This window comes from Bradyrhizobium sp. USDA 3311 (assembly GCF_054062495.1).
The window spans coordinates 2,505,109-2,562,192 of record NZ_JBSSFI010000001.1 but is presented as its reverse complement, the minus strand read 5'-3'; the positions used below and the strand labels follow the sequence as shown (position 1 = coordinate 2,562,192).

At 64.3% G+C, this 57,084-nt stretch carries 51 protein-coding genes and 1 tRNA gene (2 of these 52 cut by a window edge); 26 read left to right on the top strand and 26 right to left on the bottom strand.

Annotated elements, in window-relative coordinates:
* Positions 1-1,096: the 3' portion of an NAD(P)/FAD-dependent oxidoreductase gene (locus ACVWW6_RS11940; RefSeq protein ID WP_110117265.1), read on the top strand. It extends 119 nt beyond the left edge of the window; only the last 1,096 of its 1,215 coding nucleotides appear in the window; its start codon lies beyond the left edge, outside the window; it ends in the stop codon at positions 1,094-1,096.
* Positions 1,097-1,275: 179 nt separating this feature from the next.
* Here ACVWW6_RS11940 and ACVWW6_RS11935 read toward each other — a convergent pair whose 3' ends face one another.
* Positions 1,276-2,625: an IS701 family transposase gene (locus ACVWW6_RS11935; RefSeq protein WP_456680778.1), complete on the bottom strand. Its 1,350-nt coding sequence runs from the start codon at positions 2,623-2,625 to the stop codon at positions 1,276-1,278.
* A gap of 701 nt (positions 2,626-3,326) precedes the next feature.
* Here ACVWW6_RS11935 and ACVWW6_RS11930 point away from each other — a divergent pair.
* The 7 genes from ACVWW6_RS11930 to ACVWW6_RS11900 all read left to right on the top strand — a co-directional run bounded on the left by ACVWW6_RS11930 (position 3,327) and on the right by ACVWW6_RS11900 (position 9,080).
* A complete protein-coding gene (locus tag ACVWW6_RS11930; RefSeq protein WP_060910319.1) occupies positions 3,327-3,563 on the top strand; it encodes a DUF6894 family protein in 237 nt (78 codons plus the stop codon).
* A 1,460-nt stretch (positions 3,564-5,023) separates the two neighbouring features.
* On the top strand, positions 5,024-5,191 hold the full coding sequence (locus ACVWW6_RS11925) for a hypothetical protein (RefSeq protein ID WP_162494163.1): 168 nt from the start codon (positions 5,024-5,026) through the stop codon (positions 5,189-5,191).
* Between the two features lie 199 nt (positions 5,192-5,390).
* Positions 5,391-6,338, top strand: coding sequence for a GIY-YIG nuclease family protein (locus ACVWW6_RS11920; RefSeq protein ID WP_051000295.1), 948 nt, complete (start codon positions 5,391-5,393; stop codon positions 6,336-6,338).
* A gap of 11 nt (positions 6,339-6,349) precedes the next feature.
* Positions 6,350-6,829 carry a hypothetical protein gene (locus tag ACVWW6_RS11915; RefSeq protein WP_063921553.1) on the top strand — a complete coding sequence of 160 codons (480 nt, stop codon included), beginning with the start codon at positions 6,350-6,352 and terminating at the stop codon, positions 6,827-6,829.
* Entirely contained in the window at positions 6,826-8,400 is a 1,575-nt protein-coding gene (locus ACVWW6_RS11910) for an AAA family ATPase (protein WP_236842146.1), read from the top strand. The genes ACVWW6_RS11915 and ACVWW6_RS11910 overlap by 4 nt, the downstream gene beginning before the upstream one ends.
* A gap of 140 nt (positions 8,401-8,540) precedes the next feature.
* Complete coding sequence (locus ACVWW6_RS11905) at positions 8,541-8,843, top strand: hypothetical protein (protein WP_051000294.1); 303 nt, start codon at positions 8,541-8,543, stop codon at positions 8,841-8,843.
* Between the two features lie 3 nt (positions 8,844-8,846).
* Complete coding sequence (locus ACVWW6_RS11900; protein WP_236842147.1) at positions 8,847-9,080, top strand: hypothetical protein; 234 nt, start codon at positions 8,847-8,849, stop codon at positions 9,078-9,080.
* On the opposite strand, the gene ACVWW6_RS11895 is transcribed toward ACVWW6_RS11900, so the two are convergent.
* The 3 genes from ACVWW6_RS11895 to cpdR all read right to left on the bottom strand — a co-directional run bounded on the left by ACVWW6_RS11895 (position 9,037) and on the right by cpdR (position 10,836).
* Complete coding sequence (locus tag ACVWW6_RS11895) at positions 9,037-9,810, bottom strand: hypothetical protein (protein WP_038966175.1); 774 nt, start codon at positions 9,808-9,810, stop codon at positions 9,037-9,039. The two genes, ACVWW6_RS11900 and ACVWW6_RS11895, sit on opposite strands and share 44 nt — an antisense overlap.
* 519 nt (positions 9,811-10,329) lie before the next feature.
* Positions 10,330-10,404: transfer RNA gene (locus tag ACVWW6_RS11890), tRNA-Val, on the bottom strand.
* Between the two features lie 72 nt (positions 10,405-10,476).
* On the bottom strand, positions 10,477-10,836 hold the full coding sequence (gene cpdR, locus ACVWW6_RS11885; RefSeq protein WP_007597092.1) for a cell cycle two-component system response regulator CpdR: 360 nt from the start codon (positions 10,834-10,836) through the stop codon (positions 10,477-10,479).
* 377 nt (positions 10,837-11,213) lie between these two features.
* Here cpdR and ACVWW6_RS11880 point away from each other — a divergent pair, with 377 nt between their 5' ends.
* The 3 genes from ACVWW6_RS11880 (at position 11,214) to ACVWW6_RS11870 (ending at position 14,421) form a co-directional block, all read left to right on the top strand.
* On the top strand, positions 11,214-12,104 hold the full coding sequence (locus ACVWW6_RS11880; protein WP_011090455.1) for an N-formylglutamate amidohydrolase: 891 nt from the start codon (positions 11,214-11,216) through the stop codon (positions 12,102-12,104).
* 550 nt (positions 12,105-12,654) lie between these two features.
* Positions 12,655-13,437 (top strand): histidinol-phosphatase, encoded by a 783-nt coding sequence (hisN, locus tag ACVWW6_RS11875; protein WP_011090456.1) that lies wholly within the window; start codon positions 12,655-12,657, stop codon positions 13,435-13,437.
* An 18-nt stretch (positions 13,438-13,455) separates the two neighbouring features.
* A complete protein-coding gene (locus ACVWW6_RS11870; protein ID WP_456680777.1) occupies positions 13,456-14,421 on the top strand; it encodes a Bug family tripartite tricarboxylate transporter substrate binding protein in 966 nt (321 codons plus the stop codon).
* 370 nt (positions 14,422-14,791) lie between these two features.
* Here the strand turns inward: ACVWW6_RS11870 and ACVWW6_RS11865 are convergent, their stop codons facing one another.
* Positions 14,792-15,682, bottom strand: coding sequence for a LysR substrate-binding domain-containing protein (locus ACVWW6_RS11865; protein ID WP_028173870.1), 891 nt, complete (start codon positions 15,680-15,682; stop codon positions 14,792-14,794).
* 94 nt (positions 15,683-15,776) lie between these two features.
* Between ACVWW6_RS11865 and ACVWW6_RS11860 the strand changes: the two genes are divergently transcribed.
* Positions 15,777-16,529 carry a sulfite exporter TauE/SafE family protein gene (locus ACVWW6_RS11860; protein ID WP_028173869.1) on the top strand — a complete coding sequence of 251 codons (753 nt, stop codon included), beginning with the start codon at positions 15,777-15,779 and terminating at the stop codon, positions 16,527-16,529.
* 8 nt (positions 16,530-16,537) lie between these two features.
* Here the strand turns inward: ACVWW6_RS11860 and ACVWW6_RS11855 are convergent, their stop codons facing one another.
* A complete protein-coding gene (locus tag ACVWW6_RS11855) occupies positions 16,538-16,948 on the bottom strand; it encodes a GFA family protein (protein WP_028173868.1) in 411 nt (136 codons plus the stop codon).
* A gap of 67 nt (positions 16,949-17,015) precedes the next feature.
* Positions 17,016-17,648, bottom strand: a complete 633-nt coding sequence (locus tag ACVWW6_RS11850; RefSeq protein ID WP_028173867.1) for a LysE family translocator — start codon at positions 17,646-17,648, stop codon at positions 17,016-17,018.
* Positions 17,649-17,870: 222 nt separating this feature from the next.
* Between ACVWW6_RS11850 and ACVWW6_RS11845 the strand changes: the two genes are divergently transcribed.
* Complete coding sequence (locus tag ACVWW6_RS11845; RefSeq protein WP_028173866.1) at positions 17,871-19,667, top strand: adenylate/guanylate cyclase domain-containing protein; 1,797 nt, start codon at positions 17,871-17,873, stop codon at positions 19,665-19,667.
* Positions 19,668-19,853: 186 nt separating this feature from the next.
* A complete protein-coding gene (locus tag ACVWW6_RS11840) occupies positions 19,854-22,652 on the top strand; it encodes a di-heme-cytochrome C peroxidase (protein ID WP_456680776.1) in 2,799 nt (932 codons plus the stop codon).
* 87 nt (positions 22,653-22,739) lie between these two features.
* On the opposite strand, the gene ACVWW6_RS11835 is transcribed toward ACVWW6_RS11840, so the two are convergent.
* The gene (locus ACVWW6_RS11835) at positions 22,740-23,687 is read right to left on the bottom strand and encodes an alpha/beta fold hydrolase (RefSeq protein ID WP_011090464.1); all 948 of its coding nucleotides are present in this window, start codon (positions 23,685-23,687) and stop codon (positions 22,740-22,742) included.
* Between the two features lie 207 nt (positions 23,688-23,894).
* On the opposite strand from ACVWW6_RS11835, the gene ACVWW6_RS11830 reads away from it, so the two are divergent.
* Entirely contained in the window at positions 23,895-24,365 is a 471-nt protein-coding gene (locus ACVWW6_RS11830) for an Hsp20 family protein (RefSeq protein ID WP_028173863.1), read from the top strand.
* A gap of 153 nt (positions 24,366-24,518) precedes the next feature.
* Complete coding sequence (locus ACVWW6_RS11825; RefSeq protein WP_028173862.1) at positions 24,519-25,289, top strand: alpha/beta fold hydrolase; 771 nt, start codon at positions 24,519-24,521, stop codon at positions 25,287-25,289.
* A gap of 133 nt (positions 25,290-25,422) precedes the next feature.
* On the opposite strand, the gene ACVWW6_RS11820 is transcribed toward ACVWW6_RS11825, so the two are convergent.
* Positions 25,423-26,205: a hypothetical protein gene (locus ACVWW6_RS11820; RefSeq protein ID WP_456680775.1), complete on the bottom strand. Its 783-nt coding sequence runs from the start codon at positions 26,203-26,205 to the stop codon at positions 25,423-25,425.
* Positions 26,206-26,695: 490 nt separating this feature from the next.
* On the opposite strand from ACVWW6_RS11820, the gene gltB reads away from it, so the two are divergent.
* Entirely contained in the window at positions 26,696-31,429 is a 4,734-nt protein-coding gene (gene gltB / locus ACVWW6_RS11815; protein ID WP_456680774.1) for a glutamate synthase large subunit, read from the top strand.
* A gap of 141 nt (positions 31,430-31,570) precedes the next feature.
* Positions 31,571-33,022 carry a glutamate synthase subunit beta gene (locus ACVWW6_RS11810; protein WP_060908837.1) on the top strand — a complete coding sequence of 484 codons (1,452 nt, stop codon included), beginning with the start codon at positions 31,571-31,573 and terminating at the stop codon, positions 33,020-33,022.
* Between the two features lie 177 nt (positions 33,023-33,199).
* On the opposite strand, the gene ACVWW6_RS11805 is transcribed toward ACVWW6_RS11810, so the two are convergent.
* Complete coding sequence (locus ACVWW6_RS11805) at positions 33,200-34,942, bottom strand: outer membrane beta-barrel protein (protein WP_456680773.1); 1,743 nt, start codon at positions 34,940-34,942, stop codon at positions 33,200-33,202.
* Positions 34,943-35,133: 191 nt separating this feature from the next.
* Between ACVWW6_RS11805 and ACVWW6_RS11800 the strand changes: the two genes are divergently transcribed.
* Positions 35,134-36,141 (top strand): KpsF/GutQ family sugar-phosphate isomerase, encoded by a 1,008-nt coding sequence (locus tag ACVWW6_RS11800; protein WP_304548748.1) that lies wholly within the window; start codon positions 35,134-35,136, stop codon positions 36,139-36,141.
* Between the two features lie 97 nt (positions 36,142-36,238).
* Here the strand turns inward: ACVWW6_RS11800 and ACVWW6_RS11795 are convergent, their stop codons facing one another.
* Entirely contained in the window at positions 36,239-36,790 is a 552-nt protein-coding gene (locus tag ACVWW6_RS11795; protein WP_456680772.1) for a carboxymuconolactone decarboxylase family protein, read from the bottom strand.
* 72 nt (positions 36,791-36,862) lie between these two features.
* Here ACVWW6_RS11795 and ACVWW6_RS11790 point away from each other — a divergent pair, with 72 nt between their 5' ends.
* Positions 36,863-37,189, top strand: a complete 327-nt coding sequence (locus ACVWW6_RS11790) for a winged helix-turn-helix transcriptional regulator (protein ID WP_161536814.1) — start codon at positions 36,863-36,865, stop codon at positions 37,187-37,189.
* A gap of 183 nt (positions 37,190-37,372) precedes the next feature.
* On the opposite strand, the gene ACVWW6_RS11785 is transcribed toward ACVWW6_RS11790, so the two are convergent.
* The 4 genes from ACVWW6_RS11785 to hemH all read right to left on the bottom strand — a co-directional run bounded on the left by ACVWW6_RS11785 (position 37,373) and on the right by hemH (position 41,153).
* Entirely contained in the window at positions 37,373-37,816 is a 444-nt protein-coding gene (locus ACVWW6_RS11785) for an NfeD family protein (RefSeq protein WP_011090474.1), read from the bottom strand.
* Positions 37,817-37,876: 60 nt separating this feature from the next.
* The gene (locus tag ACVWW6_RS11780) at positions 37,877-38,881 is read right to left on the bottom strand and encodes an SPFH domain-containing protein (protein ID WP_028173854.1); all 1,005 of its coding nucleotides are present in this window, start codon (positions 38,879-38,881) and stop codon (positions 37,877-37,879) included.
* A gap of 230 nt (positions 38,882-39,111) precedes the next feature.
* Positions 39,112-40,089 (bottom strand): ABC transporter substrate-binding protein, encoded by a 978-nt coding sequence (locus tag ACVWW6_RS11775; RefSeq protein ID WP_456683150.1) that lies wholly within the window; start codon positions 40,087-40,089, stop codon positions 39,112-39,114.
* 26 nt (positions 40,090-40,115) lie between these two features.
* A complete protein-coding gene (gene hemH / locus ACVWW6_RS11770) occupies positions 40,116-41,153 on the bottom strand; it encodes a ferrochelatase (protein ID WP_011090477.1) in 1,038 nt (345 codons plus the stop codon).
* Positions 41,154-41,235: 82 nt separating this feature from the next.
* Here hemH and ACVWW6_RS11765 point away from each other — a divergent pair, with 82 nt between their 5' ends.
* Complete coding sequence (locus ACVWW6_RS11765; protein WP_011090478.1) at positions 41,236-41,634, top strand: MAPEG family protein; 399 nt, start codon at positions 41,236-41,238, stop codon at positions 41,632-41,634.
* Positions 41,635-41,759: 125 nt separating this feature from the next.
* Here ACVWW6_RS11765 and ACVWW6_RS11760 read toward each other — a convergent pair whose 3' ends face one another.
* Genes ACVWW6_RS11760 through ACVWW6_RS11750 form a run of 3 tightly spaced genes read right to left on the bottom strand, consistent with a single transcriptional unit; the run spans position 41,760 to position 45,606 of the window.
* Entirely contained in the window at positions 41,760-42,896 is a 1,137-nt protein-coding gene (locus ACVWW6_RS11760; protein ID WP_456680771.1) for a nickel/cobalt transporter, read from the bottom strand.
* The gene (locus ACVWW6_RS11755) at positions 42,887-43,525 is read right to left on the bottom strand and encodes a DUF1007 family protein (protein ID WP_011090480.1); all 639 of its coding nucleotides are present in this window, start codon (positions 43,523-43,525) and stop codon (positions 42,887-42,889) included. The genes ACVWW6_RS11760 and ACVWW6_RS11755 overlap by 10 nt, the downstream gene beginning before the upstream one ends.
* Positions 43,525-45,606, bottom strand: a complete 2,082-nt coding sequence (locus tag ACVWW6_RS11750; RefSeq protein WP_304548755.1) for a M3 family metallopeptidase — start codon at positions 45,604-45,606, stop codon at positions 43,525-43,527. The genes ACVWW6_RS11755 and ACVWW6_RS11750 overlap by 1 nt, the downstream gene beginning before the upstream one ends.
* A gap of 138 nt (positions 45,607-45,744) precedes the next feature.
* Between ACVWW6_RS11750 and ACVWW6_RS11745 the strand changes: the two genes are divergently transcribed.
* The 5 genes from ACVWW6_RS11745 (at position 45,745) to ACVWW6_RS11725 (ending at position 50,548) form a co-directional block, all read left to right on the top strand.
* The gene (locus tag ACVWW6_RS11745) at positions 45,745-45,996 is read left to right on the top strand and encodes a hypothetical protein (RefSeq protein WP_011090482.1); all 252 of its coding nucleotides are present in this window, start codon (positions 45,745-45,747) and stop codon (positions 45,994-45,996) included.
* Positions 45,997-46,657: 661 nt separating this feature from the next.
* A complete protein-coding gene (locus ACVWW6_RS11740) occupies positions 46,658-47,800 on the top strand; it encodes a type III PLP-dependent enzyme (protein ID WP_011090484.1) in 1,143 nt (380 codons plus the stop codon).
* 132 nt (positions 47,801-47,932) lie between these two features.
* Positions 47,933-48,520, top strand: coding sequence for a GNAT family N-acetyltransferase (locus ACVWW6_RS11735; RefSeq protein ID WP_456680770.1), 588 nt, complete (start codon positions 47,933-47,935; stop codon positions 48,518-48,520).
* 147 nt (positions 48,521-48,667) lie between these two features.
* Positions 48,668-49,057 (top strand): RidA family protein, encoded by a 390-nt coding sequence (locus ACVWW6_RS11730; RefSeq protein ID WP_456680769.1) that lies wholly within the window; start codon positions 48,668-48,670, stop codon positions 49,055-49,057.
* A 48-nt stretch (positions 49,058-49,105) separates the two neighbouring features.
* Positions 49,106-50,548: a homospermidine synthase gene (locus ACVWW6_RS11725; RefSeq protein ID WP_456680768.1), complete on the top strand. Its 1,443-nt coding sequence runs from the start codon at positions 49,106-49,108 to the stop codon at positions 50,546-50,548.
* Between the two features lie 133 nt (positions 50,549-50,681).
* Here the strand turns inward: ACVWW6_RS11725 and ACVWW6_RS11720 are convergent, their stop codons facing one another.
* From ACVWW6_RS11720 to ACVWW6_RS11685, 8 genes are all read right to left on the bottom strand, one after another.
* Positions 50,682-51,422: an acetoacetate decarboxylase gene (locus ACVWW6_RS11720; RefSeq protein ID WP_028173848.1), complete on the bottom strand. Its 741-nt coding sequence runs from the start codon at positions 51,420-51,422 to the stop codon at positions 50,682-50,684.
* A gap of 115 nt (positions 51,423-51,537) precedes the next feature.
* On the bottom strand, positions 51,538-51,870 hold the full coding sequence (locus ACVWW6_RS11715) for a hypothetical protein (protein WP_028173847.1): 333 nt from the start codon (positions 51,868-51,870) through the stop codon (positions 51,538-51,540).
* A 60-nt stretch (positions 51,871-51,930) separates the two neighbouring features.
* Complete coding sequence (locus ACVWW6_RS11710; protein ID WP_011090490.1) at positions 51,931-52,542, bottom strand: hypothetical protein; 612 nt, start codon at positions 52,540-52,542, stop codon at positions 51,931-51,933.
* A 4-nt stretch (positions 52,543-52,546) separates the two neighbouring features.
* Positions 52,547-53,263: an MgtC/SapB family protein gene (locus tag ACVWW6_RS11705; protein WP_011090491.1), complete on the bottom strand. Its 717-nt coding sequence runs from the start codon at positions 53,261-53,263 to the stop codon at positions 52,547-52,549.
* A gap of 30 nt (positions 53,264-53,293) precedes the next feature.
* The gene (locus ACVWW6_RS11700) at positions 53,294-54,313 is read right to left on the bottom strand and encodes a WD40 repeat domain-containing protein (protein ID WP_456680767.1); all 1,020 of its coding nucleotides are present in this window, start codon (positions 54,311-54,313) and stop codon (positions 53,294-53,296) included.
* Positions 54,313-55,359: a CobW family GTP-binding protein gene (locus tag ACVWW6_RS11695; RefSeq protein WP_011090493.1), complete on the bottom strand. Its 1,047-nt coding sequence runs from the start codon at positions 55,357-55,359 to the stop codon at positions 54,313-54,315. The genes ACVWW6_RS11700 and ACVWW6_RS11695 overlap by 1 nt, the downstream gene beginning before the upstream one ends.
* Before the next feature lie 54 nt (positions 55,360-55,413).
* Complete coding sequence (locus ACVWW6_RS11690; RefSeq protein ID WP_456680766.1) at positions 55,414-56,277, bottom strand: metal ABC transporter substrate-binding protein; 864 nt, start codon at positions 56,275-56,277, stop codon at positions 55,414-55,416.
* Positions 56,278-56,282: 5 nt separating this feature from the next.
* Positions 56,283-57,084: the 3' portion of a metal ABC transporter permease gene (locus ACVWW6_RS11685; protein ID WP_011090495.1), read on the bottom strand. The gene runs 68 nt beyond the window's last position; 802 of the gene's 870 nt are visible here — the last part of the coding sequence; the start codon falls outside the window, past its right edge; it ends in the stop codon at positions 56,283-56,285.

The window sequence follows — 57,084 nt, the reverse complement described above, 5'->3', positions numbered from 1 at the left end:
GCAAACCTCGCCCCGCGCTGCGGGCATGGTGAGCTGCGTCCGCAAGAGCGACTTGATGATTGGCCTCATCAAGGACGCTTGCCGTAAGATTGAAGCGTTCACCGAAGAAACGGGGCAGCCTCTCGATTGGGTGCACTCTGGCAGCCTGAAGATCGCGCGTCGGCCGCAGGACGCGGAGGTGATCAGGGCTGACCTTGAGCGCGGGCGCCGCATGGGCCTTGATGTCGAGCCGATTTCTTCGGAGCAGGCAAGTCGCCTCAATCCGTTTTTAAAGCCGACCGGCGTCGTCGCGGCGATGAGGATCGGTGACGACAGGTATTTCGACCCCGCGCAGGTCGCCACCGGCTTCGCCATAGCAGCGGCAGCTCGAGGCGCAACCGTACTGCCAAAGACGGACGTGCTCACCGTAAACATCACTGCCCGCAAGGTGACCGGCGTAACCACCTCGAAAGGCATCATTGAAGGCCCGATCGTGGTTGATGCGGCTGGTGCATGGACGCGACAGGTCGCGGAGGCATGTGGGATTTCCGTGCCTCTGGTCCCGACCCGGCAGCAACTCATCGTCACCGAGCCTTTGGATGGCGCGCGTGCTGACCAACCAATGATTCGGATCATGGATGCCGCCGTATACACGCGTCCCTGCCAGGGCGGCTTGCTTTGGGGTGTCTACGAAGAAACCCCACGACTTTTCGACATGGAGTCGCTCGGAGCCAGTTTCGACATCAAGGACATGCCACTCGACATCGACGTGCTGCGTTCAGCGGCTCTTGAAGTCAAAGATCAACTTCCAATCCTGCAAACGGCAAAAGTGCGAGAATTTCGTGGTGGCATTCCGACAATGACCGCCGACGGCCACCACATCCTTGGCCCGGCCTCCGGAGCTGCAGGCTTCTATTTTGCAAGCGGGTGCAACGTCGCTGGCCTCTCAATCTCGCCGACCATCGGAGAGGCGCTTGCAACCTGGATCATCGATGGCAAGCCGGCTGTCGATCTCTCGCCTATGTCTGTCATGCGCTTCAAAGACCAGCCGTGGTCTGAACCTCAACTACAGAGGGAAGCCGCTTGGCAGTATCGGCACTTCTATGGCGCCGTCTAAGCTACCGCGGGTGATTTAGGAAAGTCGACGCGCTTCGAGTCACGAAGGAATGACGGCTATGGGTCACAAGTCGCCGATCACGCTCAAGATGGCAGACTTCCGCTTGACATTGGTAAGCCGACGTTTGTGAGTACACGCCCTAGCACTACTTTGGCAGAATGTGTTTTCGCCGCTGTTTTTCAAGGATTTGCTTTCGGCAATATGGGCACTGCTGGGGCGGCGGCCGAAGGATGAGATCGACGATGGCGTGACGTACGGCGGGCATGGTTGGTTGAGGCGGAGGCCCGTTGATTCTTTTTTTTCCGCCCCGCGTTTGCGAGGCGACGATGTTGCAGGAAGGCGTAGGCAATCATTGTCATAAGGGCGTGGCGATGAAGACCTTGCCATGATCGCCCTTCGAAGTGATCAAGTCCAAGTTCCTCCTTCAACTGTTGATGCGCCTGCTCACAAATCCACCGTGCCTTGATGGTGGCGGCCAGCGTGCGCAGATCCGTCATCGCCGGAAGATTGGCGAGATAGTATTTCTTCTCTCCCGAGGCGCGTTGCTCGCCAATGAGCCAGGCTTCGTCGCCTGGGAGATGCTGCTGACCTTTATCCCATATCCGCTGCGGAGGGCCGTCGGCGGTCCGGACACGGAGAGCAGCAAATCGGGCTTTGAGCCGACCTTTCGTCCCGCTACGCCAACTCACGGTTTTCCATTTGGCGCTGGCCAGCATTTGTTCTGCCGCAATCGATAAGATATCGGGCACGTGGTGCTTTCGTGGTTTCCCGCGGACTTTGGTAATCGGCCAAATGAGCTTCACATCGACCGGATACACTTTCAGGTGCCGAGGGATGCCGACAGCCCAGGCCAGCCCGCGCTCTGTTAGCCCTTGTCGAAACGGTGCGCTGAGGCCGTATCCTGCATCCGCCAGCACACATCCAAAGCGCACGTTGGCTGCCATCGCGCGGTCAATCTCGGCCAAAGCAATCTCCGGCTTGGACCGTGGCGTTCGGTGTTCGACTGGCACGCGAGCGCGCTTCAAACGAGACATGTCGCTTGTCCAACTGTCAGGCAAAAAGAGACGTAACGCGACCATCACTGGCACTTCGCCGCGCGCAAGCGTTAAAGACACCAGCGTTTGGCAATTTGCCGTTTTACCGAGAGCCGACGCGTATTGAGCCGCAACACCGACCGAGCGCTCACCCTTCTTCGGCAGTGAGGTGTCATCAATAACCAGCACCGCATCGCTGCCGCCGACAAGTCGGTCCGCCTGGTTGAGCAGCTCTGTCTCCAGCGGCGTCGCGTCCCAGACACCGTCCGCAATGAAATGGTGCAACTGGTCGTAGTTGCTCGTGGCAAGGCGTTCCGCCATCGGCTGAACGCTCTTGCGATCGCCAGGACCGATCAATCCCGCAACATATAGAGGACACATCCGCTGTCGGGTCTTATGACCCAGCCGGTCCAAGAACGGCATCAGCCAGCGTTCGAGTTCGTCTTCCCATCCCGGCATGGTCAGCCCTCCAAGAGCCGACCACCCATGAATCATTGAAAAATTGATTCGGGAATCCAATAAATCGAGGTGAAATCAACAATCTGCCAAAGTAGTGCTAGTGTAGGAACCACGCGAGCGCGGCGCATTTGAATCGTCGCCGGCTCGCCCCCGAGCCGGCGGAGCGGCCCCGGCCCTCCCCGCCGGAAGCCCCTGAAGCCGGGGTCGTCTCTCCGATACCGTCTGTGTTGGAGTTTGCGTATGCGTGTCTCGCCCTCGATCTTGCCCGCGGACCGGCTCGACCGCGACATCTATCTGGTTCTCGCCGACGCTAACCATAACTGCGACCAGGTCTTGTTTTGGCAAATCCTAAAACTTATGGTTGTGACTTTCAGTATGGAATTTTTTGATGATGGTCCGATTACCTATGGTCGCGGTCATCGCGCCCGACGGGGAAAGATCATACTGGGTTGCAGCGGTCGAACCTGAGAGGGCGACCGAAGCGGTCGCGCAGGTCGTTGGTGACGGGCAAATCGTTAGGCTCTTGCAGCACCGCCTGCGCGTGAAATCAGATGCGCTCCGCCCAGGCGAAGTCCGCCGACTTGGGATCTGACCAGACACCTACCCCCGAAGAGGCACTCCATCTCCCCAAAAGAGCGTCCTCTCCGCCTTAGCACCCCCGGTATATATTAGCGTTACGCACATTGGCGGGCAGAGAGCGCGCGCTTTCGCTGCCGTCTCTTGGGGGAGTCGTGCGGATGACCCGTTTCTTCTTCCATGTCCACGACGGCATTACCATCTTCGATGATGTCGGACTGGAACTTCCGGATATCGCCGCCGCGCAAGCAGCGGCGATCGAATTGAGCAGTAAAATCCTCAACGATGGAGCAGAGGGACCCTTGTGGCAGGACCTTACCTGGCGCGTCGAGGTGACCGACAGCCCCGGAATCGGCGGGCAGATCTTCCTTGTCGTCAACTTTTCGGTCACAACGTAATGCACTAAACTAACCTACGCTCCGTGATGGTGCCCGACGGCGGCAATTGCGATGCGCGCTTCCCGGAGGGCGGCCGTCCAAATTCTTCTACTGGGACAACCTAGCCCGCAGCCGGATGCGTCCGGAGGTATTTGATAACGCCACCGCTGAGGCACAGACAAAGGCGCTCGCGCGGGCTGAGCAGGACAGACCGAGATGTTCCTCGCCGCTCAACTTTAGGCTAGCAGGCTTAAACAGTCCAGCGCGGGAACTAGCTAGTAACCCACCTCATCAAAAACGTTCCGATATAGCTACGAAAGCGCGTGCGCTTACAATGAGCACTCGACTTCACATTACGCAACGGGTGGCGTTACGAAACGGGTCGGATTTTTAGGTCCCAGCTCGCTTTTGATCGACAGCATTGCCATCTCACCCGTAGGGCTATCGCCTCTTCAGCGTCGCCTCAATGCCAAATGCCGATCGTCCGAAGCAGAAAAATAAGGGACGAATAACCTCGACAAAGATATTTCGATCCAATTCCGATCAGACCGAGATCAGCAGAGAGGACTTAGATTTTCACACTTCTCATTTCCCTAATCTTTTTCAAAACGAAATGATATCGAGCCTTCGTTCAATATGTTGGCGGCTCTCAGGCCTGCGTCGTCTTGCGGATTGTCTACCGTGTGACGTGCGACGACTGGGTCATCATGTTGGCCAACGCCGATGGTGCACGCTGCCCGAGCGGTTCGTGCCGCAGCGATCGAGATCGGTGCCGGCCAGACCGGAGCTCGGCAAGATTGGGTAGCATTGATGGCGTCGAGCCCCAGCCAGCACGGCGGTCTTGATCCTCGAACTCAGCCCCAGCGCGCGCTCGCTGGGGAATGGAGGTGCCAATTCCTCCGGTGATTCTTCCGTAATCGCGAAACAGGCGCGGTTACGATCGCTCAAGGATCCAATCTCGTTCTATGGATAGTAATCGCAGTGCTCCTTCTGCTCTGGATCTAGCCGTCCCCAGGTAAAGCGAGCGTCGCCCTAAGGGCGGTCGCCAAAGGTGGCCGCCTTCTCTGGGCCATCGACGAGATCGCTCCCGGCGTGACTCCTTCGGCGCTTCCTCGGGACGGCCGTCACGGTCTATGAGCTAACGACCCTCCTGCACCAGTCGCGAAAATGACCGCAAAGCCAATATCTGAGTCAGAGTGGTCCGTTCGTCCGGAAACGAAGCGGGCAAGGTCGCCATAGGGCGCCTGGTCTTTTCGAACTACGAAAGCAGCATCTGACTTGAACCGGATACAGGAAGGCCAGATGGGCACCTGGCTACGAGGCTGCATTAACCATACCAACGCGGCAAGCTTGGCATATCCAGCCGAAAGTTAGCATATCTGATCGGCTTCGCAGCAAGCGCGAAGCGGATAAGCGGCTGCCGTCCGGTGCTGGAACACCAAACGACAGCCTGACCACAACCGACTAATGGAGAGTCGTTCATGGCTACCAGCCACTATAGCGCCGATTCGGCATCCTTGCCCCAAACCTACCTGCGGCCTGGGCCGCTACCTTCTGCCGTTGACAAGAGTGAACGCTTCCCGGACGGCGGCCTTGTGCCGGTGTTCGCGACGGTCTTCGAGAATTTCAACTCGTCGTTCACGGATTAGCGATCGTCAATTCGACGTCGCGCATCGCAAGGGGTGGCGAAAGGCCACCTCCTCGTTGGGACCGGCTGCTCTGCCTTCCATCCAAACGACCAACCTTTGCGATGCCTGGGTCTCCGTTGCTTCGGCTCACCTGGCGGCAACAACGATACTCAGTTCACGACGTCGGCCGGCGATCTCTCGCAACAGAGGGATTTCAGTCATGTCATTGTCATTCGACCTGCCATCGTCGCGGACCACCTGCACGTCCAAGATCTTCCGTCCCGGGGATGGCATCACCAGCCCTCGGCTGGTGCATCACGGCGCGAGCCGTGTTGGGGTCTGGGTCATCCCCCTCGCTGATCGCAACAGCACCGATCTGGCGCTGGCCGTCGGCCCCGCCGCCTACGTGCTGATGAACCGCGAGACGGCCTACTTCGGCGAGACCAAAAACATCAATATGCGTTTCTCGAAGCATTTTGCCGATCCGGCAAAGGCGTTTGCCCGCGTAGCCTACGTTGTCGTCGGATATCCCGAGCCCTGGTCCAACAAGGACCCAGCATTCTATCTTCAATATCACCTCTGGAGCATTGCTCAAGCAGCGCGCCACGTCGTCATCACCAACGAGTGGACCCCGACAATTCCCAGGGTCCGCGCCGATGAACGCGCCGAAATGGAGCGCATCCTCGAGGACGCGCGTCAGCAACTGTTTGACGCGGGTTGTCTGGCACTGGATTCCTACTTCGATCGCGTTCCCGTAGTTAGTTCAACTGAACGAGACGACGATCCGATCGGGCCGAACGACATGGAGCCGATGCTGATCGACATCGTCGCCACACCTCCCGCCGGAGGTGAGCTTGAGCTGAATTATGTAGGCCTCTGGGCACGGGGCTATCCCACATCCGATCGCGGGTTCGTGGTCATGCCCGGCGCCGAATTCCGTTGGCCCATCAACGGTAGCGCCCAGGGGATCGTCGACACCCGCCGCAGCGAATTGGAAGCGAAGCACGCCCTGGCCACGATCCCCGGGGCTGCCGACCGAAAGCGCCTTCTGGTCGCCGTCTGGTTTCCATCCGCCGCTATCGCGGCGAAGGTCATCACGGGCGCCCATATTGGTTCGAGAGTGTGGGTCCCCCGCCGCTACCCGCAACCGATCATCATTGCGAACTGAGGGGGCCGCGAATGTCTGCTTCGAACAATCCCACGAGCGATATCTGGCCGCTCTCCACGGACGACGGCCCTCCGCTGGCGTGGTGGCGGATGCTCTCGGTGCATCAGTTCCGATACACCGAACAGTCAATCATCGGTACCATGTTGCAACGAATCGCCGTCCTTCATGGCGGCGACAAACTCCGGGCCGCCCTGAGTGGCGATCCGGCAGCTGCGATCGCTGCCGCCCTCTCCTTGATGCCGATCCGCGACATTTCGCTGACCGTCGACATCACGATGACCGCCCTGCTTCACTCGGCCCTCAGCGATGACCCCGCGGCCATGCTCGTGCTGTCGCACGTTCTTGGTCGCCTCGAGTTCGATCTTCCTTTTAAGGTCGAACTCGCCACCCTGTGGCTTACCCATCACATCCGTTACGCTAAGGCTACCGGTCAGTCTGCCCGGACGGAGGCAATGGTCTCGCTGGCTCTTTGCGAGGAGGATCTCGCTTGAGCGCGAATGATGACGATGACAATTCCGATCATCTGGATCTACCGACAGCGGAGGACGCCGCCTCGACCGGCGCCGCTGCCGATTCGGCCGATTGGGACGAACGCCTCAAGGGCCTGCCCAGGCTTTTGCGCTATGCAATGCTGATTGTCGATGGCGCCGATCACGTTGAGGAGCGGCTCATCGCTGAAGTCGAAGAGCTCTGCCCGCAGTTGTCCCATAATCTCGCATGGGCTAAAGGCAGGTCGTTAGAGGGCGCAATGGCGCTGGCGGCTGAACTCGATCGCCGCGCGGTCGCTCATAGTGAGCCAGCTCTCAGGAGCCTTGCTGATAGTGTCCGGCTCGTGAGCTTGCCGACGCCACGTGATGACGAACACTTCCAGCAGCATCGCAGGGTCGCCAAGGCACTGGTCAAGGCCTTTCAGCTGAATTCGCTGATCGTCGAACAGAAGGTTCGCTGCGACCTTGAACGGTTCACCTATGGCTGGGCCGCGCTACAGGCCTGCACGCATTTTGTGCCAAAGAAGTTCTCTGCGGCAATGAACGCCTCCCTGGTCGGGCACCGCACGGCCGAGCATCGCATCTCCGCAGCCAAAGCGGCGTTGCGACTTCAGTTCAGGGAGGAGAATGACCGCCGAAAGCAACGGGAAGCCGACCGGACCGAAGCCGTCGAGCGACAAGCCGCCCCGATCCTCGAGGTCATTCCCGATCATCATCTCGTCGTTGCGCGTCTGTCCGAAAACGAGATGAAGAGCCCCAAGCTCAAGGAGATCATCGGGCCGCTGAAGGACGTCGTCAACGTCGCCTTACCGCTCGTTCAGGCACCGGCGTTGTACGAAGCGCGCAACACCCTGCTGTTCGAGTTCCCGTACGCCAGCGAGGTCGTCGACTTCGCCTTGGCAGATCTCGTTGGACGCGAGACAGTGCATTTGCGCCCCCTCCTGATCGTTGGCGAGCCCGGCGGTGGTAAGAGCCGGTTCGCCCGCCGACTGGGCGAGGTCTTGGGTGTCGCCGTATGGCGGAGCGATGCAAGCCGCTCCGATAGTGCTTCCTTCGGGGGCACGGACCGGCGCTGGTACTCAGCCGAGCCGTGTCACGCCTTCCTCGCAATTGCGCAGGCACGCATTGCCAATCCGCTCGTGCTGGTCGACGAGATCGAGAAGGCTGCGACGCGAAGCGACAATGGCCGACTTTGGGACGTGCTGCTCGCATTTCTCGAAGCGGAGACGAGCTCGCGCTATCCCGATCCCGCGCTTCAGACAAATCTTGATCTGTCGCAGGTAAGTTACGTCGCTACCGCAAACCGTCTCGATCCCCTGCCCGGTCCGATCCGGGACCGGTTCCGGGTCGTGAGCTTTCCCAAACCGACCTCCAAGGATCTCGACGCCCTGCTGCCGGCCGTGTTGACCGATCTCGCGAGGGAGCGCGGCCTCGATCAGAGTTGGGTGACGCCGCTCGATGGCATTGAGCACGAGGCGGTCGCGAGAAACTGGGCCGGTGGCTCGGTGCGCCGCCTGCGTCGTGTTGTCGAAGCCGTCCTGCGCGAGCGCGACATCCACGCATCGAGGAACTGATCATGGAGGAGAACGGCTCAGGAAGACCACGGCCGCTATTGCCTCGGCCGCCGCATTTGCGCGGGATAACCCGTCCCCAGGGCTTAAGTGGCGCACGCCCACCCGATACTATCACGGTCAATTCTCAGAGGACCGATGCCGTGACCGATCCCCAGATCGTCTGCCCCAACTGCCACACCGAAATCAAGCTGACGGAATCGCTCGCCGCTCCCCTCATCGCAGAGACGCGCCGCAAGTTCGATCAACAGCTTACTGCAAAGGAGGAAGACTTTGGCCGGCGCGAAGCGCTACTCAAGCAGGCCAGAGAAGAAATCGCGAAAGCTCGCGAGGCCGTTGACGAGCAGGTGGCGGCCAAGCTGAAGGCGGAGCGGGCGAACATCGCCGAAGCTGAAGCCAAGAGAGCGCGTCTGGCGGTCGCCGACGAGCTCAGCACCCGCGACTAGCAATTGGCCGATTTGCAGCAGATGCTCACGACCAATGGCGAAAAGCTGGCTGCAGCCCAAAAGATCCAGGCGGGCATGCTTCGCAAGGAGCGCGAGCTCGACGATGCCAGGCGGGAAGTCGAGCTCACGGTCGAGACGAAGGTGGCGTTTGCTGCCGTACGCGACAAGGCCAAGCTTGATGTCGAGGACTCGTTCAAGGCGGAGGTCGCCGAGAGCAGTTGTCATCTACTAGGATGACACTCTTCCGGAGCACAGGACGCAACTGCTGCACTAACTTCTCAACCTCGTAATGCCAGGCCGCGGCGAATACGAACACAAAATCATAAAGGCTTGCGCCAACAAGGACGTTCCGCAGGAATCCCCGTCGCTGCATAGCAAACGACGTTCCGGATCCTTGCGACATCATCGCGTCCAAGATCAATGCGCGCCGCGCTTCGGGAAGGCGAACAATGAAGCTCCGCTTCATCGGTGTGGTCAAAAGCCATCCAAACTCGTCTTCATCAGCGCGCGCGAGCACGACCTCGCCTCGCCTGCAGATGTTGCGGATCTCGAGTTCCCGGGCGACACGGTCTAATGACGAAGTCGAGTGTGCTCCACCCGGCCGCTTGGCACTCTTCCTGCATTTTTTCAGGAGCTCCCGAAGCTCCATAATCGTCAGCTTGCCCTCGCTGACATCTTCGAGCAATTTTCGACGGCGCTCCGGTTGCCTTGCGGCAATTCGAGCGACCCGCTCGACAGCAGCCACTGGCATCCTGACATCAGGTGCCAGCTCGGTGATGCCTTCTGCCTCCAGGAATTGTGCCGCAGCGATAAAGCGGCGGAGCGTGTTGTCGCTGAGCCTCACTTTCTTCGACAGCTTGGCGATGTAGTCGCCGCGTTCGCCGTGCTCTAAAGCTTCAAAGGGACGCAGATGCGGCCTGATATAGGCAAGCCAATCGTTTGCGATACGTCCGGGGCGCGCAGCCATAAAAAATCGTCGATTCGCGAAGGTCGTTTATTATAAGCCAGAGCTGTGGCTTTCCAAGCGAATGATGATGTTGACGGCAGGACGACTTCAGCTGACACTAAAGCTGGCAGACGAGATAGGCTGTCGTGCAATAGGATGCGATGAACGTGATTGTTGTGGGCGAAAAGCTGACTGAGAAAGGGGCCTGTCCTGCTCTGCGTTACATTCGGAGTAACGGGGGGGAAGCCGACCTTTGCTTCGGCAGCGCGCATCAATCGAACGTCATCCAAGCTGACAGAGATCGGTCTCCTGGAATGAAGCTGGACGGCATGAATGTCGGGCAGGAAGCGGGCCCCAGGTTGAGTAGCGCGCATCGCGCGGTCGCTAACCGAGTGGAAAGCAGCGGGGCATCCGGCATTGGACCGGACGGCATCAATGTCTGCGGTGAGGTTTCCAGCGCCACGGAGCGCCTTCGTGGAAATCTCGTGGAAATCATCTTTTCGCCGGCCAGCCGCAAGGCGGCTAAACCCTTGAAGAAGATGGTGGGCACGACAGGGATCGAACCTGTGACCCCTACCATGTCAAGGTAGTGCTCTCCCGCTGAGCTACGTGCCCTAGAGGTCATTTCATCGGTGGGGTCCCTATAACGGCTCAGGGGACCCGGCGCAAGGACGGAAGGAGGCCGATTTAGGCCGCCAGCATCTTGTTCACTTCGCTGACCAATTCGCGCAGATGCACGGGCTTGGACAGCACCTTGGCGTTCTTGGGGGCGTCCGAATCCGAGTTCAGGGCGACCGCGGCGAAGCCGGTGATGAACATGATCTTGATGTCGGGGTCGAGTTCCGAGGCCCGGCGGGCGAGCTCGATCCCGTCCATCTCCGGCATCACGATGTCGGTCAGCAGCATCTCGAACGGCTCTTCGCGGAGCCGCTGGTAGGCGGCCATGCCGTTGTCATGGGACGAGACCTGAAAACCGGCGTTTTCCAGCGCCTTGACCAGGAAACGGCGCATGTCGTTGTCGTCTTCGGCGAGCAGGATCTTTGGCATGGCAGGAAACGTCGAATCCCCAGAGGATATCAGCAGAGGTCACTAAGCCCGACAGAGGGTAAATTTGGGGTGAAAATCTTTACCCTGGACGGATCGCGCTGCCGGCTCCTTGTGAACCGGAATGCGGATCGAATCAATCGAAGCCGACCGGACGATCCCCGCCTCGCTGCCTGCACGGTTAAGACATGTTCCAGCGCAGATCACATCTTTTCGCTTGGCAGAATGGTTGCGATTCCGGACAATGACGACACATAAGAGCCGCTCGACCGGCCGAATCAATCCGTTCAAGCCTTTGCCGGGCCTTACAGGATCCTGCGGGGCCGGATCTTGTGGCGTGAAGGGACGAAGCCTGGGAATAAGGGACGAAGCCTGAGAAGATGACCCGGTTTGACGGCGAGATGTCGCCAGCATTCGAGATCGTCGAGCCCGCCGAATGGCGCGCGCCGGTCATCTTCAACTCGCCCCATTCCGGCTCGACCTATCCGGACGAATTTCTCAGCGCCTCCAGGATCGACCTGCCGACACTGCGGCGGTCGGAAGATTCCTTCATGGACGAGCTGATCGGCCATCTCAGCGCCCGCGGCTTTCCGACCGTGCGGGTCAACTTTCCCCGCTCCTATGTCGACGTCAACCGCGAGCCCTACGAGCTCGACCCCCGCATGTTCACCGGCCGGCTGCCGAGCTTTGCCAATACCCGCTCGATGCGGGTCGCCGGCGGCCTCGGCACCATCCCGCGCGTGGTCGGCGATGGCCAGGAGATCTATCGCGACCGTATCCTGGTCGACGATGCGTTGGCGCGGATCGAGACGCTCTACAAGCCCTATCACCGCGCGCTGCGCCGGCTGATCAACAAGGTGCACCAGATGTTCGGCACGGTGGTGCTGGTCGACTGCCACTCGATGCCCTCGGTCGGCGTCAGCAGGGACGAGCCGCGCCGGCCCGACATCGTGATCGGCGACCGTTACGGTACGAGCTGCACGCCGCTCTTGCCCGACCGGGTCGAGGAGACCATGGGCGGGCTCGGCTATTCGATCGGCCGCAACAAGCCCTATGCCGGCGGCTTCATCACCGAGCATTACGGCAACCCGGCGAGCGGGCTTCACGCGGTGCAGCTCGAGCTCAACCGCGCGATCTACATGGACGAGCGTCGGCGCGAGCGCAGTCCGCGCTTTGCGCAAGTGGCAACCGACTTCGGCGTGCTCGCCGACGTGTTGGCGGCCACGATCCCGTTCGGCGATCTCGGACCGTTCCAGGCCGCGGCGGAATAGGCGGTAAGCCTGCGACGCGCGACCACGTCGCGGATCAGGGACCAGACACAGCTGCGAGCGTATCGGACGCCGGATCTTCACTTCGCGTTTTCGCACAGCCGAAGTGAAACAGGCGACCCAAAGAAAAAAGGGCCGCTCGCGAATGACGCAAGCGGCCCAAGTCTAGGGAGGAAACGCCCAAGGAGGGCAGCGGTAACGCAGAGCGCTACCGCACCGCAACAATATGCGGCCGCGCCGCACAAAGTGCAAGGGCTTTTGAGCCATTTCCCATGCAAAACACACATGGCTCTGTTGCTTCCAGAGAAACCCAGATTCAGTTCCTTTGATAAGGAAATTCAATGGGTTGATAGTCATTTGCATACGAACAAGGCATGTTCGGAACTAAGTTTTCAACTCAATGATCGATATTTGGCCAGGAGATGGCTCGGATGAGGCAACCGGCATCGGCATCCAAAATACCAGGGTGCAAATCAAGACAGCGCTGCACGCGAGAGGCGAATTGAGATAGGCAGATGCGAGCTTCACCCGACTTTCGTTTTGAGGATGCGCCGTGACGGTGATCGACTTCTCAGCCTTCATCGGAGGGCTCGCCACCGCCTCCGGCGAAACCATCCTGCCGTTCTTCCGCACCTCGCTGTCGATCGACGACAAGAGCAAGACCAAGGATTTCGATCCGGTGACCGAAGCCGACCGCGCCGCGGAGGCGGTGATGCGGCGGCTGATCAAGGCCAATTTCCCCCAGCACGGCATCGTCGGCGAGGAATTCGGCAATGAGCGCGAGGACGCCGACTATGTCTGGGTGCTCGATCCCATCGACGGCACGAAGTCCTTCATCGGCGGGTTCCCGATCTGGGGCACGCTGATCGCGCTGCTGCACAAGGGCGCGCCGGTGTTCGGCATGATGCACCAGCCCTTCATCGGCGAGCGTTTTTCCGGCGACAACGGCTCGGCCAACTATAAAGGCCCCTCCGGCGAGCGTCGGCTCCAGGTCCGCCGCTGCGCTTCGCTGTCGGAGGCGACGACCTACACCACGAGCCCGCTGCTCATGAACGAGCGCGACCGCGCCATTTTCGGCCGTATCGAGAAGGGCGCGCGGCTGTCGCGCTATGGCGGCGACTGCTACTCCTATTGCATGCTGGCGGCCGGCCACGTCGATCTCGTGGTCGAGACCGAGCTGAAGCCCTACGACATCGCGGCCCTGATCCCGATCGTGACCGGCGCCGGCGGCGTCGTCACCACCTGGGAAGGCAAGCCGGCCCAGGGCGGCGGCCGCATCATCGCGGCGGGCGATGCCAGGGTTCACGAAGAAGCAATGAAACTGCTCAACGGATAGCCGCCCCAAGAGGCTTGTATGAAAAACTGGCGTAAGCTCTTCCTCGCAAGCCTGCTTCTGTTTCCCGCCCTCGCCTCCGCCCAGAATTTTCCGGCCAAGCCGATCAAGCTGATCGTGCCGTTCCCGGCCGGCGGCCCCAACGACATCATCGCGCGCGTGATCGGCCAGCGCATGTCCGAGCTCTCGGGCCAGCCGGTGCTGATCGACAATCGCGGCGGCCAAGGCGGCGTGCTCGGCACCGACGCGGTCTCGAAGGCCGCGCCCGACGGCTACACCATCGCGATCTCCTCAGCCGGCGCGCTCGCGATCAGCCCGAGCATGGAGCGGGTCGCCTACGACGCATTGTCCGACCTCACGCCGGTGACGCTGGTTGCAACCGTGCCGGAAATGCTTGTTGTCGCCACCAACGTGCCCGCCAAGGACATCGGCGAATTGATCGCGCTGGCCAAGGCGCAGCCCGGAAAGCTCAACTTCGCCTCCTCCGGCCCCGGCAGCCTGCCGCACCTCGCCGGCGAATTGTTCAAGCTGACCGCGAAGATCGACATCGTGCACGTGCCCTATCGCGGCGCCGCACCCGCGGTGAACGACCTGCTGGGCCAGCAGGTGCAGATGACGTTCCTCGATCTTCCGGTGCTGCTGCCGCAGGTCAAGGCCGGCGCCTTACGGCCGATCGCGGTCGGTTCAGTCGAGCGTGCACCGGCCGCGCCCGAGGTGCCGACGACGGCGGAAGCGGGCTTTCCTGATCTGCGCATCGAGAACTGGTACGGCATGGTCGCGCCCAAGGGCACGCCGAAGGAGATCGTCGCAGCGCTGCATGGCCTGGCGACGAAGGCGATGGCGGATCCGGCCGTGAAAGAAAAGCTCGCCGCGCAAGGCGCGACGCTCATCGGCGACGAGCCGGAGCATTTTCGCCAATTCATCGCGGACGAGACCAGGAAGTGGACGAAGGTGATCAAGGACGCCGGGGTGGAGACGGCGAAGTGAACAACGGTTTGAGTCGTGACGCCGCCACGAGGTAGGTGCGTTCCCTCCCCCCTTGCGGGGGAGGGCAATCGCATATGGATTTCACGAGGATTTTCCGCGGGCTTGCTCCGCCTCTCCCGCTTGCGGGAGAGGCCGACGCGCTCGCAGAGCGCGGCGGGTGAGGGCTCTCGCCACGCAGGGATGTCATCCGCAATCCCCAACAATCCCGACGCGGAGACACCCCCACCCCAACCCTCCCCCGCAAGCGGGAGAGGGAGCCCAGTGCCGATGCCGCCGCATCGTGCACACCATATGCGATAGCCCTGCCCGCAGGGGGGAGGGAGCGCAGTTGAGGTCGCGGCCGCGCCGCAGGCTCACATCACCGCCACCCTCACACCGCCTCGGCCCGCAAATGCTCCACCAGCATCTTGGCCGGGCGCGGCAGCGTCTTGAAGCTTCGCGCGCAGATCACGAGTTTGCGGTTGGCGAAGGCATCGCGCAGGCGGACCATGGCGAGCGGCATCAGCTTGGCGCAGCGGCGGGCAGCGGCTTCGGGCACCAGGGCGACGCCGACATCGGCGGCGACCATCTGGCAGATCGCATCGAAGTCGCGCAGGCGCGCGCGGTAATGCGGCCGCATGCCAAGCCGGGCCGCGTGTTTCGAAATATGAACCTGGAGCGCGGTGGCGCTGGTGAGCCCGACGAACTCGCACGCGCCCGCCTCCTGAAAATCGATCTGGCGGCGGCCGGCGAACGGGCCGCGCCGTGACGTCACCAACGTCAGGTGATCCTCGCTGAAGACGAAGCGCTCGATATGGTCGGGCAGCGCGTGCTCCGCGGCGAAGCCGAGGTCGGCGGCACCGGCGGTGATCGCCGCCGCGATGTCGGTGCTCTCGCGCTCCTCGATGTCGATGGCGACGTCGCGATGCTCGCGCAGGAAGCCGGCCAGCGCCTTCGGCAGATGCTCCGACAGGCCGGAGGTGTTGGCGAGAAAATGCACGCTGGCGCGCACGCCGCTGGCAAAGCCGGCGAGATCGCCGCGCATGGCGTCGATCTGGTGAATGACGAGACGGGCATGATCGAGCAGGCTCTCGCCGGCCGCGGTCAACTCAACGCCGCGGCGGCCGCGCTTGAGCAGCGCGACGCCGAGCGCATCCTCCAGCCCCTTGATGCGCGCGCTGGCCGAGGCCAGCGCCAGATGCGACCGCTCCGCGCCGCGGGTGATGCTGCGCTGGTCGGCGACTGCGATGAACAGCTGGAGATCGACGAGATCGAAACGCATTTGGTCTCCTCCAACCAAGCCTTCGTCCATAGCGAAGGCTGTCTCCGTAACCTCCAGATTGTGCCCGGGCGCGGCTTCGGTCAATGTGCAGGTCATGATCGACCCTTTCCTCATTGTCATCGCCGCCGTCTTCCTGGTCGCCGGATTCGTCAAGGGCGTGGTCGGGCTCGGCCTGCCGACCGTCTCCATGGGCCTGCTCGCGGTGAGCATGGCCCCGAGCCGCGCGATCGCCATCGTCATCGTGCCCGCCATCATCACCAACATTTGGCAGACTTTCGTCGGACCGTACTTGCGCGACATCCTCAGGCGGCTGTGGCCGCTGATGATCGGCACCGTGATCGGCTGCTGGCTCAATGCCGGCGCGCTGACCGGCCCGCATGCGCGCTACGGCACGATCGTGCTCGGCGCCCTGCTCGTGATCTACGCGGTGATAGGCCTGAACAAATTCCAGTTCCGCGTCGCGCCGCAGAACGAGAAATGGGTTGGTGGCGTGGTCGGCGTGGTCACCGGCGTGATCTCCGCCTCGACCGGCGTGCAGGTGATCCCCTCGATGCCGTTCATGCAGGCGATCGGCATGGAGAAGGACGAGCTGGTGCAGGCACTCGGCGTGTTCTTCACGACCGCGACGCTGGCGCTCGCCTTCAACCTCACCGCCGGCGGATTGCTGACGCCGGCCAATGCGGTGCCGGGCGCCGTGGGCCTCGCCATGGCCTTTGCCGGCATGCTCATCGGCCAGTCGGTGCGGGCGCGGATGCCGGCGGAGGCGTTTCGCCGCTGGTTCCTGATCGCGATGATCCTGCTCGGCCTTTATCTGGCTGGCAGCGCGCTTCTGAAGGAATTCGCCTGAGAAGAGGCTCACGCCTTCGGCGCGTAGCCCGGCACCCATTTATCGTATTGAGGCAGATCGTCCTGGATCGTCCACCACGGCGCGCGCGACGAGGTGAAGACGTGGAGGCGGGGCCTGACGTCAGGATCGTCATCGAGCAGGCCGGCGGGAATGCTGACGGTCGGCAAATAACTCGCCTTGCCCGGCGTCAGGCAGCCGCAGGTCTTGCAGCGATGGCGAAAACTGCCCGGCGCGGACTCGTAAGCCACCGTCATGTCCTCGCCCGCGACAAAGCGAAACTTGTCGGCTTCAACATGGGCATAGGTGGCGAATGCCGCGCCGGTCAGCTTGCGGCAATTGACGCAATGACAATGCGTCAGCGTGCGAACCTCGTCGATCTCGAAACGCACGGCGCCGCACAGACAGCTTCCACGAATCATCGAAACCTCCCGCGCGTGGCCTCTATCGGGCCGATTGCATGCCACACCAGTCATTCGTTCGAACGAGTTACCGCGTCTCCAGCATGGCGACGCGGATGCCGAGATAAATGAACAGGCCGCCGAGCGCACGGTTGACCCAGGCGATCGCGCCCTCGGAGGCCCGCAAGCGGTGCGCGGCCTTTGCCGCGAACGCCGCCAGCACCAGGCACCACAGCGTTCCCGTGCAGATGAAAATCAGGCCGAGGGTCAGGAAGGCGAGCGGCTTGTGCGGAGAATCGGCTGCGACGAATTGCGGCAGGAAGGCCAGGAAGAACAGCGCGACCTTGGGATTGAGCGCGTTGGTGAAGACGCCCTGGAGGAACACCCGCCGCAACGAGCTCCGCGCCGGCTCGTCGATCGCCGATGCCAGCGTCGGGCGCGACCACAGCATCTGAAGTCCCGTGACGACCAGATAGGCCGCGCCAACCAGCTTCAGGATCGAAAAAGCGGTAGATGAGGCCATCAGCAGGGCCGAAAGGCCGATTGCCGCGCCTGCGACGTGGAAAAAACAGCCGCAACTGATGCCCAAGGCGGCGGCAGCCCCGCCCCGCCAGCCCATCTGCATGCTGCGGCCGATGACGTAGACGGAGTCCGGTCCCGGCGTGATGTTGAGCAGCACGCCCGACAGGATGAAGAGCCAGATTTCGTGAATGCCCAGCATGTGAGGTGCCCCGCCGCCCCGTCCGTCTCAAGGGATCGGGCTTAGTCGGTTCGGCGGCCGTCGTCCACCGCCGGGACTGCGTAGGATTTACCTTGAATTTGCAATGCGGATCATACTTTCCCGCGGCCTTATCTGCTCTATAAAGGCAGGGTTCTTGAAATGCGGGATTCGAGGCGACTGCCACGCCGTGGCCAGTCCTCCATCCTTTGGAGCTCCGAGAATATGGAAAGACGTCTGGCTGCCATTGTTTGCGCCGATGTCGCCGGCTATTCGCGCATGATGGGCAGCGACGAGGCTGGCACCCATGCCGCCTTCAAGGCGCATCGCAGCGCGATTCACCCCATCATCCTCAATCACGGCGGCCGCGTCGTGAAGAACACCGGCGACGGCTTCCTGCTGGAGTTCCCCTCGATCGTCGGCGCCACCGAAGCCGCGATCGCGATGCAGACGCTGATGGCGGAGCGCAACCACCATCTGCCGGCCGACCGCGCCATGCAGTTCAGGCTCGGCATCCACATGGGCGACGTCATCGCCGACGAGGACGAGGTGTTCGGTGACGATGTCAACATTGCCGTCCGCCTGGAATCGGTGGCGAGCCCCGGCGGCTTCGCCATCTCGGCCAAGGCCTACAGCGAGGCGAACAAGCATCTCACCGTGCCGCTGGTCGATGGCGGCAACCATCGCTTCAAGAACATCAAGGATGCGGTCGGGGTCTGGACCTGGAAGCCCGAGGGCGCACGGGCGATCGCCCCCGAGCTGAGGGAGGCCTCCGCACTCTCGCAGCAGTACCGCACCGCGATCGTCGGCGTGCTGCCCTTCGCCAATCTCAGCGACGCCCAGGACGAATACTTCTCCGACGGCCTGACCGAGGATCTGATCCACGCGCTGTCGCTGCAATCCTTCTATCGGGTGCTGAGCCGCAACTCGACCTTCGCCTTCAAGGGCAAGAACACGAGCACTCGGCTGATCGCGCGCGAGATCGACGCCACCTATCTGATCCAGGGCTCGGTGCGGCGCGCCGGAGCCAAGATCCGCGTCACCGCGGAGCTGATCGCGCCGGAGACCGGCGAGCAGCTCTGGACCGGGCGCTACGACCGCGACATCGGCGACTTCTTCGCGATGCAGGACGAGATCACCACCAACCTGTCCGCCGCCATCGCCACCGAGATCGTCCGCGCGGAGGCCTCGGCGCCCGCGCGGCTCTCGACCGACGTAACCGCGTGGGACCGTTTCCTCAAGGGGCTGTCGCATTACTACCGGCAGACCAAGGAGGACCTGGCCGCCGCCGTCGACCTGTTCCGGGAGGCCATCGCGGTCGATCCCAAGCTGTCGATCGCGCACGCCTACCTCGCCACGATCCAGATCCAGAGCATCCAGTTCGGCTGGGTCAAGGGCACGCGGGAGATGTGGGCCGAGGCGATGAACCTCGCCGAAACCAGCGTCCGGCTCGACCCGCGCTCCTCCTTCGCGTTCTCGATCCTGTCCTGGGCCCATGCGATGGAAGGGCATTACGAGGCCGCGATGGACGCCGCCAAGCGCGCGGTCGCACTCAACCCCTACGACAACGGCGCGCGCGGCGTGCTCGGCATCTGCCATTTCGTGATCGGCGAGCACCGCGAGGCGATCGAGCTGTTTTCGATGGCCGCGCAGCGCGACAACAGCGACCCGCGCTACCAATGGGCCGCACTGAACGCGTTCAGCCATTATCTGTTGGGGCAGTATGACGCGACCCTGTCGTGGGCCCGCGAGCAGCTCTACATCAACCCGAACCACATGCAGGCGCTGGCGATCCGAGCCGCAGCGCTGGCGCAATTGGGGCGGACCGGCGAGGCCGTCGAGGCGACCCGCGTGCTCATGGGCAACTACCCGACCCTGAATGTCGACCGCCATTTGCGCAATTTCCACTGGAAGCGGCCCGAGGACCTCGCTCATTACCGCGAGGGGCTTCTGAAGGCGGGCGTGCCGCTCGGCAAGCTGACGCTGGTCCAGAGCGACGTCAAACGCGCCGCCGAGTCCTGACAGGCGGACTGCGGCCGCGCGACGATCTCACGTCCGCTCTTGTTGACAGCACAGTGAATTCAGCCACACTTTGTCACACGCTGAAGTAGTATAGTCGGCGGCGGCCGCGCTGGCTGTTTGTTAGGACTTTCCGCGCTTGATCGGCGCGTCTGATTTTCACGATTCGCCGTTTTCAGGAATTGGGCCATGCATCACCCCGCCTCGAAGCCCCCCTTCGACCCCTCGATCGGGGTCTCGCCGAACAATCCCTGTCCATTCCTGCGCGGCCTCGTCGGCGAAGGCTTCGTCGACGGCGGGACCGTCCCGCTCAACACGCTGTCGCAGACCATCGCGAATGCGAGCGGCGAGACGGGGCTGATGAAGAGCTGGGCCCGGATCCAGGTCCGCGGCGTTGCGCTCATCGCCAACGGATTTAGCCACATCCTGAAAAGCATCCGGTCGGGCCCGCAGCTCGACGAACTGCGCGGTGGCCCTCTGGACAAGCGCGGCGCCGGCTCGCGCGTCCTCGGCGTCGACGGCAAGGTCAACGAGGACGAGATCGCGCGGCTCCAGAGCTTCGGCCGGACCTACACCGATCCGGACACCGGCAGCAGCGAGCCCGGCCTCAACGCTGCGGAAATCAAGACCTTCATGCGCGAGAACCTCAAGCGCGCAGGCAGCGCCGTGCGCTGGTACTACCCCGTGCTGATGCAGTTCGAATGGCCCGTCCTGCTGAAGATCATGGGCAAGGGCACGGGTAAGGAGGATCGCTATCTCAGCGTCGCCGACGTGCGCACGCTGCTGAACGCGCGCCAATTCCCCGACCGCATCAACCAGCGGATTTTATCGCAGTCGCTGCTGTCATCCTGCGCGCTCAGGTTTCGCTGGGCTCTCGGGATCATAGCGTTCCTGTTCGCGACGGCTCTTGTCGCGCTCGTGGCGGTCGCCGAATTCCCCGACCAGGTCCGCGCCATGCTGCCCCAGAAGGGAGTCCTCGCACAGCTGCTGCCGCCGCCCTTGCCAAAACTCCCGGAGACGACGGCGGCCTTCTGGCTCGAGCAGAACTGGTCGCTGGAGGACCGGCACTGGTTCCACCACACCAGCCAGGGCACCGCGACCTTTCCGGTTCCCTACACCTGGTTCATGGCGCTGGAGCAGCCGCGTCTTCGCCTGTTCTCACGCCCCGGCATGGTGAAGGACAGCGCCTATCTCGAGCGCTTCGGCTTCATCCAGAGCCCGCAATCCATCAAGACCGACGCAACCACGCTGCGGAGCTTCGGCTACGCCAATGTCTACGACACGACGCAGCCGAAGAGCCTGTCGACCGATTGGTCGCAGGTCGAGAATGTCGACGGCCTGCCGGTCGGCTTCGCGCGGATGACGGGCGTCGTCGATCCCGCGACCGGCCGCCGCGAGGAAGACAAGATCGGGCTGACCTGCGCCGCCTGCCACACCGGGCACGTGCGCTACAAGGGCGTGGACGTGCGCTTCGACGGCGGCCCGGCCATGACCGACCTGAAGAAGCTCGAGAGCGTGACCGGGCTCTCGATCGCCTACACGCTCTACGTGCCGTTCCGCTTCAAGCGGTTCGCCGACCGCGTACTCGGCCCCGATGCGAGCGACGCCGACCGCAATGCGCTCAAGCAGAGCCTCAAGGCGACCCTCACATTCCTGCTCGACTGGCAAAAGGGTTACGACAAGACGATCGCCGGCAAGAAGACCTGGGACGGCAAGCAGCAAAAGGACACGGAAGAAGGCTTCGGCCGTCTCGATGCGCTCAATCGCATCGGCAACCAGGTGTTCTCCCAGGATTTCGCGCTGAGCGGGGTCAAGGGATTCGAGAAGAACCTGCATGCCCAGGACGCGCCGGTCAGCTTCCCTCCGATCTGGACCGTGCCGTGGCTCAAATTCGCGCAGTACGATGCCTCGATCGAGCAGCCGCTGATCCGCAATGCCGGCGAGGCGCTCGGCGTGACGGCGCTGCTCAACCTGTCCGACGCCTATCCCAAGGACAGGCTCTACCGGTCCTCGGCCGATGTCACCAACCTGCACTGGATCGAGAGTCTGCTGGCGGGCCCCAATCCCTACGCGCAGAAGAAGCTCGGCGGACTGACCTCGCCGAGATGGCCTTCGCAGATTCTCGGCGACGACTGGAAGATCAATCCGGACCGCGTCAAGAGCGGCCGCAAGCTCTACGCAAAGATCTGCGTGGAGTGCCACCTCGGTCCCGTCAACGATCCCGAGTTCGACAAGGAGTTTCCGCAGGAGAGCGTGTGGTCGTCGTCGCGCTGGGAGCGCATCGGCGACGAGATGGTGCTCAACCCGATCCAGAAGAGCGTCACGGGCATGGGGACGGATTCCGCCCAGGCCAGAGTCCTGGAGAAGCGGACGGTCTCGGTGCCGGGCTTCCTCGATCTGAATCCGACACGCATCCTCGGCGACCAATGGAAATGCACCAACCTGCCGGAGGCGACCTCGACTGAAATGCCCTATTCGGTTGGGCTGATGGCGATCGTCGACATCGTCAGCCGAAAGGCGATGAATGACGCTCAAATCCCGCCCGACGCGCAGAAGCGCTGGTGGGGCGCCCGCGCCAATTGTCCCAATCCCGGGCCGCAGCCGCCGGATCCCAAGGAGCCCGGTCCCTGGTATCGCGCGCGCCCGCTGAACGGGGTGTGGGCCACCGCGCCTTATCTCCACAACGGCTCAGTGCCCTCGCTGGACTGGATGCTGCGGCCTGCTGCCGAGCGACCCAAGAAATTCTGCATGGGCCAGCGCGACTACGATCCGAAGCTGGTCGGCTTCGCCGTCGTCGAGGGCGAGCGCTGCAAGACCGGAGAAACGCAGTTCTCGACCACCTGGCCCGACGGCACCGAGATCAACGGCAACAGCAATCTCGGCCATTCGTTCGAGGGCAAGGGGCCGCCGCACAAGGACGGCGTCGTCGGCCGCCTGCTGGAAGAAGAAGAGCGAAAGGACCTGATCGAGTATCTGAAGACGCTGTAGCGCGGTCCTTTCACCTCTCCCTGCATCCGCCTTCGTTGAAGCTTCAGCGGACAAGAGCGGGGCGAGGGAGCGCACCGTCACTGCCGCTCACTTGAACAGCGGCGTGCCCGGCACGAAGGCGTCGAAGGCGGCCCAGAACTGGGAGCGGTAGCGGTCCTGCTCCTGGAGGATCTCGTGCTTCGAGCCGGCGATCACGAGATGGGAGCCGGCGCGCAAATGGTAGGCGAACTCCTCGATCGCGGCGGTCGAAACCACGGTGTCGCTGGAGGCCGCCAGCATCAGGATCGGCTGGCGGATCTCGGAGGGGTAGTTCATGCCCTTGAAGGTGTGCATGGCGCGGAAGGCGCTATCGGCCCAGGCGACCGTCGGTGACGCCAGCCCGAGCGTCGGATCCTCCTCCAGGATCGCGGCGTTGCGCGCATAACGCACGGGATCGCTGGTCAGGGGATTGTTGATGAAGGGATCGAGCCCGGTGATGCGGTCGCTGCCGCCGGGAACATAGCGGCCGCCCATCCCCATCAGGCGCATCGTCTTCAGAAGCGCCCGCGACGGAAACGAGGTGGTGCGGCCTGGCAGGTCGATCATCGGCGCCGACAGCACCATGCGGTCGAACCAGCGCTTGCCCGCATGCGCAACGCGCAGCAACACCGTACCGCCCATGGAGTGGGCGAGCGCGAAGAAGGGCGGCGGGCAATCCGGCAGCACCACCTGCTGCACGAAGGTCTCGACGTCGATTTCGAAATCGGCGAAGTCGCGCACATAGCCCTTGCGCGGATCGCGCAGGCGGCGCGAGGAGTGGCCCTGCCCGCGCCAGTCGATCATCGCCACCGCAAAGCCGCGGTCGCGCAGGTCGCGCACGGTCTCGAAATATTTCTCGATCTGCTCGCTGCGTCCGGTGAAGACGCAGACCGTGCCCTTGCGGTTCGCCGGCGGCGCCCAGCGCGCAAAGCGCAGCTCGGCGCCATCGGGTGTCTTGATGGTGCCGCTGACGACGTCTTCGGGAACGGGATTGGACGGAATCGAGATCAGCGTCATTGGGCGAGAAATGCTGAAAATCAAGGGCGGGAGCGCCGAAAAGGCGCAAGTTGCCGCCCTCTTGAACGCCGTTCCCTTGAACCCATATCACCATGGTGCAGGCCGCTACCAGTGTTTCGGAACCGGAACATCAGGCTGCACACAGACTAAAGCCCGGCCCGATTGGCGGGCGGGTTACCAAACAGTCGCTCAATGGAGGACTTGACCATGCGTACCTACGATCTCACCCCCTTCTATCGTTCCACCGTCGGCTTCGACCGCCTCTTCAACCTGCTCGACCAGGCCGGTTCGGACGGCAGCCCCGGTTATCCCCCCTACAACATCGAGCGCACCGGCGAGAACGCCTACCGCATCACCGTTGCGGTCTCGGGCTTTGCCAAGGATGAGCTCTCCATCGTCGCGAAGGAAAACACGCTGACGATCAAGGGCGAGAAAGTCGCAAACGAGAACTCGAAGTCCGAAGTGATTTACCGCGGCATCGCCGCGCGTGCCTTCGAGCGCGCCTTCCAGCTTGCCGATTTCGTGCAGGTGAAGGACGCCTCGCTCGAGAACGGGCTGCTTCACGTCGATCTCGTCCGCGAGATTCCCGAAGCCAAGAAGCCGCGCCAGATCGCGATCAACGCCGGCGCGCCCAAGGCGCAGGTGATCGAGAACTCGGCCGCGCAAGTCGCCGCGTAAAACACGCACGCCACTTCCAGGTTGCGAAAACGCCCCGGTGCCCCGGGGCGTTTTTTTCGTTTGCACCGCATCACAGACTGGTGAGCCTCGTAACAGCGCGGCCTCTTCCTCCGTCCTTTGGGCATCGAACCCAAAACAAGACGGAGAACGATCATGACACTTTGGCGCAGCCTTTTCGTCGCCGCGAGCCTGCTGGCGGCTCCCCTCAGCCTCGCTCACGCACAAACCCCGCAAACCGCGAAGGCCAAGAACGTCGTGCTGGTGCACGGCGCCTGGGCCGACGGATCGAGCTGGTCCGAGGTGATCCCGATCCTCCAGGCCGCCGGCCTTCACGTGACCGCCGTGCAGAATCCGCTGTCGTCGCTTGCGGACTCGGTCGAGGCGACCAAGCGCGCGCTGGCCGAGCAGGACGGGCCGACCGTGCTGGTCGCGCATTCCTGGGGCGGCACCGTGATCAGCCAGGTCGGCACCGACCCGAAGGTCACCAGCCTCGTCTATGTCGCCGCACGCGCGCCCGATGCCAACGAGGATTTCGTCGCGCTGTCGAAGCAATTCCCGACCGGCCCGGTGCGCGCCGGCATCATCGAGCGCGACGGCTACACCAAGCTCTCGGAAGACGCCTTCCTGAAATATTTCGCCAATGGCGTGAAGCCGGAACGGGCCAAGGAGCTCTATGCCGTGCAATGGCCGACCGCGGCCTCGATCTTCGCCGGCCGCACCACGGAAGCTGCATGGCACGCCAAGCCGAGCTGGTACGCGGTGTCGAAGAACGACGACACCATCAATCCGGATTTCGAGCGCTTCCTCGCCAAGCGCATGAACGCAACGACGATCGAGCTCGATGCCGGCCACCTCTCGCTGGTGTCGCATCCGAAGGACGTGGCGAATCTGATCCTGGAAGCTGCGGGGTATCCGCGGAGCTGATCGGCGATTCTCACGATGCAAAAAGGCGCCTGAAATCTCAGACGCCTTTTATCTTTGCTCCAACATCGTCCTGGCGAAAGCCAGGACGACACCGAAAATGTCGTGAGCGCCGTCGCGCCAAACGAACTGCGCGCTAATCCAGTCCCTGCGCGGCCGGCATGTCCTGCGTCGGCAGAATCGTCGCGGCGGGCTTCGTCTGACCCACTGTCGGCGCAGCGGCCTGCGGCGCGGCCTCGGCGGGCTTGGCCTGCACGGCAGCGGTCTGCTGCGCGGGCTGTGCCTGCGGTGCTTGAGCTTGCGGCGCCTGGGCCTGCTGTACCGCAGGCTCGGCCGGCTTCGCTGCCGCGACCGGCGTCTCGCCGCGCTGCGGAGCCGCCTTGGGCAGCGGCACCGTGCGCCTTGCGACATGCGGGATCGAGGCCGGCGGGCGCGGCGGGCCGCTGCGGACCACGGTCGGCGGCGGCAGCGCGCTTTGCGGGCCGTAGGGCGCGACCGTGGGCTGCTCATAGGCCGGTGCCATGCCGTAGGCATCGGCGGCGGGCATGAAGCGGATGATCCGGCCGTCGCGGGCGTCGATCACGAGCCGGCCGTCGTCGCCGCGGCGGTCGATCACCGAGATGGTGTAGACGCTGCCGCGCAGCCGCGGGATGCCGAGCGGCGAGAAGCCGTTGTCGCGCAGCACCGCATAGACCTCGGTGGCCGGCAGCAGCGCCGGCGCCGGGCCGCGCTCCTCGTAGCCATAGCCATACCGCGGCGGCGGAGGCGGCGCGGCGTCCGGCGGCGCATAGGGCCCGTCGAAATCCGACACCGCGATCGCAGCCCCTCCCGCAATACCGTTCGCCGGAACTTGCGCCTCTGCCGCGGTCACAGCCAGCGCCAGCGCGGCGGCGGCCACACATCCTGTGAAAAACTTCATGGTCGACACGCTCCTGTCAGCCCCCGGATGGATCGCGCTCTTTCGCTTCTTGCGGCGTGGCGCGCCTTCCGAAGGGTCGATCCGAAGCTTCATTCGGGATTTCGGCGTCCACAGGGCCGGATCAGGGCGCGTTTGCTTCAAAACCGGGGCTGCGCAACTTTCGGAAAGCGATTGATTGACAGATCGGGAATCGGGACTTTCGCGCGCTTGTGTGATAGACAAAAATTTGGCAAGGTGATGGTTAGGACAGGAAAGCTGTCTCAATTTTGCTTGCGGTTCCGGCATAGGGATTGCAACGAAAGTCGGTGCTTCCGAGCACCAAGAAGGCAACAGGCAAAGCCGTTCACGGGGACGTAGAACGCCTTGGCCTGAATTTAAGAAAATGCGGCTCGCAGCGGACGAGCGGTGACCCAGAGGCGGGTGCCGCGGAACGCCCAAGGTGCGCCGAAGATGGCGGTGAGACAGCTTGCCGCATGGAGAGGACGAGGACATGAACGGGTCGCAATTCGAGCGCGCAAACATCGTGGCAGAAGAACTGTCGGCGACGGTCGCGTCGAAAACGACCGATCCGATTCAGGAACACAATTCGCGCCCGCCCGCCGAAGGCCTCTACGATCCGAGCCTGGAAAAGGATTCCTGCGGCGTCGGCTTCATCGCCAACATCAAGGGCAAGAAGTCGCACAAGATCGTCTCGGACGCGCTGAGCATCCTCTGCAACCTCGAGCATCGCGGCGCTGTCGGCGCCGATCCGCGCGCCGGTGACGGTGCCGGCATCCTGGTGCAGATCCCGCACGCCTTCTTCAGCCGCAAGGCCAAGGAGCTCGGCTTCACGCTGCCGCAGCCCGGCGAATACGCCATCGGCGCGCTGTTCATGCCGCGCGACACCGCCTGGCGCAACGTCATCAAGAGCATCATCGCCGACCAGATCAAGGAAGAGGGCCTGACCCTGCTCGGCTGGCGCGACGTGCCGACCGACAATTCCTCGCTCGGCGTCACCGTGAAGCCGACCGAGCCCGCCTGCATGCAGGTGTTCATCGGCCGCAACGGCACCGCCAAGACCGAGGACGATTTCGAGCGCCGGCTCTACATCCTGCGCAAGTCGATCTCGCAGGCGATCTACCAGCGCCGCGACCGCGGCCTTGCGGGCTATTACCCCTGCTCGATGTCCTGCCGCACCGTGATCTACAAGGGCATGTTCCTCGCCGACCAGCTCGGCAAGTACTATCCCGACCTGCACGAGGCGGACTTCGAGAGTGCGCTGGCGCTGGTGCATCAGCGCTTCTCGACCAACACCTTCCCGGCCTGGTCGCTGGCGCATCCCTACCGCATGATCGCGCATAACGGCGAGATCAACACGCTGCGCGGCAACACCAACTGGATGGCGGCGCGCCAGGCTTCGGTGAGCTCGGAGCTTTACGGCAAGGACATCAACCGGCTCTGGCCGATCTCCTATGAAGGCCAGTCCGACACCGCCTGCTTCGACAACGCGCTCGAATTCCTGGTGCAGGGCGGCTACTCGCTGCCGCACGCCGTCATGATGATGATCCCGGAGGCGTGGGCCGGCAATCCGCTGATGGATGAGAAGCGCCGCGCCTTCTACGAATATCACGCCGCGCTGATGGAGCCGTGGGACGGCCCCGCCGCGATCGCCTTCACCGACGGCCGCCAGATCGGCGCCACGCTGGACCGCAACGGGTTGCGGCCGGCGCGCTATCTCGTGACCAAGGACGACCGCATCGTGATGGCGTCCGAGATGGGCGTGCTGACGATCCCCGAGGACCAGATCATCACCAAGTGGCGGCTCCAGCCCGGCAAGATGCTGCTGGTCGACCTCGAGCAGGGCCGCCTGATCCCCGACGACGAGATCAAGGCCGAGCTCGCCAAGAGCCATCCCTACAAGGAGTGGCTGGAGCGGACCCAGATCGTGCTGGAAGAGCTGCCGAAGGTTCCGACCACCGGCGTGCGCTCCAACCTGTCGCTGCTCGATCGCCAGCAGGCGTTCGGCTACAGCCAGGAAGACATCACCATCCTGATGACGCCGATGGCGGCGACGGGCGAGGAAGCCGCGGGCTCGATGGGCAACGACACGCCGATCTCGGCGCTGTCGGACAAGGCCAAGCCGCTGTTCACCTACTTCAAGCAGAACTTCGCGCAGGTCACCAACCCGCCGATCGACCCGATCCGCGAAGAGCTGGTGATGAGCCTCGTCTCGATCATCGGACCGCGGCCGAACCTGTTCGACCTGCAGGGCATGGCCACCACCAAGCGCCTCGAAGTGCGCCAGCCGATCCTGACCGACGCGGATCTCGAGAAGATCCGCTCGATCACCGACGTGGCCGACACCCACTTCAAGTCGCGCACGCTGGACACCACCTTCCACGCCGGGCTCGGCGCAGCCGGCATGGACCAGGTGCTGGACGAGCTCTGCGCGCGCGCCGAAAGCGCGGTGCGCGAGGGCGTCAACATCATCATCCTGTCCGACCGCATGGTCGGCACCGACCGGGTCCCGATCCCGGCACTGCTGGCCTGCGCTGCCGTGCATCATCATCTGATCCGCGTCGGACTGCGCACCTCGGTCGGCCTTGTCGTCGAATCCGGTGAGCCGCGCGAAGTGCATCACTTCGCCTGCCTTGCCGGCTACGGTGCCGAAGCGATCAATCCCTACCTCGCGTTCGAGACCATCATCGCGATGAAGGACCGCCTGCCCGGCTCGCTCGACGACTACGAGATCGTCAAGCGCTACATCAAGTCGATCGGCAAGGGTCTTTTGAAGGTGATGTCCAAGATGGGCATCTCGACCTACCAGTCCTATTGCGGCGCGCAGATCTTCGACGCGGTCGGCCTCAAGGCGGACTTTGTCGGAAAGTTCTTCGCCGGCACGCATACCCGCGTCGAAGGCGTGGGCCTGGCCGAGATCGCGGAAGAAGCCGTGCGCCGCCATGCCGACGCGTTCGGCGAGGCGCTGGTCTACAGGACCTCGCTCGACGTCGGCGGCGAATATGCCTATCGCAGCCGCGGCGAGGACCATGCCTGGACCGCCGAGTCGGTCGGGCTGCTTCAGCACGCTGCGCGCGGCAATTCGCTGGAGCGCTATCGCGCCTTCGCCAAGATCCTGAACGAGCAGTCGGAGCGCCTGCTGACGCTGCGCGGCCTGTTCCGGATCAAGAGCGCCGAGGAAGAGAAGCGCAAGCCGGTGCCGCTCGACCAGGTCGAGCCGGCCAAGGACATCGTCAAGCGTTTTGCCACCGGCGCGATGAGCTTCGGCTCGATCTCGCGCGAGGCGCACACCACGCTCGCGATCGCCATGAACCGGATCGGCGGCAAGTCGAACACCGGTGAAGGCGGCGAGGAAGCCGACCGCTTCAAGCCGCTGCCGAACGGCGATTCCATGCGCTCGGCGATCAAGCAGGTCGCCTCGGGCCGCTTCGGCGTCACCACGGAGTATCTCGTCAACTCCGACATGATGCAGATCAAGATGGCGCAGGGTGCCAAGCCCGGCGAAGGCGGCCAGCTGCCCGGCCACAAGGTCGACGCGACCATCGCCAAGGTCCGGCACTCGACGCCGGGCGTCGGCCTGATCTCGCCGCCGCCGCATCACGACATCTACTCGATCGAGGACCTGGCGCAGCTCATCTACGACCTCAAGAACGTCAACCCGACGGGCGACGTCTCGGTCAAGCTCGTCTCCGAGATCGGTGTCGGCACGGTCGCCGCGGGCGTCGCCAAGGCGCGCGCCGACCATGTCACCATCGCGGGCTTCGAGGGCGGCACCGGTGCTTCGCCCCTGACCTCGATCAAGCACGCCGGCTCGCCGTGGGAAATCGGCCTTGCCGAAACCCACCAGACGCTGGTGCGCGAGCGGCTGCGCAGCCGCATCGTGGTCCAGGTCGATGGCGGCTTCCGCACCGGCCGTGACGTCGTGATCGGCGCGCTGCTCGGCGCCGACGAGTTCGGCTTCGCCACCGCGCCGCTGATCGCTGCCGGCTGCATCATGATGCGCAAGTGCCATCTCAACACCTGCCCGGTCGGCGTCGCGACCCAGGACCCGGTCCTGCGCAAGCGCTTCACCGGCCAGCCCGAGCACGTGATCAACTACTTCTTCTTCGTTGCGGAAGAGGTCCGCGAGATCATGGCCTCGCTCGGCTTCCGCACCTTCAACGAGATGATCGGCCAGGTTCAGCTGCTCGACCAGACCAAGCTGGTCGCGCACTGGAAGGCCAAGGGGCTCGACTTCTCCAAGCTGTTCGTCAAGCAGAAGGAAGAGAAGGGCCAGAAGATCTATCACTCCGAGCGCCAGAACCATCATCTGGAAGCCGTGCTCGACCGCACGCTGATCGAGCAGGCGACGCCCGCACTCGACCGCGGCGCGCCGGTGAAGATCGACGCTACGATCAACAGCACCAACCGTTCCGCCGGCGCCATGCTGTCGGGCGCGGTCGCCAAGATCTACGGCCATGCCGGCCTGCCGCATGACACCATCCATGTCAGCCTCAAGGGCACTGCCGGCCAGGCCTTCGGCGCGTGGCTCGCCCATGGCGTCACCTTCGAGCTCGAGGGTGAAGGCAACGACTATGTCGGCAAGGGCCTCTCGGGCGGCAAGATCATCGTCAAGCCGCCGAAGAACTCCGCGATCGTGCCGGAAGAAAGCATCATCGTCGGCAACACCGTGATGTACGGCGCGATCCAGGGCGAGTGCTACTTCCGCGGCATCGCCGGCGAGCGCTTCGCCGTGCGCAACTCGGGCGCGATCGCCGTGGTCGAGGGCGCGGGCGATCATTGCTGCGAATACATGACCGGCGGCATCGTGGTCGTGCTCGGCAAGACCGGGCGCAACTTCGCGGCCGGCATGTCGGGCGGCATCGCCTACGTGCTCGACGAGACCGGCGACTTCGACAAGCTGTGCAACCTCAGCATGGTCGAACTCGAACCGGTCCTGTCGGAGGAGCTGATCAACGCCGGCACCTACAATCACACCGGTGACCTCGAGGCGCATGGCCGGGTCGACGTGTTCAAGGGCCTACTCGACTCCGACGTCGAGCGGCTGCACGTCCTGATCACGCGCCATGCGAAAGCGACCGGCTCCAAGCGCGCCGCCGACATCCTTGCCAATTGGAAGGACTGGCTGCCAAAATTCCGCAAGGTGATGCCGGTCGAGTACCGGCGTGCGCTGCGCGAAATGGCGGCCAACGCGGACGCCGAGCCGAAGATCGCGATCGGGGCGTAATTCTCAACTCGCGTCATTCCGGGGCGCGCAAAGCGCGAACCCGGAATCTCGCAAACCAACCTCCAGGTTCCGGGTCTGCGCGCGGCGCGCGCATCCCGGAACGACGGCAAACAAACCTAAGCGGCAGGGACTTCGGGTTTAATGGGCAAGATCACGGGTTTTCTGGAAATCGAACGGCACGACCGCAAGTACACCCCGGTCGCCGAGCGCGTGAAGCATTTTCACGAGTTCGTCGTTCCCTTGACCGAGAGGGAAACGCGCGACCAGGCCGCGCGCTGTATGAACTGCGGCATTCCCTATTGCCACGGCACAGGCTCGGTCGCGCCCGGCACGCCGGGCTGCCCGGTCAACAACCAGATCCCCGATTTCAACGACCTCGTCTATCAGGGCAACTGGGAAGAGGCCTCGCGCAACCTGCACTCGACCAACAATTTCCCGGAGTTCACCGGGCGCATCTGCCCCGCGCCGTGCGAAGCGTCCTGCACGCTCAACATCGACGACAACCCGGTCACCATCAAGACGATCGAATGCGCGATCGTCGACCGCGCCTGGGACAATGGCTGGCTGAAGCCGGAAGTCGCCTCCGTCAAGACCGGCAAGAAGGTCGCAGTGATCGGCTCTGGACCCGCCGGCATGGCCTGCGCGCAGCAGCTCGCGCGCGCCGGCCACGACGTGCACCTGTTCGAGAAGTTCGCCAAGGCCGGCGGCTTGCTCCGTTACGGCATCCCCGACTTCAAGATGGAGAAGGGCATCATCGACCGCCGCGTCAAGCAGATGGAAGGCGAAGGCGTCACCTTCCACTACAACAGCCATGTCGGCGCTGACGGCAATGTCGATCCGCGCGAGATGCTCAACGAGTATGACGCCGTGGCGCTGACCGGCGGCGCGGAAGCCCCGCGCGACCTGCCGATCCCCGGCCGCGATCTCCAAGGCATCCACTACGCCATGGACTTCCTGCCGCAGCAGAATCGCCGCGTCTCCGAGGAGCCGCTGAACGGCGTCACCGAGATTTTGGCCAGCGGCAAGCATGTCGTCGTCATCGGCGGCGGCGACACCGGCTCGGACTGCATCGGCACCTCGCTGCGCCAGGGCGCGCTGTCCGTGACCCAGCTCGAGATCATGCCCGCCCCGCCCGAGCGCGAGAACAAGGGCCTGACCTGGCCGAACTGGCCGCTGAAGATGCGCACCTCCTCCAGCCAGGCCGAAGGCGCGATCCGCGAATTCGCCGTGCTGACCCAGAAGTTTTCCGGCGAGAACGGCCAGGTCAAGAAGCTGCACTGCGTCCGCGTCGACGACAAGTTCAAGCCGATTGCCGGCACCGAGTTCGAGCTGGATGCCGAGCTCGTCCTGCTCGCCATGGGCTTCGTCCACCCCGTGCATGAGGGCCTGCTCAAGCTGCTCTCGGTCGAGCTCGACCCGCGCGGCAACGTCAAGGCCAACACGCTCGACTACCAGACCTCGCGCCCGAACGTGTTCACCGCCGGCGACATGCGGCGTGGGCAATCGCTGGTGGTCTGGGCCATCCGCGAGGGCCGGCTGTGCGCCCGATCGATTGATACGTTCCTGATGGGGAAGACGGATCTGCCGCGGTAGGTTCGCCGCTCGCCGGTCATTCCGGGGCGCGCGAAGCGCGAGCCCGGAATCCATTTATCCACGCCCCCTGACGCCCGATGGATTCCGGGTTCGCGCCAAATGGCGCGCCCCGGAATGACGAGCGGAGAGAGCCGCGCTCTCGCGCCTCATCTCACTCCAGACTCGTGCCGACAGGCGTCAATTCTGCAGCCTCACCCCCAGCATCACCACCGTGCCCTGCGAGCTCGAGGTCGGCTGGTTCGAGTCCAGGATGTCGTGGCGCAGGGTGCCCTTGATCCAGATGTTGCGGTTGAGCTTGTAGATCAGGTTGCCTTCGAGCGAGTAGGTTTTGTCGTTACGACCCTGGTTCTGGTAGTCGTAGGTGCCGTAGGTGAACTTGCCGACGGCCGTGAGCCAGCGGCGGAAGTCGTGATCGACTTCGACCCCGTAGGTGTGCACCAGCACGCCGGAGGAGCCGGGGACCGTGGTCTCCGCGATCTGCGTGTCGGTGGCGAATTTCACCGTGGTCAGGCCGCTCGCGTTCCAGATCAGCGAGCCCGAGGTGAGGAAGCCCGAGAGCTGACTGAGGCGCGGGTCGACATAGTTGCGCGCAGAATAGCCGACCGAGACCTCGCCCGTGAGGATGCGCGAGAACTCAAAGGACGAGCCGACCTTGGCATAACCGCCGTTTGAATCGCGGAAATAGCCGTTGCGGTCGGCGGCCTGGTCGTGCACGCGGGTGTCGCCCTGGATCTCGACGAACGGCTTCAGGCCCGGCTTGAGCTCGTAGGAGAAGCGCCCGACGCCGCCATACTGGTTGAAGTCGCGATCGTTGTTGCTGAAGGTCGAGCCGTCGGTGAGCTTTGAATCCGTGTAGGCGGTGCGATCGACGGTGGCGCCGGCGGCGACCTGGAAGCGGTTGAAGGTCTGGTCGAAACCGATGGTCGTGCCATAGGTCGCATAGACAGGATATTTCTGAAGGCCGGCCTGCACGTTCGGGCTGCCGGGATTGTCGGTGGCGAGCCGCAGGCGCAGCTGCGAGGTCAGCTTGAGATCGCGGTCGACGTCGATGCGGCCGTCGACATGACCGGTGAAATCGGGCCGGTCGATCTCGACCGGCGAGGGCGAAGCGAAGCCGTCGATCGTCGCCGGCATGTTGTTGGTGTAGCCCGAGAACGAGCCGCGCAAATCGGCGACCAGCGCGTGGCGCTCCCAGTCGGACGCCACGAGGAGGTCGGGCGCGACGACGTAGACCGGCGAGCCGACCGGCTTGTTCAGACGCGCCGGGTTGGTGTCATAGCCGGCGGAGAGCTCGAGCCCGCCCTTGATCAGGAAGCTGCCGGCATAGTCGCCGACCGCGCTGAACGCGTCGTCATCGGCCTTGAGGCGACGGCGCAGCGGCTGGCCGGGCACGTTGCCGGCCATCGCCGGCGGCACCGGCACCTTGTGCGCGGTCTCCGACGGCGGCGGCGCGATGCGCGGCGGGCCGAGCGTCCTGTCCGGCGTTGCCGGCGGCACCGGCGAGCCGGGCCCGACCGGGCGCTTCGGCTTCGGCTGCCCGGGATAGAGCTTGGGCTGCTGCCGCTTGCGGTTGAGCGAGTCGTAACCCGAGCCGCTGGCGCCGTTGGCGGCCGGCAGGCCGTAGGTCGGCACCTGGCCGACGCGCGAGGTCGCCGGCGTCTGCTGGCGCTTGCGCGGGTCGGCATTGGGATCGGGCAGCGCCGGCAGCGCGTCCGATGGCGCCTGCGGCACGCCCGCCGTGCGGCGCGTCGGCAGCGTGTCGGGCGCGGCGAAGCCGCCGCGGTTGGGATTGAACAGGTCGGGCGTGAGGCTCTGGGCGGCGACTGGGCCGCTTTGCAGGGCCGTCAGCGCAAGACACGGCAAAGCCGCGCGCAGGAAATGCGCGCGTCTGCTCCGGCCCATGCCTGGAGACGACCCCACGATGGAATTACCCCAACGAAATCAAATACTTTCGCGATGGTTCCCGCCGGCTGGCAGAAACCATCGTTAATGGAGTTAAAACAATTATGGTTAATGACCCGTTGAGGGTCGGGGCGGCCGCGTCGCCTCATACGCCGAGGCGTGCTAAGCAGGCACCAACGGGCCATCGCCCCTCCTCCCTGGACCTGAACATGCCGAGTTCGAAACCGCTGATGACCCAATCATCCGGCCCCATTCCCGCTAGCGTCGAATCCGCGCTCCGCACCCTGGAGACGGAGAGCGGCGGCATCAACGCGCTCGCCGCCGCCCTGCGCGGCCCGCTGGGTGCGACCTTCGCCAAGGCGGTCGACATGATCCGGCAGGCCAAGGGTCGCGTCATCGTCACCGGGCTCGGCAAGTCAGGTCATATGGGGCGCAAGATCGCCGCGACGCTGGCCTCGACCGGCACGCCCGCGTTCTTCGTGCACGCCGCCGAAGCCGGCCATGGCGATCTCGGCATGATCACCGCGGACGACGTCATCATGGCGCTGTCCTGGTCCGGCGAGCAGCCCGAGATGAAGAACGTCGTGAACTATTCGGCGCGCTTTGCGATTCCGATGATCGCGGTGACGTCGAACGCGGCGTCCTCGCTGGGACAGGCCGCCGACCTCGTGATCGAGCTGCCGAAGGCGCGCGAGGCCTGCCCGCACAATCTGGCGCCGACCACCTCGACCCTGATGCAGGCCGCGATCGGCGATGCGCTCGCGATCGCGCTGCTCGAAGGCCGCGGCTTCACCGCGCTCGAGTTCGCGCATTTCCACCCCGGCGGCAAGCTCGGCGCGATGCTGAAATTCGTCCGCGACTACATGCGCACCGGCGCGGAGATCCCGGTCAAGCCTGAAGGCACCAAGATGTCGGAGGCCGTGGTCGAGATGTCGGCCAAGGGACTGGGCTGCGTCTGCATCGTCAACGACGCGAATGAGGCCGTCGGCATCATCACCGACGGCGATCTGCGCCGCCACATGCGTCCAGACCTGCTGACAGTGTCGGTCGACGACATCATGACCAGGCAGCCCAAGTCCGTGCCGCCCTCGATGCTCGCCACCGAGATGATCGAGGTGCTGAACACCCGCAAGATCACGACGCTGCTGGTGACCGAGGCGGGCAAGGTCGTGGGCATCGTGCATTTGCACGATCTGCTGCGCGCGGGCGTGGCGTAGCTTCAGGCACAGTCATTCCGGGGCGATGCGAAGCATCGAACCCGGAATCTCGAGATTCCGGGTTCACGCTTCGCGTGCCCCGGAATGACAGCGAGGGCTACGCCGGAAACTGCGCCGCCTTCTCCTCCAGCGGCAGCCGCAAGCCGTTCGCCAGATACGACACCGTGCGATAGAAGCCGCACAGCAGCATGATCTCCAAAATCTGCGCCTCGTCGTAATGCGCCGCGAGCGCCGCGAATTCCGCGTCGGTGAACGTCGCGCGGTGATGCAGCGCATCGACGGCGGCAATCAGCGCCTGCTCGGCCGGGGACCAGCACGGCGACGTCGCATCGCCCTCTGCGGTGGCGCGGACCTCGTCCTCGGTGAGGCGCGCCGGCCCGGCAAAGACCGCGACATGCACGCCCCATTCGTATTCGCATTTGCTCAGCGCGCAGGTGCGGTCGATCACGATCTCGCGCTGGCGCAGGGACAGCGGCCCGGGATCGAGCAGCCCGCCGGCGCGAAACTTGTCCCAGGCGCGGCCGTGACCCGCCATCACCCGGAACAGCACCAGCGGCGGCGCGCCGCGCATGATGCGGTCGAACTGCGCCTGGATCTCCGGGGGATAAGGCGGCGCGAGCGGCGCAATGCGCGGTGTGGCCCGGGACATCGGCCGTCTCCGTTGCTACAATTATCGTAGCGATACGTTACACTATCTGTAGCGCGACGCAAGAGGACGACGATGGCGAAACAGGCCGGTTCGACAACACGCAACGTCCGCGGCTCGCGCACCGGACGGCCGATCATGGCGCTGCTCGACCTGCTCGGCCGGCGCTGGACCTTGCGTATCCTGTGGGAGTTGCGCGAGGAGCCCCTCACCTCCCGCGCATTGCGCACGGCGTGCGACGAGGCTTCGCCCACGGTGCTGCAAGCGCGGCTGGACGATTTGCGCGAGGCGGGGTTCGTGGAGCTCGGCGAAGGCGGAGGCTATGGGCTGACGCCGCTCGGGCGGGACTTGTGCGAGACGTTCATGCCGCTGCACAGGTTCGCGGAGAGGTGGAGGAAGTAGAATCGGAACATCTGCCGCGCGCTCCAATCTTCCTTCTCCCCTTGTGGGAGAAGGTGGCGCGAAGCGCCGGATGAGGGGTTTTCTCCGCAAACTCAGCGCTGCGTTGGAGGAGGGAGACCCCTCACCCGTCTCGCCGCTACGCGGCGAGCCCCCTCTCCCACAAGGGGAGAGGGGAAGAGAAAACTACGCCACCGCTACCGTCAGATTCACGCCGTCCACCTGCACCACCTTCACGCGCGTCCCGGCTGGCGTATCGGGACCTGCGACGCGCCAGACCGTGTCGCCGATGCGCATGGTGCCGTTGCCGTCGACGATCGGCTTCTCCAGCGTGAACTCACGGCCGAGCAGCGCCTCGGTGCGCTTGTTGAGGAAGGGGCTTGCGCTTGCATCGGGCCTCGGCCGGGCGAGCCGGCGCCACACCGGCACGGCGGCGGCAGCGAAGATCGCGAACATCACGAGCTGAGTCTGCCAGGACAGATGAACGGCGAACGAGATCAGGCCCACCAGCAAAGCGGCGAGCCCGAGCCAGAACAGGAATACGCCCGGTGCGATCGTCTCCAACGCCATCAGGATGAAGGCAAAGATCAGCCAGTTCCAGGTGCCGAGCGATACGAACGTGTCGGTCATGATACGCCTCTGAATATTGACGCATGCCGTTTTCAAAAGAACCGCGTCATACGCCGGTGACTATCCCTGCCGCGGCGGCACCGCCGGCGGCGGACTGCCGGTCGGAGGCACTGAGCCCGGGCGGCGAGCGGCGGCAGCCGCGGACGCCGCGCTCTCGCCGAACGTGGCCTTCGCGATCTCGCCGATGCCGGCGAGCGAGCCGAGCATGCTGGTGGCTTCGATCGGCAGCATGATGATCTTCTGGTTCGGCGAGTCCGCGAACTGGCCGAACGCCTTGATATATTTGTCGGCGATAAAATAGTTCAACGCCGCGACGTCGCCCTTGGCGATGGCTTCACTGACCATCTGCGTCGCCTTGGCCTCGGCCTCCGCGGACCGCTCGCGGGCCTCGGCGTCGCGGAACGCGGCTTCCTTGCGGCCCTCGGCCTGGAGAATCTGGCCCTGCTTGGCGCCTTCCGCGCGCAGGATCTCCGACTGCCGCTGGCCTTCGGCGGCCAGAATGTCGGCGCGCTTGACGCGCTCCGCCTTCATCTGGCGGCCCATCGCCTCGACGAGATCGGCGGGCGGCACGATGTCCTTGATCTCGATGCGGTTGACCTTCAGGCCCCAGGGCGAGACCGCCGCATCGACGACGCGCAACAGGCGCTCGTTGATCTCGTCGCGATGCGACAGCACCTGGTCGAGATCCATCGCGCCCATCACCGAGCGGATGTTGGTCATGGTCAGGACCGTGATGGCCTGGGTCAGGTTGGAGACCTCGTAGCTCGCCTTGGCGGCGTCGAACACCTGGTAGAAGGCGACGCCGTCCACCGTCACGGTGGCGTTGTCCTTGGTGATCACCTCCTGCTCGGGAATGTCGATCACCTGCTCCATCATGTTGATCTTGCGTCCGACGCGATCGAAATAGGGCACGATCAGGTTGAGCCCGGGGCTCAGCGTCTGGGTGTACTTGCCGAACCGCTCGATGGTCCAGTCATAGCCCTGCGGGACCGTCTTCACGCCGGCAATCAGCGTGACGATGACGAGCAAAACCAGAACAATCGCGAAAATGTCGAAACCGCTCATATTTCCTCCAAGGCGGGAAAAAGCCCTTTCCCGCGCTGTCATTGGTCGGGAACGCGACCTTACTGGTTCAGCGGTTACGATTCACGTCGGCATTCGGACGATTCTGCACAAGACGAACTCGGGGGGAAACGGTCACGATATGTATTTCCGAAAGGCTCTTGAAAGCGTCCGGGCGCAGACCTAGCGGCGAAAGTTAACGAATCCGGACATGTCGTCCGTCACGGACGACTTTATTCGATGACGTCGTTCGCGGTTGCGAGCAAGCCTGGGGGAATGGTGACGCCAAGCGCCTTGGCGGCCTTGAGGTTGACCGCGAGCTCGAACTTGGTGGGGTTCTGCACCGGCAGGTCGGCTGCCTGCGCGCCCTTCAGGATGCGATCGATGTAGCCCGCGGCACGGCGGAGCTGCTCGGCGCTGTCGGTGCTGTAGGACATCAGCCCGCCCTCGTCGACGAAGGTGCGGCTCCAGAACACCGCAGGCACGCGCGCCTCGGCGACCGCCGCGAGCAGATGCGCGCGGTTGGCCATGGTGAAGAAATCCGGCAGGATCAGCAGGCCGCCGTCTTTGCGGAAGGCCAGCGCCGCGATCGAGGCTGCGTCGTGGACCGGCGCGGGCTCGACCGTCACGTGAAGCGTCCGTGCGGCGTCCTCGATCGTGCGCAGCATGAGGGCAGCGAACGGCGCGGTGGCGGGATTGTAGACGACGAAGACGCGGGACACTTTCGGCGTCACTTGCGTCAGCATCTCCAGCCATTTGCCGGCCAGCGGGCCGTCGTAATCGGTGAAGCCGGTAATGTTGCCGCCGGGATGGGCGAGGTTCTGGACGAAGCCCTGGCTGACGGGATCGGTGACCACGGCGAACACGATCGGGATCTTCGCGGTGCGCCGGCGCAGCTCTTCGACCGAGGGCGTGCCGACCGCGAGCAGGATGTCGGGCTTGAGCGCGATCAGCTCGTCGGCGAGCCCGGCGATCCGCGCCCGGTCGCCGGCGCCGCTGCGCCAGTCGATCCTGAGATTGCCGTGCTCCTTCCAGCCGTGGGCGGCGAGCGCCTCGACCAGGATGGCGCTGCGCGTCTGCCCGATCGCATCGTCGGCGGCCGTGACCGAGAGCACGCCGAGCCGCCGCGTCGCATTCGCCTGCTGCGCCTGTGCCGAAGCCGGCAGCACGACGATCGTCCCAAGAAGCGCCAGACACGCGCGGCGGTTCAAGGGGCGAATCATCAGATCCAGGCTCACTATATCCAGCCCTGGAGCTCGCGCAGCACCAGGGTGCGGATCACGTCCATGCCGGGTTCGCTGTCGTTGAGGCAGGGGATCGCGGAAAACTGCTCGCCGCCATTGTGCTTGAATATCTCGGCATTCTCCTGCGCGATCTCCTCCAGCGTCTCCAGGCAGTCGGCGGCAAAACCCGGCGTCACCACCGCGATGCGGCGCACGCCCTCTTTCGCGAGCCGCTCCATCGTCTTGTCGGTGTAGGGCTGGAGCCACTCGTCATTGCCGAAGCGCGACTGGAAGGTCAGCAGCAATTTTGATGCGTCCACGCCGAGCCGGCGGCGCAGCGCCTCGGTCGTGGCGATGCAATGCTCCTGATAGGGATCGCCCTTGTCGACATAGGATTTCGGCATGCCGTGGAAGGAGGCGACGATCAGCTCCGGCTTGAACGGCAGGGTTGCCAGATGCGTCTCGATCGAGACGGCGAGCGCCTCGATATAGGCCTCGTCCTCGTAGTACGGCGGCGTCACCCGCAGCGTCGGCTGCGCACGCAGGCGGGCGAGCACGCGGAACACCTCGTCGCAGACGGTCGCCGAGGTCGAGGCGGAATATTGCGGATAAAGCGGGACCGCGAGGATGCGGTCGCATCCCTCCGCGATCAGCGCGTCGATGCCCGACTTGATCGAGGGATTGCCGTAGCGCATCGCCCAGTCCACCACGACATGATCGCGATCCGACAGCGCGGCGGCGAGCTTGTCGCTTTGCGACCGCGTGATGGTCTTCAGTGGCGACTCGTTCTTCTCGTTGTTCCAGATCTTCTGGTAGTCGAGCGCCTTGGTGCGGGGACGGCTGCGCAGGATGATCCCGTTCAGCACCACCTTCCAGACCAGGCCCTGGTCCTCGATGACCCGGGCGTCCGAGAGGAATTCCTTGAGATAGACCCGCACCCCCGGCGCATCGGCCGTATCGGGCGTGCCGAGATTGACTAGGAGCACGCCGACCCGCTTCTGGCCGGACTGGACGGTTGGCTGTGTGGTCTCGTTGGGAGCGGCGGTCGACATGATCAGTTGCGTCGCGCGTTGCACCGAACTTGTCAAGATGAGCCCGGTTTCGCTAGGGTCGCACCCAAGCGGGGGAGGGAAGATGACACTCGCGGAATGGTGCGTATTCGGAGCGCTGCTGCTCTACCTTGCGACGATCGCCTCGATCAAATGGATCCGGTTTCGCGGGTTCGACAATTCCCGGCCGCGCGATCCCGCCTTCTATGAGGACGCCATCGCGCAGCGCGCGCTCGGCGCCCACCAGAACGGCATCGAGACCTTTCCGTTCTTCGCCTTCGCGGTGCTGCTCGCCGAATTCAGGGACTCGCCGCAGCGGCTGATCGACGAGCTCGCGGTGCTGTTCCTGATCGTGCGGATCGCCTACGTGCTGACCTATCTCGGCAACCGCCCGACGCTGCGCTCGATCCTCTGGAGCATCGGCTTTGCGATCAATCTCGTGATCTTCTTCATGCCGATGCTGAAGCGGTTCTTGCCGGTGTGAGGGGGCGCGCGCCCTTCAACCCGTCATCCTGAGGTGCGAGCCCCGCGGTGCGAAGCACCGTGGGGTGAGCCTCGAAGGACGACGGTGATAGTTGATCGTAGCCCGGATGGAGCGAAGTGCTCCGGTCAAAAACACGTCGTCCGTTCGGCGGCGATGTAGCCGAACAACAGGCCGACGCCGAACAGCAGCACGAGACCTGCGGCGCCGAATTCGATGCCGCGCATGAATAGTGCGCCGCCGCCGTCGCGCCCTGCGCTCAGGCGGGCGGCAATGTCCTTGGCGGAGACGGCGACGACGGCAATGGCCGCGACCGTGATCGCGGTGCCGAGCCCCATCAGGAAGGTCGCGGCGATGCCGGCCCAGAACAGGCCCTGGGCGAGCGCGAACACCAGCACCAGGATCGCGCCCGAGCAGGGGCGGATGCCGACGATCAGGATCGCGGCAAAACCGCGCCGCCAGCCGCCGGGCCCGGCAAGCTCGCTCGGCGCGGGACCGTGGGAATGGCCGCAATGCTCGTCGTGGACGTGGTCGTGCCCGTGATCGTGATCGTGATCGTGATCGTGATGGGCGTGACCATGATCATGGTGATCGTGATCATGATGATCATGCGCCTCACGATGGTGGTGATGGCCGTGATCATGGTGCTGCGGCACGCCTGCGATCGCCGGCACAGGCTGGGTCGCCTGAAGCGCGCGGATGAAGGCGCCGCCTTTGACCCAGACCAGCCGCAGGCCGAACAGCGCGATCAGGCCATAGCTTGCGATCTCGATCACGCCTTCGGCCTTGCACATGGTCTTGGCCGTCGCATTCAGGATCCAGGCCGAGATGCCGACGATCAGGATCGCGACCACCGACTGCATCAGGGCCGAGGCAAACGAGAGCGCGATGCCGCGCCGCGCGGTCTCGCGGTTGGCGACGAGATAGGAGGCGATCACCGCCTTGCCGTGGCCGGGGCCGGCGGCATGGAAGATGCCATAGGCAAACGAGATGAAGAGCAGCGTCCACACCGCCGAGCCGTCGGACTTGGCGGCGCGGATGGTCGCCGACATCTGGCGATAGAATTCCGACTGTTTTGCCAATAGCCAGCCGATGATGCCGCTGGCCTCGGGCTCGGCCGCCGGCGCGGGTCTCGGTGCGCCGAACGGATTTTGCGCGAGGAGATCGTGAAGCGCGGCATCGGCCACGCCGAGCACGACGACAACCGCAGCACAGGCGAGCAGCCCGCGGGCAAGCGGCGAATGCAGGCGACCGGTCAAGGGCAATCCACCGTGATCTTGTTGGCGAACATCATGCCGAAATTGCTGTTCTCGCCGTTCAGGAAGGTCTGCTCGTTGAGCTTCTGGGCGGTGGCCGAGCCGTCGTTCGGCCGGTCCAGCTTCATCTGGCAGCCGGCGGGCGCGCCGACCAGCTTGACCGGATTGTCCTTGGCCATCTGGAAGTCGATGAAGAAGGAACGGTCGAACACTTCGAGCACCAGTTGCTTGGGCTTGACCGGGTTCTTCAGCGGCAGCGTGAAGTGCAGGGTCAGCACCGTATCCTTGTAGTCGAGGAAGTAGTCGACCGGCTCCTGGAATCGCTCCTTCTTGCCGTCCGCTCGCGCGAAGGTGAAGTAGGCATATTCCTTCAGCGACTCGACATTGGTCTGCGCCAGCGGCCCCAGCTCCTCGCGCGTATAGGCGCCCTTTGTCTTGCTCTCGAGCCCCTGCACGGCATAGGCCGAGAACATGTCGTCGAAGGTCCAGGCGTGGCGGACGCCGGTGATGCTGCCGTCCGCGGCGTAAAGCAGCTCGCTGGTCGCGGTGATCCAGACATGCGGATGCGCGCGCGCCGCACCCGCCGCGAGCGTGAGGACGGCGGCGAGCAACAGACCGAGCAGGGCGCGCATACCCATCAGGCCGCCCTGGCGTCGTCGAGCAGGCCGCGGCGGCGGAGCAGTGCGTCGGGCTCCGGCGGGCGGCCGCGGAAGGCCTCATAGGCGGCTTCCGGATCGACCGATCCGCCCGAGGAGTAGATGTCGTCATGCAGACGTTTTGCGACGGCCGGATCGAAGATGTCGCCGGCCTCCTCGAACGCGCCGAAGGCGTCGGCGTCCATCACCTCCGACCACATGTAGCTGTAATAGCCGGCGGCATAATGGTCGCCGGTGAAGATGTGACCGAATTGCGTCGGCCGATGACGCAGCGCGATCTCCTCGGGCATGCCGATCTTCTCCAGCTCCTTCTTCTCGAAGGCCCGTACGTCGCTGGCCGCCGCGGCCGGCTGGGTGTGGAATTCGAGGTCCACCAGCGCCGAGGAGACGAACTCGACCGTGGCAAAGCCCTGGTTGAATTTTCGCGCGGCGAGGAAGCGCTGGAGCAGGTCGTCCGGCAGCGGCTCGCCGGTCTGGTAGTGGCGGGCGAATTGCTGGAGCACCTCGGGCCGTTCCTGCCAGTGCTCGTAGAGCTGCGACGGCAGCTCGACGAAGTCGGTGAACACGGAGGTGCCCGACAGCGACGGATAGGTCACGTTGGACAGCATGCCGTGCAGGCCGTGGCCGAACTCGTGGAACAGGGTGCGGGCGTCGTCAGGCGACAGCAGCGAGGGCTCGCCGCCGGCCCCCTTGGCAAAATTGCAGATATTGAGAACGAGCGGCGCGACGTCGCCGTCGAGCTTCTGCTGGTCGCGCAGCGAGGTCATCCAGGCGCCGGAGCGCTTCGACGGCCGGGCGAAGTAGTCGCCATAGAACAGCGCCTTGTGCTTGCCGTCCCGCCCCTTCACCTCCCAGACCCGGACGTCCGGGTGCCAGACCGGCACGTCCTTGCGCTCCTCGAAGGTGATGCCGAACAGGCGCGTGGCGCAGTCGAAGGCGGCAGCGATCATGTGGTCGAGCGCGAGATACGGCTTGATCGCAGCGTCGTCGAAATTGGCCCGCTGAAGGCGGAGCTTTTCGGCGTAGAAACGCCAGTCCCACGGCGCGAGCTTGAAATTGCCGCCCTCTTCCGTGATCAGCGTCTGCATCTCGTCGCGATCGGCGAGCGCCCGGGCGCGCGCCGGCTTCCAGACCCGCTCGAGCAGCCCCCGCACCGCTTCCGGCGTCTTGGCCATGGAGTCCTCGAGCCGGTAGGCGGCGTAGGTCGGATAGCCCAGCAGGTTCGCGCTCTCCTCGCGCAGCTTCAGGATCTCGACGATGGTCGTATTGTTGTCGTTGGCGTTGCCGTTGTCGCCGCGCGCGGTGAAGGCCTTGTAGACCTTCTCGCGCAGGTCGCGCCGGCCTGCGCTCTTCAGGAACGATTCGACCGACGACCGCGACAGCGTGACGATGGCCTTGCCGGCCATGCCGCGCTCTTCCGCCGCAGCCTTGGCGCTGGCGACGAAGCTCTCCGGCAGGCCCTGGCGGTCGGCCTCCCCTAACTCCATGAACCATTCCTGCTCGTCGCCGAGCAGATGATGGCTGAAGCCGGTGCCGAGCTGGGCGAGCCTCTCGTTGATCTCGGCCATCCGCGTCTTGGCCTCCTCGGAGAGGCCGGCGCCGGCGCGGTGGAAGCGGGTATAGGTGCGCTCCAGCAGGCGGAGCTGTTCGGGCGAAAGACCCAGATTGGCGCGGTTCTCATGCAGCTGGGCGATGCGACCAAACAGCACGGCGTTCATCATGATCGGATTCCAGTGCCGCGCCATCCGCAAGGAAACCTCCTTGTCGATCTCCAGGATGGCCGGGTTGGAATGCGCCGAGACGAGGTCGTAGAACACCGCCGCCACCTTGCTCAGCAGCTTGCCCGAGCGCTCCAGCGCCGTGATGGTGTTGGCGAAGTCGGGCGCGGCCGGGTCGTTGGTGATCGCCGCGATCTCGGCGGAATGGTCGGCGAAGGCCTGCTCGAAGGCCGGCAGGAAGTGCTCCGGCGTGATCTCGTCGAAGGGCGGGGTCGCGAACGGCGTCACCCAGGCCTTCAGCAGCGGGTTGGTCTCTGGGTCCGTAGTTTGGCGGGTTTCTGACATCGCAAGTCCCGGTTTTCGAGCTGGTTTGTTGCGGCCAGCTATAGCATGCGATCGGGCTTTTTTGGGCCATTTGGCCTTGCTCCCGCCCGCCTTTTCGGAGAGATTGCGGCCCTCGAAGACTAGGGATCCCTGAGCCCCATGAACGCGCCTTCCTCCTCCCGCCAGATCGTCTGGCCCAGCGTCATCACCGTCATCAGCGCCGCCATCCTGATCGGCGCGGAGGTGTTCGGCGCGGCCTTTGCCGGCGGCTGGGCGCTCGCGATCCTGTTCGGTTTAGGCGATCAGGGCGCGCACATCCTCCAGGCCGTGCTGTTCGCACTCGGCGTGCTGGTGATGACCGCGTTCGTCCGCGCCGCGCAGCGCGTCGAGCCCTTCACGAAGCGCGGCTGACGCTCGCTCGCGCGAGAGAGACACGCGCGCAGGCTTGAAAACTTAACGCGCGTTCATCTTCCGCGTCGCTCGCGCAACACTGCGCAAGCAGATGTTAGGCAAATCTGTTCTCAGCCTAAAAAAATTGTTGCGAAGCAGAGTCAAAACGCTTATGTGCGCTCTTGCCCAATTTCGCACGTGCCTGTGGTCGTGTGTCAGTCGGTAGGTATCCGGACAAGAGGCCGGACAGCCGCCAAGGGGTGAAGAAGCCGAGGGGCTCTTCGGAAGCGCGGAAGTCGATAAGACGAAGCGAACCCGAAGCGTCCAGCATCTCTCTCAAAGAGATGCCTTGTCGAAGGTGACTTCGCTCTTTGCAACCGTGACTGGCAGCCGGAGGCGAACCGGCGCACCCCGCTCTCAACGGGGGACGCGACTTAAAGCAACGACGGATCGGGCTTTTTTGGTCTCTACCGGCAGTCCAACGCCGGCGCGGGCTACTGAAAAGGCTTGTCCTTCATTGCCAGGTGTGCGGGCGGGAAATTCCCAACCAATCCACGGCAGCACAGTCTGGTTTGAGTCTTTTGGCTTCGTTGCGCCTCCATCGCGCAATCCGGCCAGAGCGCTCTTATCCGACGTCATTTTTTGAACGGATCCCCGTCGCTGGGCCGTTTGGGAGAGTGCTATGACCGAACGTATTCAGGAATTCCTGCGCAACCGCCGCAGCGAGGGCCGGGACACCGAGCCGTGCCTCGTCGTCGACCTCGAGGTCGTGCGCGACAATTACCAGACCTTTTCCAAGGCGCTGCCCGACAGCCGCGTGTTCTATGCCGTCAAGGCGAACCCGGCGCCGGAAGTGCTGGCCCTGCTCGCCTCCATGGGCTCCTGCTTCGACACCGCGACCGTCGCCGAGATCGAGATGGCGCTGGCCGCTGGCGCTACGCCCGACCGCATCTCCTTCGGCAACACGATCAAGAAGGAGCGCGACATCGCGCGCGCCTTCGCGCTCGGCATTCGGCTGTTCGCGGTCGATTGCGCCGCCGAGGTCGAGAAGATCGCCCGTGCCGCTCCCGGCGCGAAGGTGTTCTGCCGCATCCTCTATGACTGCGCCGGCGCCGAGTGGCCGCTGTCGCGCAAGTTCGGCTGCGACCCGGAGATGGCCGTCGACGTGCTGGACGTCGCCAAGCGCCTGGGCCTGGAGCCGTGCGGCATCTCCTTCCATGTCGGCTCGCAGCAGCGCAAGGTGAAGGCGTGGGACCGTGCGCTGGCGATGGCCTCGCAGGTGTTCCGCGACTGTGCCGAGCGCGGCATCAACCTCTCCATGGTCAACATGGGCGGCGGCTTCCCGACCAAGTACCTGAAGGACGTGCCGCCGGTGGTGACCTACGGCCGCTCGATCTTCCGCGCGCTGCGCAAGCACTTCGGCAACCAGATCCCGGAGACCATCATCGAGCCGGGCCGCGGCATGGTGGGCAACGCCGGCATCATCGAGTCCGAGGTCGTGCTCATCTCGAAGAAGAGCGACGAGGACGAGGTGCGCTGGGTCTATCTCGACATCGGCAAGTTCGGCGGCCTGGCCGAGACCATGGACGAGTCGATCCGCTACGCCATCCGCACCGCCCATGACGGCGCGGACATGACGCCGTGCGTGCTCGCGGGACCCACCTGCGACAGCGCCGACGTGCTGTACGAGAAGAACCCGTATCCGCTCCCGGTGACGCTCGAGATCGGCGACAAGGTGCTGATCGAAGGCACCGGGGCCTATACGTCGACCTACTCGTCGGTGGCGTTCAACGGTATCCCGCCGCTGAAGACCTACCACATCTGATCCGCCTCTCTGTCTGAGGCCTGACGAACCCGGGAGCCGGCTTGCCGGCTCCTCCCTCACATTTCTGATTTCTGACGACGTCTTGAGCCGGCGTGCTGATCGCATGTCGGTTCAAGCGGGGACTGACGCGCCATGACTGCTTTTCGGAAGCCACAAGTCGCCCTCACTTCGAAAGCCGCTCCGTTCGCGATCCGTGCGGAGCGTGCTGCCGACGTCGCCGCCCGTGAAGTGCTGCTCGATGCCAGCTTTGGCGAGAACCGCCATGGCCGCACCTGCCAGCGCCTGCGCGACGGACGTGCACCTGCCTCAGGCCTTGCCCTGTCGGCTGTGCGCGAGGGGACACTCGTGGGAACCGTGCGGCTGTGGCACGTCAGCGCCGGAGGCAGGCCCGCTCTGGTCCTCGGACCGCTGGCGGTGGACCCTGCCTGCCGCGAGCTCGGGATCGGCGCCGCGCTGATGCAACAAGCGCTGGCCGCCGCCCGGGCGCGCGGGCATGCCGCCGTGATCCTGCTTGGCGATGCCCCCTACTATGCGCGTTTCGGCTTCTCGGCCGAGAGGACCGGCGCACTGATGCTGCCCGGCCCGTTCGAGCGAGACCGCCTGCTGGCGATCGAATTCCAGGCCGGTGCGCTGGATGGCGCCGAGGGGATGATCGTCCCGACCGGCGCGGCCCTGGCCAAACGGAGGGTAGTTCGCCCCCTCCAGGCGCACGCGGCCTAAGGGATTGCCATGATGGCGACGACCGAAGCTGCAGTGAGCAGCAACGCCCGGTCGCGCCCGCGCCAAGCTCACTTCCTTTGGGGTTGCGCAGGCCCCGGAAACACCCTTTAACCCCGCGAAACACCTCTTTCAGTCGAGGCCGAACCCATGTCCCGTCGCCTGATCTCCACCGGCTCCCCGTTCGAGAAGACCGCCGGCTACAGCCGCGCCGTGGTCGACGGCGACTTCGCCTTCGTCGCGGGAACCACCGGCTATGACTACACCACGATGACGATGCCGGCCGATGTCACGAGCCAGTCACGCAACTGCTTCAAGACCATCGAAGCTGCCCTGAAGGAGGGTGGTTTCGAGATGGCCGACATCGTCCGCGTGACCTACTACCTCACCGACATCAAGGATGCAGACGCCCATTTCGCCGTTTGCGGCGAAGTCCTCGGCGACATCCGCCCGGCGGCAACGCTCCTCGTTGTCTCGGCGCTCTACAAGCCCGAGATGAAGGTCGAGATCGAAGCGACCGCCAAGCGCCGCGGCGCCTGATCCACCCCTCACCCTTTGTCCGTCAGCACGTTCCGGAGAAACCATCCCATGAGCCCCGCCTCGCAGATCTACGCGAAGATCACTGGTCCCATCGTCATGGTCGGCTTCGGCTCCATCGGCAAAGGCACGCTGCCGCTGATCGAGCGGCATCTCGACTACGACAAATCGCGCGTCACCGTGATCGATCCCAAGGACGAGGGCCGCAAGGCACATTGCGAGAACCACAATGTCCGCTTCATCCAGAAGGGCGTGACCAAGGACAATTACCGCGAGTTGCTGACCCCGCTGCTCACCGAGGGCGGCGGCCAGGGCTTTTGCGTCAATCTCTCGGTCGATACCGGCTCGACCGACATCATGGAGCTCTGCAACGAACTCGGCGCTCTTTATATCGATACCGTCAACGAGCCCTGGCTCGGCTTCTATTTCGATTCGTCGAAGGGCCCGGAAGCGCGCTCCAACTACGCCCTGCGCGAAGTGACGCTGGCCGCCAAGAAGGCGCGCCCGGCGGGCTCGACCACGGCCGTCTCCTGCTGCGGCGCCAATCCCGGCATGGTGTCCTTCTTCGTCAAGCAGGCGCTGCTCAATGTCGCCGCCGACCTGAAGCTCAATGCCCCCAAGCCGAAGACCAAGGCCGAATGGGCGGACCTGATGCGGCAGGCCGGCATCAAGGGCATCCACATCGCCGAACGCGACACCCAGCGCTCCAAGAAGCCGAAAGAGCCTGACGTCTTCGTCAACACCTGGTCGGTGGAAGGCTTCCTGTCGGAAGGCGTGCAGCCGTCCGAGCTCGGCTGGGGCACCCATGAAAAATGGATGCCCGAGAATGCGCGGACCCACGAAGCCGGCTGCGGCGCCGCCATCTATCTGATGCAGCCCGGCGCCAACACGCGCGTGCGCACCTGGTGCCCGACCCGCGGCGCGCAGTACGGCTTCCTCGTCACCCACAACGAGTCGATCTCGATCGCCGATTACTTCACGGTGCGTGACGCCTCGGGCACGGCGGTCTATCGACCGACCTGCCACTACGCCTATCATCCGGCTGACGATGCCGTGCTGTCGCTGCATGAAATGTTCGGCCGCGCCGCGAAGATGCAGGAAAAGCACCACATCCTCGATGAGAACGAAATCGTCGACGGCATCGACGAGCTCGGCGTGCTGCTGTTCGGCCATGACAACAATGCCTACTGGTACGGCTCGCAGCTCTCCATCGAGGAGACCCGCAAACTGGCGCCCTATCAGAACGCCACCGGCCTGCAAGTGACCTCCGCCGTGCTCGGCGGCATGGTGTGGGCGCTGGAAAACCCGAACGAGGGCATCGTCGAAGCCGACGAGATGGATTTCGATCGCCTGCTGGAAATCCAGCTGCCCTATCTCGGCCCGGTGAAGGGTTTCTACACCGACTGGACGCCGCTGACGGACCGTCCGGGACTGTTTCCGGAAGATATCGATACCAGCGATCCCTGGCAGTTCCGGAATATTCTGGTGCGTTGACCCCGAAGGGCTCATCCCGGGATGCGCGCCAGGCGCGCAGACCCGGGATCTCGAAGTTCCTAGCAAGAGATTCTCAGGTGCGCGAGTGCGCACCATAGTTCATCGCTGGCGCGATGCCCCGGAATGACGTTCGTTACTTGGCCATGTAATCGAACGCCACGCTGCCGAGCCCGAGCGTCAGGTCCGCTTTGAAATGCAGCGCCGAGATCACCTCGCGCACCGGCAGGCGGGCGACGTCGCAGAGTGCGTGGGGAAACAGGCCGAGTGCGGCAGGGCCAGTCCACGCTTCCTTCAGCACGACGTCATCGAGATGAAAGCGCACCAGCTCGCAGATCCGCGGGCTGCCGTCGACATGCGGGATGATCTTCAGGATGAAGTTCGGCGACGCCATCGACTTCAGCACCGTGTCGTGGTCGACCTTGCGGTGCTTGTAACCCATCGTGGCCGAAGCGCAGAGTACCGAGCCGTAATGCAGCGAGCCGACCAGGACGTCGCTCTCGACCTCGATCTTGGGCCTCGCGAGCTTCTTCGGAAAGCCCCACAACTCGCGGCCGCCGGCGATCGGGGCCTCGTCGTCCAGATACATCGCGTGGGTGTAGCCGCCCTCCTCGCCCTTGAAGCGGACCGGGATCACCTGCCCGGTTTCGGTGTAGTCGCCGAATCCGGTCGAGTCTGGCATGCGAATGAATTCGTATTTCACCAACGGCTCCGCCACCTCAAGCGGCTCGGGCACGATGGTGGCGAGGGCTTCGGGATCGGTCCTGTAGGTGATGATGAAATATTCGCGGTCGAAGAAGCGATATGGCCCCGGCGGAAATGCCGGATTGGTGAGCGGCATCGAATAAGCGGTGCGGCGGACGTCTTCGATCTTCACGGGAGGCCCCATCTGTCGTTGGCGTGACGGATTATGGATCGGGCCGCCTGCCGATGCGAGATCGTATAATTAGCATCGGTCGTCAAATGCGCGTCACAATATGCCGGCCGTCGGGCTACTTCTCCCTGATCGGCGGCGCGATCTTCTCCGCGGGCGCCGCCGGCAGTGCCGGCTTGGTGGCTGCGCCTTGCGTCTGCGGATCGGGGCGCGCGGGCTCGGGCGCCGGTGTGGTCGGCCGGTCTCCGCCGGGCTTTGATTCAGCCGGAGTCTTGCTCTGATCGTCGGACGGCGTGCCCTGGAGCGGCCCTGTCGCCTGCGCCGTCTGCATCCGGCTCTCGGCGCGGATTTGCGCCAGCGACAGGCCTGACACCACGACGCCGGCTGCAAACAGCGAACAGGCGATCATCAGGTCGATTTTCAGTCTGCGCTTGTCATATTGGCCGGGCATGTCGATCACCGCCTTTGTCCGCGGGATCAACGAAATTGGAGCGCACCGGTTCCGCCGCGGCTAGCGAGCCGCCGGGAACTGAAACTGACGGGGAACCCCAAGCGGATCTTCGATTGTGAGCGTGGCGTTAGTCCCGTCGTCAGCGATGGCGATCTTCGGCGCGGGCTCTTTGTACCAGTAGATCCAATTTGACGCGCTCCATCTTACTCCCGGCCAATCCGCGCTGACCATGTCCCGTTCAAGCAAGCGATCGCCCGACTTGGAAAAAACAACGAGTTGGCACGGATTCCAAAGCATGATGTGCGAAAGCCCGACAACGTATTTCAGATTGGGCGAAATCCAGATGTATGTCAGTGCCGGAACGGGGCGGCGAAATAACTCTGTACCGGTCGTGGTGTCGTGCAAGCGCAGATAGGAATAGTCATTGTCCGCGGTGAAGGGGTCTCTTGTCGAAGAGATCATCTTCCAGCGTGATTTTTCGCTACTATAGCCCCAATCGTGATGATGTTCGGCGCGAAGCGTCCCCGCCTCAGCCGAGATATCGACGACGCCCTCATAGCCGATTCTGTCGGCATGCGCCGGAGCGATGAACGGCACAACTGACGAGAGCGCAATCCGCAGGATTGCTAGGCGGCACAATCGCATAAACAGTCCGCGAGCCTGTTCGGCCATGCCCTCAGTCCGTTGTGCTGACTTCCCAGGTGGCGTGGCGCACGCCCGGCAGGTGCTGAAGATCGGTCGCCACCGCGTTCAGCTCGTTCGGATCGACCGCGGTCGCGACCAGCTTTGCGACGATCTCGATCAGATCGTCCCCGGTCTCGACCACGTCGATATCGGCCACCGGATATTTTGCGCCCTCGAGCTTCTCGACCAGCCGGTCGCGCATGTCGGGCAAGGCATCCGCCGCCACCGCGAGCTTGAAATAGTAGGTCGCCTCCGAAGTCTTCTCATTCAGCGGAATGCGGTTGATGGCGTTGACCAGCGGGCGCAGCATGGTGTTGCCGGCGATGACGAACACGGTCAGCGCGGCCGCCTGCGCGACCATGTCGGCGCCGGCGCAGGAGCCGACCGCGGCCGAGGCCCACAGCGTCGCCGCGGTGTTGAGCCCGCGCACGTCCATGCCCTGCTTCATGATAACGCCGGCGCCGAGGAAGCCGATGCCGGAGACGACGTAGGAGATCACGCGCACCGCGCCGTCGGCCCCGGTCAGGTGCATGGCGAGATCGACGAAGGCGGCCGCACCCACCGCGACCAGCACGTTGGTGCGCAGGCCCGCGGTGCGCTGGCGATACTGCCGCTCGGCGCCGATCAGCGTGCCCAGCACGAAGGCCGTGAACAGGCTGACCAGCGTGTCGGCGAAATCAGCAATCTGGAACGTCGTCAGAAACCGCATGGCCCCCTATACGGCCGGAACGATGACAGTTCAAAGCTCCAGCAGGCCGCCGTCCCCATTTTCATCCGCAAACGCCAGCAGCGTGCCCTTGGCGTTCCAGGCGAGCGCCGCCACCGGCGGTGTGCCATTGCGGCGGACCAGGATCTCGGCGCCGTCCTCCAGCCGCACCATCAGCACGGTGCCGTCGCTGTAACCGGCGGCGAGGATGTCGTTCTTGGGATGGCAGGCGACGACCGAGACGCGCGCCTGCAGCGGCGCGAGCATCGCGGGCTCCTTGCCCATCGGGCCGTCCTTGCTGCCGAACGGCCACAGGATGACGGTGTCGGCACCCGAGGTCGCAAGCGCCTTGCCGCCCGCGCTCCAGGACATCGAGCGAACGCGGCCGGGATAGCCGGTCATACGCATGTGGCGGTTATCGGCCAGCCGCCAGCCGTGCAGCGCCGGCTCGTGCATCGCGGTGACCAGGAACTTGTTGTCCGGGCTGAATGTGACCGCGTGATGCGAGCCGGCCCAGGGCAGGAATTCGGCCGATGCCGCCATGTTCGGAAACCACAGCGTCGCGCCGTTGTAATGCGCAATCGCGAGCCGCAGGCCCTTCGGCGCGAACGCAAGCCCGCCGACGGTCGAGGGCACCTCGAGCGACTTTTCCTCGTTCTTGCCGCTCTTGACGGTCGCCGTCTTGCCGGCGGACCAGGCGAAGGCCCCGTCCGCGTGCAGCGCCACCGCGTCGATCCAGCGGCGCTTGGGGTCGGTGGCGAGCAACGTCACCTCGCCCTTGGCATCGAGCGACACGACCTTGCCGTCGTCGCCGCCCATGACGAGGCGCTTGCCGTCGGACACGGTCGAGAGAATGCCGCCGCCGTGGACGGCGACGGTGGTGATCTCGCCCTGGCTATCGACGAACGCGACGTTCTCCTCGCCGCCGACGAAGGCGGCGCGGTCACCGAGGAAATGCACCGACGTCACGCCCATGCCGAGCGCGACCGGCTTGACGCGGTCGGTGACGGAGACGATCGAAGCGGAATCGGGGGCGGGCGTAAACTCTTTCATCACGAGACGATGCAGCTCTCAAAACCCTTGCGGATGGCCTCTTCCGGCAATTCGCGGCCGATGAAGACGAGGCGGCTCTCGCGCGGCTCGCCGTCCTTCCATTTCCGCTGGTGGTTACCCTCCAGCATCATGTGGACGCCCTGGAAGACGTAGCGGTCATCGTCGTCGTGGAAGGCGAGGATGCCCTTGGAGCGCAGGATCTTGCCGCCCTCGACCTGCACCAGGTTCTGGAGCCAGGGCATGAACATGTTCGGGTCGAGCGGCTTGTCGGTCTTGAGCGACAGCGATTGCATGTCCTCGTCGTGATAGTGCTTCAGGCCGTGGCCGTGATCGTGGTGATGATGGTCGTGGCCGTGGTGGTGATGATCATGGTCGTGGTCGTGATCGTCGGCCTCCAAAAAGTCCGGCTCGATGTCGAGGATGCGGTCGAGGTCGAACGCGCCGCGGTCGAGCACGTCGGCCAGCGCCACCGAGCAGCGCTCGGTGCGGTGGAGTTTCGCATAGGGGTTGATGGCGCGGATGCGGGCCTCGACCTCGGCGAGCTCACCCTTGGTGACGAGATCGGTCTTGTTCAGCACGATGACGTCGGCAAAGGCGATCTGGTTCTTGGCCTCGGGCGCGTCCTTCAGACGGTCGGACAGCCATTTGGCGTCGGCGACCGTCACGACCGCGTCGAGGCGCGCGTTCTTCTGCACGTCCTCGTCGACGAAGAAGGTCTGGGCCACCGGCGCCGGATCGGCAAGGCCGGTGGTCTCGACGATGATGGCGTCGAACTTGCCCTTGCGCTTCATCAGCCCGTCCATGATGCGCACGAGGTCGCCGCGCACGGTGCAGCAGATGCAGCCATTGTTCATCTCGAACACTTCCTCATCGGCGCCGATGATGAGGTCGTTGTCGATGCCGATCTCGCCGAACTCGTTGACGATGACGGCGTATTTCTTGCCGTGGTTTTCCGAAAGGATGCGGTTCAAAAGCGTTGTCTTGCCGGCGCCGAGATAGCCGGTCAGGACGGTCACGGGAATTTTCTGGGAGGTCGCTTCAGACATAACTACTCCGGGGTCGGGCTCTTTCGCGCGACGCGAGGCGGGGTGGCCCCTGCCCTAGTGGTCAAGCGCGCTGGTCAGGGCCTTTATATTGTGCCTGACCATGTCAATGTAAGTGGGTGCGGACCCCTTTTCACCCGTCAAACCGTCCGAAATCAAGGTCCCGCCGACCTTTGCCCCGGTCTCGGCCGCGATCCGCCGGATCAGGCGGTCGTCGCTGATATTCTCCAAGAATACCGCCGGGATCTTCTGGCCTTTGATCTGGCCGATGATGGCGGCGATGTCCCGCGCGCTCGGCTCGGTTTCGGTGGAGACGCCGAGCGGCGCGATGAACTGGATACCGTATTCGGCGGCGAAATAGCCGAAGGCGTCATGGGTGGAGATCACCTTGCGCCGCTCGGGCGGAATCTTCGCAACGGCCTCGCGCACCTCGCGGTCGAGCGTTTCGAGCTTTTCCAGATAGGCCTTGGCCTGGGCGCGGAAGAACTCCGCGTCCTCGGGATCGGCCGCGGCCAGCGCGTTGGCGATATCCGTCACGTAAACCTTGGCGTTGGGGACGGACTGCCAGGCATGCGGATCGGCAGCCGAGCCAAGCTTCAGGGGCGCGATGCCGGCGCTGGCGGTGACGACCGTTGCCTTGCTGCCGGAGGATTGCACGAGGCGCGGCAGCCAGCCCTCGAGGCCGAGCCCATTGACGACAACGAACTTTGCGTCCGCGATCCGCTTCGCATCGCTTGGCGCCGGTGTGTAGACATGGACGTCGCTGTCGGGGCCGACCAGCGTGGTGACGCTGACCCGGTCTCCACCGACGTTGCGGACGAAGTCGCCGAGGATCGAGAAGCTGGCGACGACGTTGAGCCGTTCCGCGGCATGCAGCGGCGAGGCGGTCAGCAGCAAGGCAAGGAGCGGAAGGAAGCGCATTGCGGTCACGCTTCCAGATGCCGGCCGGGAAACAGCTGCCGGACGATACCGCCGACCCGGCCGAACAGCACCGAGACGATGTAGAGCACGGTCGCGACCAGAATGATCGCAGGGCCCGACGGCACGCGGGTCTGGAACGACAGCACGAGGCCGGCATAGCCCGAGACCGCGGCGGCGACGACCGCGATGCAGATCATCGCCGTGAGATCGCGCGACCAGAACCGCGCGATGCCGGCCGGCAGGATCATCAGCCCCACCGCGAGCAGCGTGCCGAGCGCCTGAAAGCCGTTGACGAGGTTGATCACGACGAGCGCGAGGAAAGCGAGATGCGCAGGTCCCCCGGCCCGGCTGACGGTGCGCAGGAACAACGGATCGACGCTCTCGATCACCAGCGGGCGGTAAATCACGGCGAGCACCAGCAGCGTCACCGTGGCGTTGAAGGCGACCACCAGCAGCGTCTGGTCGTCCATCGCGAGGATGTTGCCGAACAGCACGTGCAGCAGGTCGATATTGGTGCCCTTGATCGAGACGATGGTCACCCCCAGCGCCAGCGAGGCCAGGTAGAAGGTCGCGAGCGACGCGTCCTCCTTCAGCCCGGTCGAGCGCGCGACCACACCGGCGAGGATCGCGACCGCAAAGCCCGCGAACAGGCCGCCGGCCGTCATTGCAAACAGATTGAGACCGGAGAGCAGGAAGCCGACCGCCGCGCCCGGCAGGATCGCATGCGCCATGGCATCGCCGACGAGGCTCATCCGTCGCAGCATCAGGAATACGCCGATCGGCGCGCCCGCGAGCGACAGCGCGATC

Bases quoted from the DNA above. Each gene is read 5' to 3' on its own strand.
- ACVWW6_RS11935 (WP_456680778.1), bottom strand. From the start codon at position 2,625: ATGATTCATGGGTGGTCGGCTCTTGGAGGGCTGACCATGCCGGGATGG.
- ACVWW6_RS11930 (WP_060910319.1), top strand. From the start codon at position 3,327: ATGACCCGTTTCTTCTTCCATGTCCACGACGGCATTACCATCTTCGAT.
- ACVWW6_RS11925 (WP_162494163.1), top strand. From the start codon at position 5,024: ATGGCTACCAGCCACTATAGCGCCGATTCGGCATCCTTGCCCCAAACC.
- ACVWW6_RS11920 (WP_051000295.1), top strand. From the start codon at position 5,391: ATGTCATTGTCATTCGACCTGCCATCGTCGCGGACCACCTGCACGTCC.
- ACVWW6_RS11915 (WP_063921553.1), top strand. From the start codon at position 6,350: ATGTCTGCTTCGAACAATCCCACGAGCGATATCTGGCCGCTCTCCACG.
- ACVWW6_RS11895 (WP_038966175.1), bottom strand. From the start codon at position 9,810: ATGGCTGCGCGCCCCGGACGTATCGCAAACGATTGGCTTGCCTATATC.
- cpdR (WP_007597092.1), bottom strand. From the start codon at position 10,836: ATGCCAAAGATCCTGCTCGCCGAAGACGACAACGACATGCGCCGTTTC.
- ACVWW6_RS11880 (WP_011090455.1), top strand. From the start codon at position 11,214: ATGACCCGGTTTGACGGCGAGATGTCGCCAGCATTCGAGATCGTCGAG.
- ACVWW6_RS11870 (WP_456680777.1), top strand. From the start codon at position 13,456: ATGAAAAACTGGCGTAAGCTCTTCCTCGCAAGCCTGCTTCTGTTTCCC.
- ACVWW6_RS11865 (WP_028173870.1), bottom strand. From the start codon at position 15,682: ATGCGTTTCGATCTCGTCGATCTCCAGCTGTTCATCGCAGTCGCCGAC.
- ACVWW6_RS11860 (WP_028173869.1), top strand. From the start codon at position 15,777: ATGATCGACCCTTTCCTCATTGTCATCGCCGCCGTCTTCCTGGTCGCC.
- ACVWW6_RS11855 (WP_028173868.1), bottom strand. From the start codon at position 16,948: ATGATTCGTGGAAGCTGTCTGTGCGGCGCCGTGCGTTTCGAGATCGAC.
- ACVWW6_RS11850 (WP_028173867.1), bottom strand. From the start codon at position 17,648: ATGCTGGGCATTCACGAAATCTGGCTCTTCATCCTGTCGGGCGTGCTG.
- ACVWW6_RS11845 (WP_028173866.1), top strand. From the start codon at position 17,871: ATGGAAAGACGTCTGGCTGCCATTGTTTGCGCCGATGTCGCCGGCTAT.
- ACVWW6_RS11840 (WP_456680776.1), top strand. From the start codon at position 19,854: ATGCATCACCCCGCCTCGAAGCCCCCCTTCGACCCCTCGATCGGGGTC.
- ACVWW6_RS11835 (WP_011090464.1), bottom strand. From the start codon at position 23,687: ATGACGCTGATCTCGATTCCGTCCAATCCCGTTCCCGAAGACGTCGTC.
- ACVWW6_RS11830 (WP_028173863.1), top strand. From the start codon at position 23,895: ATGCGTACCTACGATCTCACCCCCTTCTATCGTTCCACCGTCGGCTTC.
- ACVWW6_RS11825 (WP_028173862.1), top strand. From the start codon at position 24,519: ATGACACTTTGGCGCAGCCTTTTCGTCGCCGCGAGCCTGCTGGCGGCT.
- ACVWW6_RS11820 (WP_456680775.1), bottom strand. From the start codon at position 26,205: ATGAAGTTTTTCACAGGATGTGTGGCCGCCGCCGCGCTGGCGCTGGCT.
- gltB (WP_456680774.1), top strand. From the start codon at position 26,696: ATGAACGGGTCGCAATTCGAGCGCGCAAACATCGTGGCAGAAGAACTG.
- ACVWW6_RS11810 (WP_060908837.1), top strand. From the start codon at position 31,571: ATGGGCAAGATCACGGGTTTTCTGGAAATCGAACGGCACGACCGCAAG.
- ACVWW6_RS11800 (WP_304548748.1), top strand. From the start codon at position 35,134: ATGCCGAGTTCGAAACCGCTGATGACCCAATCATCCGGCCCCATTCCC.
- ACVWW6_RS11795 (WP_456680772.1), bottom strand. From the start codon at position 36,790: ATGTCCCGGGCCACACCGCGCATTGCGCCGCTCGCGCCGCCTTATCCC.
- ACVWW6_RS11790 (WP_161536814.1), top strand. From the start codon at position 36,863: ATGGCGAAACAGGCCGGTTCGACAACACGCAACGTCCGCGGCTCGCGC.
- ACVWW6_RS11785 (WP_011090474.1), bottom strand. From the start codon at position 37,816: ATGACCGACACGTTCGTATCGCTCGGCACCTGGAACTGGCTGATCTTT.
- ACVWW6_RS11780 (WP_028173854.1), bottom strand. From the start codon at position 38,881: ATGAGCGGTTTCGACATTTTCGCGATTGTTCTGGTTTTGCTCGTCATC.
- hemH (WP_011090477.1), bottom strand. From the start codon at position 41,153: ATGTCGACCGCCGCTCCCAACGAGACCACACAGCCAACCGTCCAGTCC.
- ACVWW6_RS11765 (WP_011090478.1), top strand. From the start codon at position 41,236: ATGACACTCGCGGAATGGTGCGTATTCGGAGCGCTGCTGCTCTACCTT.
- ACVWW6_RS11755 (WP_011090480.1), bottom strand. From the start codon at position 43,525: ATGGGTATGCGCGCCCTGCTCGGTCTGTTGCTCGCCGCCGTCCTCACG.
- ACVWW6_RS11750 (WP_304548755.1), bottom strand. From the start codon at position 45,606: ATGTCAGAAACCCGCCAAACTACGGACCCAGAGACCAACCCGCTGCTG.
- ACVWW6_RS11745 (WP_011090482.1), top strand. From the start codon at position 45,745: ATGAACGCGCCTTCCTCCTCCCGCCAGATCGTCTGGCCCAGCGTCATC.
- ACVWW6_RS11740 (WP_011090484.1), top strand. From the start codon at position 46,658: ATGACCGAACGTATTCAGGAATTCCTGCGCAACCGCCGCAGCGAGGGC.
- ACVWW6_RS11735 (WP_456680770.1), top strand. From the start codon at position 47,933: ATGACTGCTTTTCGGAAGCCACAAGTCGCCCTCACTTCGAAAGCCGCT.
- ACVWW6_RS11730 (WP_456680769.1), top strand. From the start codon at position 48,668: ATGTCCCGTCGCCTGATCTCCACCGGCTCCCCGTTCGAGAAGACCGCC.
- ACVWW6_RS11725 (WP_456680768.1), top strand. From the start codon at position 49,106: ATGAGCCCCGCCTCGCAGATCTACGCGAAGATCACTGGTCCCATCGTC.
- ACVWW6_RS11715 (WP_028173847.1), bottom strand. From the start codon at position 51,870: ATGCCCGGCCAATATGACAAGCGCAGACTGAAAATCGACCTGATGATC.
- ACVWW6_RS11710 (WP_011090490.1), bottom strand. From the start codon at position 52,542: ATGGCCGAACAGGCTCGCGGACTGTTTATGCGATTGTGCCGCCTAGCA.
- ACVWW6_RS11705 (WP_011090491.1), bottom strand. From the start codon at position 53,263: ATGCGGTTTCTGACGACGTTCCAGATTGCTGATTTCGCCGACACGCTG.
- ACVWW6_RS11700 (WP_456680767.1), bottom strand. From the start codon at position 54,313: ATGAAAGAGTTTACGCCCGCCCCCGATTCCGCTTCGATCGTCTCCGTC.
- ACVWW6_RS11695 (WP_011090493.1), bottom strand. From the start codon at position 55,359: ATGTCTGAAGCGACCTCCCAGAAAATTCCCGTGACCGTCCTGACCGGC.
- ACVWW6_RS11690 (WP_456680766.1), bottom strand. From the start codon at position 56,277: ATGCGCTTCCTTCCGCTCCTTGCCTTGCTGCTGACCGCCTCGCCGCTG.